A 48,621-nucleotide genomic window follows, 5' to 3' on the forward strand; every position below is an offset into this window, starting at 1 on the left:
CGGGCGCGTTCATGAAGCCGCTGTTCTCGGCGGCCAAGCGCCTGGTGCGCGAAGGCGGCAAGTCGCGCATCGTGTTCACGGAAGGCGAGGACGAACGCGTGCTGCGCGCCGTGCAGGTGGTGGTGGACGAAGGCCTGGCCCGTCCCATCCTGGTCGGCCGGCCCGCGGTCCTGTTGTCGCGCATCGAGAAGTTCGGCCTGCGCCTGCGCCTGGGCGAGGACGTCGAGGTCACCAACCCCGAATACGACGAGCGCTTCCATCAGTACTGGACCACATACTGGGAACTGATGTGCCGCCGCGGCATCACCAAGGAAATGGCGCGTGTGGAAATGCGCCGCCGCCTGACCCTGATCGGCGCGATGATGGTGCGCCTGGGCGATGCCGACGGCATGGTCTGCGGCACGGTGGGCGCCTACCACGACCACCTGCGCTTCGTGGACGAGGTCATCGGCCGCCGTCCCGAGCACAACGTGTACGCGGCGATGAACATCCTGTTGCTCAACGAGCGCACGGTGGTGCTGGTCGACACGCACGTCAACGACGAGCCCTCGGCCGAGCAGATTGCCGAGTTCACGGTGATGGCGGCTCAGGAAATGGCGCGCATGAACCTGGCGCCCAAGGTGGCGCTGCTGTCGCGGTCGAACTTCGGTTCGGGCAGTTCGGCGTCGGGGGCGAAGATGCGCCGCGCGCTGGAGCTGGTGCGAGAGATCGCGCCGGATCTGGAGATCGACGGCGAGATGCACGGCGACTGCGCGCTGGACGAGGCGCTGCGCACGCGCATCCTGCCGTCGTCGTCGCTCAAGGGCGAAGCCAACCTGCTGGTGTGCCCGAACGTGGACTCCGGCAACATCGCCTACAACCTGCTGAAGACGGCCGCGGGCAGCAACGTGGCGGTGGGCCCGTTCCTGCTGGGCGCGAACGCGCCGGTGCACATCCTGACCTCAAGCTCCACCGTGCGCCGCATCATCAACATGGCGGCGATGACGGTGCTGGACGCCAACCGGGTCGACGCCCAGGCCTGAGCCCGCGGCGGCGGGCCTGCCCGTTCGTCAAAAAAAATGCGCGCTGCTTCCCTCCTTGGAGGGGGCAGCGCGCATTGTCTTGCGCGTCGGGCCGCTCAGTTGCTGCTGGCCTTCCAGGTGCCGTCCGGCTGCTTGCAGAACCAGAACTGCCACTTTTCCGTGGTGGCGGCGCGGGAGAAATCGCCGACCAGGAAGCGGCAGGTCTGGTCGTTCTTGACCTTGCTCGTCTGGGTGGGCGTCAGTTGCACCGCGATCGGCGGGGCATTCTTGCGCTGGTGCGTGCTGGTCCACTGGGTGCGCTGGCCGTCGGCGGAGCTGTTCAGCGCCTGCGCCACCGCCTCGTGGAACGAGTCGCGGTCGGCCTTGGGTATCTGGGTGATGATGGCATTGTTCAGCATCACCGGCGGCGCGGCGACCGCCGCGGCCGAGACGCCGCATGCCATGATCAAAGAGGCAAGAACGCGGGTAGTTTTCAAGATGGGCTCCCTGGTTTGTAGAGTCGTTGTGCGATGCCGGATCTTGCGCCGATAGTACCGCAGCGCGACACGCGGCGTCAGGCCGGGCGCGGGTTCACAGCCCGAGGAACGTGAACGGCCCGGCTGTGCCTTGAACTGACCGTCGGCGATGCCGAAGGGCAGCGATACATTGCGGATCACGCTGAGGGCGCTGGCGATCGCTTCGTTCGGCGGGCGCAAAAAAGGCCGCCAGACGGCTGGCGGCCAAGGTACAACAAGGGGAGGGGTAAATCTGCGCGGGCTTAGTTGGCGTGGTAGACGCCGGCGAACGGCATGTCATTGGGCTCGACGTCCGACACCAGGCCCGCGGCCTTGGCGGCGGCCAGTTCGGCGCGCACTTCGGCGCGGGTCTTGCCCGTGTGGGGAGTGCCGTACACGCCTTGGAAAGGCACGTTGTTCGGTTCGACGTCGCTCACTTGGCCGGCGGCCTTGGCGGCGGCCAGTTCGGCCTGCACCTGGGCGCGGGTCGGGCCTTCGTACGGCGCGCCGTAGACGCCCTGGAACGGGACGTTGTTGGGTTCGATGTTGGGCGAAGCGGCATAGGCGCCGGCGCTCAGCGCGGCCAGGGACATCATCAAAGCGGTAGCAAGGGTCTTCATGGTAATTCTCCGATTTCAAGAGCTTGGGAGCGAATCCGGCGGCCTATCCGTCGTGCTTCGTTGCTGTTTCCCGATGGCTCAATAGTGCGCTGAATCGAAGTAGGGATAAACCCGTATATCGGTAAAAGATATTTCCATGAATGGAAAGATTGTCTTCTTATTCGGATATAGTTTCCATTAATGGAACCGATCGAAAAGGCGGCGCCCACGGGATTCCGCCTGGAAACGGTTTCGTTCCAGGCGATCGGCAACAGGGCGGGGACGCGGCGCCGGGCGGCGCCTCAGTAGTGCGGAGGCAGTTCGTCGCGCAGGCTGCGGAAGGGCGTGGCGCCTTCGGGCGCCTGCTGGCGCAGGTCGGCCACTTCGCGCAATAGCCGGTCTATCTGCTGTTGCTGGCGGACGATGATCTGGTTGAGCTGTTCCAGCAGGTCGTCGGCGAAGCTGGCCTTGACCTCCAGCTCCAGCAGGCGGCGTTCGATGTCTTGCGAGTTATCCATGGGGGTCATTAGAACCGATTCCCGGAGGAGACCGGTTTGGCTGAGCAAGCGTGGTGGCGTTCGGGCGCCGGCCGCTGGGCGTTGCGGGGGGCGCTGGCGTCGGCGCCGGCGGCCGCCTGGGCGCAGCCGGCCGCGACCGAGCTGCCCTCGATCGTCGTGACGGGAACGCGCGTGGGCGCGTCCGTGATGGAGACTCCCGCGTCGGTGGACGTGGTGGAGGGCGCGGCGATGCGCCGCGGCCAGCCGGGGATCAATCTGTCCGAAGGGCTGGCCGGCGTGCCGGGGCTGCAAATCCAGAACCGGCAGAACTATGCGCAGGATCTACAGATATCCAGCCGCGGCTTCGGGGCGCGCTCCACGTTCGGCGTGCGCGGCGTGCGCCTGTACGTGGACGGCATACCGGCCACCATGCCGGACGGGCAGGGGCAGACTTCGAACATCGACATCGGTTCCATCGGGCAGGTCGAGGTGCTGCGCGGGCCGTTCTCCGCGCTCTATGGCAATTCTTCGGGCGGCGTGATCCTGGTGTCCACCGAGGACGGCGTCCAGCCGCCGTCGCTGTCCGCCAGCGGCTGGGGCGGCAGCGACCGCACCTGGCGCTACGGCCTGCGCGCCAACGGCGCCACCGGCACGGGCCCCGGCGCCCTGGACTACGTGCTGGACCTGACGCGTTTCACCACCGACGGCTATCGCGACCACAGCGCCGCCCGCAAGAACCTGGGCAACGCCAGGCTGGGCCTGCGGCTGGACGACGCCAGCCGGCTGACCCTGGTGGCCAACAGCGTGGACCTGAAGGCGCAGGATCCCCTGGGCCTGACCTACCGGCAATTCCAGGACGACCCGCGCGCCGCGCCGCTGGCCGAGCAGTACGACACGCGCAAGACGGTGAGGCAGACGCAGGGAGGAGCCGTCTACGAGCGCCAGGTGGACGGCCGCAACGCCCTGCGCCTGATGGTCTATTACGGCCAGCGCGACACCACGCAGTACCAGTCGATTCCGCCGGCCGCGCAGATGGCGCCGTCCCAGGCGGGCGGGGTCATCGACCTGAAGCGCCAGTACGGCGGCGCGGACGTGCGATGGACCTCGGAAGTATCGGCCGGGGGCCGGCCGCTGACCCTGGTGGGCGGCTTTTCCTACGACTCCATGCGCGAAGACCGCAAGGGCTACCAGAACTTCACCGGCTCGGGGGCCGGCCGCCAACTGGGCGTGCGGGGCACGCTCAGGCGCGACGAAACCAATACCGTCTACAACGCCGATCCCTACGTGCAGGCGTCCTGGAAAGTCTCGGAGCGGTGGACGCTGGACGCCGGCCTGCGCTACAGCACGGTGAGCTTCGACTCCGACGACCACTACGCCGTGCCCGGCAACGCCGACGACAGCGGCGCGGCGCGCTACCGCAAGGCCTTGCCGGTGGCGGCGGTCCGCTACGCCCCGGACCCCGGCCTGAGCCTCTATGCCTCGTACGGCCGCGGCTTCGAGACGCCGACGCTCAACGAACTCTCGTACCGGCCGGGCGGCGAGCCCGGCTTGAACTTCGGGCTGGCGCCCGCGCTCAGCACCAATCTGGAGGCGGGCGTGAAGGCGGGCCTGGCGGGCGGCCTCCTGACGGCGGCGTTGTTCCACGCGGGCACCGACGACGAGATCGTGGCGGCGGGCAGTTCGGGCGGAAGGACCAGCTACCGGAACGCCGGGCGCACGCGGCGCGACGGCGTGGAACTGGGCTGGGCCGGCGAGTTCGCGCGGCACGGCCGCGCGCAGTTCGCCTATACCTGGCTGAACGCGCGCTATGCCGACGACGGGCCGGGTGATATCCGCGCCGGCAACCGCATCCCCGGCATCGCCCGCGAGGCGGCGTACGCGTCGCTGGCCTGGGCGCCGCCCGAAGGATGGCAGGCGTCGGTGGAGGGGCGGCTGCTGAGCAAGATCTATGTGGACGACGCCAACGACGGCGACGCGCCCGGCTACTTCGTGGCGGCGCTGAGCGCGGGCTACGTGAAAAAGCTGGGCGCCTGGGAGTTGAACGCCTATGCCCGCGTGGACAATCTGTTCGACCGCCGCTATGCGGGTTCGGTGATCGTCAACGAGGCCAACGGCCGCTACTACGAACCGGCCCCGGGGCGCAGCCTGGGCGCGGGCGTCGGGGCGACCTACCGCTACTGACGCGGGGGTTCGGCCGGCGCCGGCCGATAGCAGACGCCGTAGTCCTCGCAGGCCGGACAGCCCGGCGCCTCCGAGGGCGGCTGGCCGGCATGTTCGCGGGCGGAGTAGGCCAGGAACTGCTTCCACCGCAGGTTGCGCACGTTGCGCGCCACCAGGCCGGGATAGTGGCGCGTCAGCAAGGCGGTCACGTCTTCGCGGCCCGACAGGCCCACGTCGCGCCATAAGTGGTCGGGCCGCAGACAGGCCCGCGCCAGCACGCCGGTGACCCAGGCCGTGGTGTCCAGGTCCGGCGAACTCCAGGCGTCCAGCAGCGCGCGCAGCAGCCGCGTGAATTCCGCGTGCGCGCCGTCCAGGCCGGGCTCGGCGTAGGCGGCGCCCTGTTCGCGCAGCGCGGCCAGAGAGGCGTCATGGGCGGCCGGCGCGCCGGGGAACAGCCGCGCCAGCAGGGCGTCCAGTTCCCGGGGCGTCAGGCCGCTGCGGCCCAGGTCCCCATGCGCCAGGCTCTTGCCCAGCACCGTGGCGAAGAAACCCGCGTCGGGATGGCCCGGCGGCGCGTAGCGCAGCAGCGCGCGGGCAAGTTGCCGGGCGGTGCCGGAGCCATCGGACGGGGCGTCGGGGCGGGCGGTGGGAAGGGCGTGCATGGCGGGCTCGCGGCGGGGCGGTTCGGCATTACGGGATCGTTATGTAATTGAATATATAACGAAATATCCAGCGCCGCCTTGGCCTCGCGCAAACCCGGCCGCAGGACCGCCTTTGGGCGCCTCGCCCAAAAAAACAGGCGCCCGAAGGCGCCTGCGTTTGTGCTTCAACGGCTGGCCGCCATTACATGGCGTGGCCCATGTTGACGTTCATGTTGTACAGCACCCATGCCGAACCGCCGACGATGATGGCGATGATCAGCACGGTGAAGACGAACGTGGCCAGGTTGTCGCGGGCCGACTTCGATGCGCCCATGTGCAGGAAGTACACCAGTTGCACCAGCAACTGGAGCACGCACAGCGCCACCACGCCGACGATCGTGGCGGTGTGGGATAGCGCGCCGTTCATCACCAGGCCGAAGGAGCCGAAGGTGAGAAGCAGCGAGAGCACGAAACCGATGATGTAGGACTTCAGGCTGCCGTGGTCGGCGGCGTGGTCGTCGTGGCCGTGTGCGGCCGCAGCGGAGTGCGACATCAGATGGCTCCCAAGAGATAGACGAAGGTGAAGACGCAGATCCAGACGATGTCCAGGAAGTGCCAGAACAGGCTCAGGCACGCCAGGCGGCGCTTGTTGATCGAGTCCAGGCCATGGCGGCGGATCATGTCCAGCAGGACGACGATCCAGATCAGGCCGAAGGAGACGTGCAGGCCGTGCGTGCCGATCAGCGTGAAGAACGCCGACAGGTACGCGCTGCGGCCGGGGCCGGCGCCTTCGACGATCAGGTGATGGAATTCATAGACTTCCATCGCGATGAAGCCCGCGCCGAACAGGAACGTCACCATCAACCAGCCCATCGCGCGGGACTTGTTGTTGGCGTGCACGTTCAGGTTGGCCATGCCGAAGGTGAAGCTGGAGAACAGCAGCAACAGCGTTTCGACCAGCACGAACTTCAGGTCGAACAGTTCCTTGCCCGTGGGGCCGCCCGCGGTGGCGTTGGACAACACCGCGAACGTGGCGAACAGGACCGAGAAGATCAGCAAGTCGCTCATCAGATAGACCCAGAAACCGAAAACGGTCTTGGATCCATCGTCGTGATGCGCGTGATCGTCGTGACCCGCGTGGGGGTGGGTGGCTACGGCTTGAATCATGGCTCAGGCGGCCTTCTGCATTTTGTCAAAGTGAGCGTTTTCGATGCGTTCGACTTCCGCGGCCGGGACCCAGTAGTCGACGTCGCGGTCATAGGCGCGGACGATGAACGAACCGATCATGCCGACGAAACCGACGATGGACAGCCACCAGATGTGCCAGATCAGGGCAAAGCACATGACCAGGCCGAAGGCGCCGATGAATACGCCGGCGGAGGTGTTGCGCGGCATGTGGATGTCTTCGTACTTGGCGGGACGCTTGTAGGCCTTGCCGTTCTGCTTGTCTTCCCAGAACTGGTCCAGTTCATCGACGTGAGGAACGTGGGCGAAGTTGTAGAAGGGCGCGGGCGAGGAAATCGACCATTCCAGGGTGCGGCCGTCCCAGGGATCGCCGGTGACGTCCTGGTTCTGCTTGCGCTGTCGGACCGACACGAACACTTGCTGCAGCAGGAACCAGATGCCCAGCATGATCAGCGCGGCGCCGGCCAGGGCGACCAGCAGGTACGGCTGCCATTCGGGGTTGTCGTAGTGGTTCAGGCGGCGCGTCATGCCCTTGAAGCCCAGGACGTACAGGGGCATGAAGGCCATGAAGAAACCGACGAACCAGCAGTAGAACGAATAGCGGCCCAGGCGCTCGTTCAGCGTGAAGCCGAAGGCCTTGGGGAACCAGTAGGTCATGCCCGCGATGCAGCCGAAGACCACGCCGCCGATGATGGTGTTGTGGAAGTGGGCGATCAGGAACAGGCTGTTGTGCAGCACGAACGACACGCCGGGGATGGCCAGCATCACGCCGGTCATGCCGCCGATGACGAACACGATCATGAAGCCCAGCGTCCACAGCACGGGCGTCGTGATGCGCAGGCGGCCGCGGTAGATGGTGAACAGCCAGTTGAAAATCTTGGCCCCGGTCGGGATCGAGATGATCATTGTCGCTATGCCGAAGAAGGCATTGACGTTGGCTCCCGCGCCCATGGTGAAGAAGTGGTGCAGCCAGACCAGGAACGACAGCACGCCGATGGCGGCCGTGGCGTAGACCATGGACTTGTAGCCGAACAGGGTCTTGCGGGCGAAAGTGGCGACCACTTCCGAATACACGCCGAACGCCGGCAGCACCAGGATGTAGACCTCGGGGTGGCCCCAGATCCAGATCAGGTTCACGTACATCATGACGTTGCCGCCCATGTCGTTCGTGAAGAAGTGCGTGCCCAGGTAGCGGTCCATGGTCAGCAGCGCGAGCGTGGCGGCCAGCACGGGGAAGGCGGCGACGATCAGCACGTTGGTGACCAGCGAGGTCCAGGTGAAGATCGGCATCTTCATCAGGCTCATGCCCGGCGCGCGCATGCGCAGGATGGTCACGATGAAGTTGATGCCCGAAAGCGTGGTCCCCAGCCCTGATATCTGGAGCGCCCAGATGTAGTAATCCACCCCCACGCTCGGACTGTAGTCCAGCCCGGACAGCGGCGGATAGGCGAGCCAGCCGGTCGCGGCGAATTCACCGACGAACAGCGAGACCATCATCAGCACGACGCCGGCGCCGAACAGCCAGAAGCTCAGCGAGTTCAGGAACGGGTAGGCCACGTCGCGGGCGCCGATCTGCAGCGGCACCACGATGTTCATCAGCCCGGTGATGAAGGGCATCGCCATGAAGAAAATCATGATGACGCCGTGGGCGGTGAAGATCTGGTCGTAGTGGTGGGGCGGCAGGAAGCCGGCGGAGTCGGCGGAGGCGACCGCCAACTGGGTACGCATCATGATGGCGTCGGCGAAGCCGCGCAGCAGCATGATCAGCGCGACGATGATGTACATCACGCCGATGCGCTTGTGGTCGACCGAAGTCAGCCATTCGGTCCAGAGGTACTTCCACTTGCCGAAGTAGGTGATGGCGCCGAAGACCGCTAGGCCTCCCAGGCACACGGCGGCCAGCGTAACCATGACGATGGGTTCATGGTACGGAATGGCCTCGAGGGTGAGTTTCCCGAGCATTGTTAGTTGATTCCTGCGATCAGATTATTCGACGTGGGGGTGCACGTGGCGGAGTCCACGCCGGCCATCTTGGTCATCGTGCTGCCCAGGATGAAATCGAACATGGCGGGCGGCGCCGATGAATACTTGACTACCGGATTGTGTTCGCTGCGCTTGGTCAGTTCCGCGTAGACCTCGGGGGTCAGCGCGGCCGGCGCGGCCTTGGCTTCCTTGATCCAGTTGTCGAACCCTTCCTGCGGCATGGCGATGGCCTTGAAGCGCATGCCGGAGAAACCGGCGCCGCTGTAGTTGGCCGAGATGCCCGCATAGGTGCCGGCTTCGCGCGCGTTCAGGTGCAGTTTGGTTTCCATGCCCGCCATCGAGTAGATCTGGCTACCGAGCTGGGGGATGAAGAACGAGTTCATGACCGAGGCCGAGGTGATCCGGAAGTTGACCGGCACGTCCACGGGGAAGGCGATCTCGTTGACCGTGGCGATGTCGTACTCGGGGTAGATGAACAGCCACTTCCAATCCAGCGAAACCACCTCGATGGTCACCGGCTTGTGTTCGGAGACGAGCGGCTTGTAGGGATCCAGCGCATGCGTCGAGCGCCAGGTGATCACGGCGAGGATCGCCACGATGATACAAGGGACGCTCCAGACCACGACTTCGATCGCCGTGGAATGGGCCCATTTGGGCTGGTAGTCGGCCTGGGTGTTGGATGCGCGGTATTTCCAGGCAAAGGTCACGATCATGACGAGGACCGGGATCACGACGATGAGCATGAGCCCCGTCGTCGTGAACAGCAAAGTCCGTTCTTGGGCGCCTATGTCTCCCTTGGGGGAGAGGATTTCCATGTTGCAGCCGCCAAGCAGCATGACCGCGCCGACGCCAATAATGCGCGTAAGGGTCGCAAGGAGGGGGTGTTTCACGTACAGCCTTGGATGGAAGGTGGAAAATGCTGCGGAGCAGCAGACTGGAATGCTGCTAGGCAGCAACGTCCATCCTATCGGTTTGATTTGGGTCAAGCCTGCGACGAATGGTCGCATTCCCTGGGGAGATTCTGCTTCGGGCGGAGCAGGTTCAGGGTTTTCCTAGGGGAGTAGGACCCCGGGGGCGGGTTCCAAGGTGCGACGATATGTCGCACCCGCACAAGCCAGGGATGCGACCTTATGTCGCATCCGCACAAATCAGTCCACGAGCACTTCGCGTTCCGGCCCCGGTTTTTTGGCCAGCTTGCGCTGCAAGGAGCGCCGGTGCATCCCCAGGAGGCGGGCGGCGGCCGAGACGTTACCGCCGGTTTCGTGCAGCGCCTGGTGGATGTGCTCCCATTCTAGGCGGTGCAGGGGCGTCATGGTGGTTTCGATCGTAACGGATTCCGGCTTCACCAGGCCCAGCGTGCGCAGAATCATCGGCGCGGTGGCCGGCTTGGGCAGGTAATCGTCCGCGCCGCGCTTGATGGCCTCGACGGCGGTGGCCACACTGGCGTAGCCGGTGACCAGCAGGATGCGCATGTCCGCGCGCAGGGCGCGCAGCGGGCGGATCAGGGTCAGGCCGGAGTCTTCGCCCAGCCGCAGGTCCACCAGGGCGAAGGCGGGCCGGATTTCCTCGGCCACGCGCAGGGCCTCGGCGATGCCGGTGGCGGTGCGGGTTTCCAGGCCGCGGCGCGACAGGCTGCGCTGGAGGGTGCGCACGTACAGCTCGTCGTCGTCGATCAGCAGGCCCAGGTCGGTTGGATTCAGCATGTCAGGTCCCGAGGGGGAGATAAAAGCGGATGCGGGTGCCGCCCCCGTCCGCCGGGGTCATCGTCATTTCGCCGCCGAGCTGCTCGACCGTGGCGTGCGACAGCGCCAGGCCCACGCCCAGCCCTCCCGGCTTGCCGCTGTTGAACAGGCTGGTGGCCGGCAGCAGGGTCTGGTCGGGGTCGAAACCCCGCCCGTAGTCCCGGACTTCGCCCCGCAAGGCGCCATAGCCGTATTCCAGGTGCAGGTCCACGCGGGGCGCGTTGGCGGTTTCGCCGGCGTCCGCCGCGTTGTTCAGCAGCGCCTGCAGCAAGTGGGCGATGGCCGGATCGACCCGCAGGCTGCTGGGCAGGGCGCCCGAGCGTTGCAGGTCGATGGTCGGCCGGATCAGGCGCCATTGTCCCACCACGCGGACGAGGTCCACGGCGGTTGGGACCGCCAGATTGCGGATCCGTTCCCGGCACAGGGCCAGCAACTGGCTGAGGGTGGAGACGTCCGCGCGCAGGTCTTCGTCCTTGACTTCGGCGGCGATCTCGTCGGCCAGCAGCGTCATGGTGGCCAGCGGGGTGTTCAGTTCATGCGCCATCGCCGCCGCGTGGGTGGCCAGCGCGACGATGCCTTCGTTGCGGGTGAAGCGTTCGCGCAGCCGGGCCAGTTCGCGCTCGCGGGCGCGCAGGTCCGAGGCCAGCCGGGTCGAGAACACCAGCACCACCACCACGGAGATCAGGAAGTTGGCGCCCATGCCCCACAGCAGCAGGGTGTGGGTGTCCACGTCGCCGCGCAGCGGCTGGCCGAAGATCGCCGCCGCCGCGTATCCGGAAATCCCCGCCACGGCCGCCGCCAGCGCCCAGTTGCGCGGCAGCGCCAGCGCCGCCAGCGCGGTCAGGATCAGGAACATCATGCCGAACGGGTTGTTGATGCCTCCGCTCCAGCCCACCATCCAGGCGAGCACGGCCATGTCCACGAACAGATGGCCGAACGCGGTCGCGTGGGACAGGTCGCGGCGGTGGCGCAGGCGCAGGCTGGCATAGACGTTGAATCCGATCAGCGCGCCCACGCCCAGCCACAGCGGCTCCAGCGGCAGGGCGAGGCCCAGCGCGCCGCTGGCCAGCAAAATGGTGGCGGCCTGGCCCGCGATGGCGAGCCAGCGCAGGCTGCAGAGGGTACGCAGGAATGAAAAGGCGGAACTACCGGGCATATCCAGACACAGAGGTGCCGGCCTGTCAGCCGGCGGGTCAAGCGCCCGGCTGCGCGGTACGCTGGCATCCGGGACGCGGCGCGGCGGGCGCCGGCTGCCGGCGCGCTCCAGGGGACGCCGGCTGCGGATGTGGTGGCATTGTATGGCGAATCGGGGGGAGGCGCCGGCGAGCGGCGGCGCAGGCCGTCCCTAATATTCAGCCGCCGGCGCGGCCGCCTGCGTCAGTGGATGGCGGAAGTGCCGCTGTGGGCCATCGCGGGAGGGGGATAGTCTTCCTGGTCGGAGGCCATCTCGCCCTGGGTCTGCGCCTGCTGGAGTTCCTGTTGCACCTGGGCGCGGCTTTCCGGCCGGGTGGAGGCGATCGCGGGCGGGTAGTCTTCCTGGCCGAACGTATACAGGCCGCTGGCTTTCGCCTGGGCCAGCTCGGCGCTGACCTGGGAGGCGGTCTTGGGGGCGGGGGCGGCGTAGGTGGCGCGCCAGTCGCCGTAGAGGTCGCGCGTGTATTGCGCGGGCTGGGCCTGGGCGGCCCCGGCGGCGGCCAGGCCGGCGCACAGCACTAAGGTTGCGGTAGAGGCTTTCATGAAATGCTCCTGGTAATCAAAGCATGCGGCCGAAGCCGGCCGCGCCGTCGTCCGCGATGCTGCGCGCGGACGATTTCCGGGATGCGCAATGCCAGCCCGGCGCGCGCCGGGCCTTTTCTGATTCGACCCGGCGCCCGGCGCGGCGTTGCGCGCCGGAGCCGCCTGTTGCACGGAAGGTGTTTCAGCCGTGCAGCACAGGTGTCATTCCGCTTTCATGGGGACGGCTTTCGCCGCGCCTCAGTGGCCGTGGCCCGCCGCGGGCGCGGCCGCCGCGTTCAGGGGCCGCGCCACCGCGTCCACCGGAACGCGCCGCTGGCGGCGCTGGGCGTCCTCGACCACCAGCGTCAGCGCGACGTGCTCGCCCGGCTCGATCTGGCGGGCCAGGTCGATCAGCATCACGTGGTAGCCGCCCGGCTTCAGTTCCACCGCCTGGCCGGCCGGCAGGTCCAGGCCCGGCACCTGCCGCATCTTCATCACGTTGTCCTGCATGGCCATTTCGTGGATCTCCACGTGCTTGGCGGCCTGCGATTCCACGGCGACGAGCCGGCCCGGCGCGGCGGAGGTCAGGCGCATGAAGACGCCGGTGGCGTGCTGGCTGGGAACGGTGGCGCGGACCCAGGGATCCTCCACCGACAGGGAGGCGTCCTGGGCGAACGCGGAAGGGATTGCGCCGGCCAGCGCGCACAGGGCGATGGCGGCCAGGGATTTGATCGCGGTTGTTTTCATGGCGGATTCCTTTTCGGTGAAGATGGCGTCAGAGCACGGTGCGCAGGTCGTCCGCGCATTCCTGCGCGGTCTGCTGGTGGCGCAGGGCGATGCGCAGCTTGCCCTGGGCGTCGATGACGTAGGTCAGCGCGGTGTGGTCCATGGTGTAGGACGAACCCGTGGGGACCCTCTGGTAGAAGACCTTGAACGATTGGGCGGCGGCGCGCGTCTGTTGCGCGTCGCCGCGCAGGCCGACGAACCCGGGATCGAAGGCCTGGGTATAGGCGCGCAGGATCTCGGGCGTGTCGCGCTCCGGGTCGACGGTGATGAACAGGATGCGCAGTTTGGCGGCGTCCGCGCCCAGCAGACCCTTGATTTCGACGGCGCGGGTCAGCGCGGTGGGGCAGATGTCGGGGCATTGCGTGAAGCCGAAGAACAGCATCACCGGGTGGCCGCGGTAATCGGCCAGCCGGCGTTCCCGGCCTTCGGTGTCTTGGAGCTGGAAGTCGCCGTCGGGCATGCCGGACAGGTCCATGCCGTGCAGGGTCGGGGCGTCGGGGCCGCAGCCCGCCAGGGCCAGCAGGGCAAGGGAAGACAGCAGCAGGCGGCGCCGCGGATCGGGCGCGTGCGCCGGCGCGCCGGCGGGCGCGCGCGGAAAGGGGGAATGCATGGAAACCTCGTCGGTTGACGTGTCGTCAAGGCGCGCGGCGGGGCCGCGCGGTCAGGCGGAGTCAGGCGAGGGCGGGCGGGGCGCGGGAACCCAGCGGCGGGCCTTGGGCGCCTCGGGAAGGCGGGACGCCCAGGGCCGGCTTGGGCGGCATGTGCCGGCCGGCCGCGAGCACGAGAGGCGCGGGCGCGGAGGCGGGCGCGGGCGTGGCGTGCGCCAGCAGGCCGAAGGGGCACTGCGCGCCCGACCCGGCGGTATCGTGCCCGGCCTTGTCCTTGCCGCTTGCGGACAGGGCCAGCGCGAACGGCGGCATATCGCCGGCGGCCGAGCAGAACGTGACTTCCAGGCGCCCGTCGTGCAGCGCGCGGGCATCGGGCATGTAGCCCGCCGGAACCAGCGCGCGCAGCGCCAGCGCCAGAAGCGCCAGCCACAGCACGGCCCGGGCGCGCGCGGCGCTTCCGTGGTGCTGGAGGCGGATCCGGTCAGGCAGGGCAGGCATGCCAGGCATTCTACCTGTAGGGCGGTTCCGCCGCGGCATCCGGCGCGGGAGCGCGAAAATCTTGGTACCCTTGAACGCACTCCGTCCCGACATCCGAATTCAGTGTCCCAGGTTTCAGTGCTTTCCTCGTCCGCTCCCGTCCCGTCCTTCGCCTCGCGAGCCGCCGCCAGCCGGGCGATGCCGTCCTTCCGCCTGTGCCTGGCCATCCTGGGAACCGTGCTGCTGTTCCTGCTGTCCGCCTGCGGCACCACCAAGGTCCAGCCGGGCTACTACCGCGTCCAGTCGGGCGACACGCTGACCCAGATCGCGCGCAAGCAGGGCGCCAGCGTGAGCGACCTGGTGCGCTGGAACCAACTGTCGAACGCCAATGCCATCGAGGTCGGGCAGGTGCTGCGGGTCGATCCGCCCGCGGGCCAGGCGCGCGCGTCCGCGCCCAGCAAGGCCAAGAGCCGCTCGCAGGCTTCGTCCAAGCCGGCGGCCTCGTCCACGGCGCGGCGGCGCACGGCTCCGCCGGGCGCGATCTCGCTGGTGTGGCCCGCCCAGGGCAAGGTCACGCGCGGCTACGATGGATCGGGCTCCAACGGCATCGTCATCAGCAACGCTTCCGGCACGCCGGTGGTGGCCGCGGCGCCGGGCACGGTGGCCTACTCCGGCAGCGGCCTGCGCGGCTACGGCCATCTGGTCATCGTGAAGCACAACGCCAGCTTCCTGAGCATCTACGCCCACAACAGCAAACTGCTGGTCAAGGAAGGGCAGCGCGTGAGCCAGGGCCAGAAGATCGCCGAAATGGGCAACAGCGACAGCAAGCAGGTGGGCCTGTATTTCGAGCTGCGCTACGACGGCCAGGCCGTCGATCCGGCGGGATCGCTGCCGCCGAAATAAAAGGCGCGCGGCGGGCGCCTGGCGCATTGCCGATCCGCGGCGATGCTGCGCGCACCGCTCAGATGTGCACCAGTTCCTTCAGCGAATCCAGCTTCAGGATGCATAGTTCGCCCCGCCGGTCCGAGATATAGCCCTGGCGCCGCCATTTGGCGAAGATCCGGCTCAGCGTCTCCGCGCGCATGCCCAGCTTGACCGCGATCTGCGAATGGCTCAGCGGCAGCACCACGGGCTGATTGCCCTGCGGCTTGCCCGCGCGCAGGATGTATTCGGCCACGCGCTCCTCGGCCGAGCTGGAGGTCAGCCAATCGATCTGGTCCGTGTGGTGGCGGATGAGATTCGCGCTGTGCGCCATGACGCGGCAGGCAAAGCGCGCGTCGTTCAGGCAAAGCTGGCGGAAGGCTTCGCCGTTGAGCAGGCAGCCACTGCCGTCGGTGCGCGCGCGCACGCTGTGCAGGTGCCGGGGCCGGGTTTCGAACAGCGTGGACACCGACAGCCAGCCGCCGGGGCCGACATGGCCGAATACCTTGTCGTCGCCATCCGCCGTGTATCGCAGGCCTTGAAGCGACCCCGCGCACACCAGGAGGCAGGACGTGGCCGTCTGGCCTTCGGAGAAAACCGTGTCGCCCGCGCCGAACTCCAGCCAGCGGCTGCGGCTCGCGAGGGCGAGCAGGGCGCCGTCGTCCACGCCGTCGAACCACGGATGCCCGCGCAGCGCCGATATCAAGGGCGCGGAAAGTGAGTTGACAATAGTCATTTGATCTGGCCGCCTGTGCAAATAGAATGAATGCGACTGATTCTTATTTGTGATCGTACCACTACGGAGGCCGCCACGCCCGGCTGGCCTCGCAGGCAAAACCAGCTCCCTCATGTCCATTTTCCTGTGTTCCCGCGCCGCTTTGGCCGCGGGGGTCCTCTTGTCGTCCGCCGTTTGCGCGGCGCCCATCACGTTCAACGACATGCTGGGCAATCCCGTCAGCCTGCCGGCGCCGACGCAGCGCGCGGTGACTCTGCCGATGCCCGCCGGATCGCTGCTGATCTCGCTGGACGGGGGCGCGGATCACCTGGCGGGCATGCATCCCAACGCCTACGAACTCATGAAGGACGGGCTGCTGGCGCGGATCTTTCCGGCCACGGGGGCCGTGCGCACGGACATCACCCGTTCCGGTTTCGTGCCCAACGTCGAAACGCTGCTGCAGATCCAGCCTGACCTGGTGTGGCAGTGGGGGCATATGGGCGACGACCTGATCGCGCCGCTGCGCAATGCCGGACTGCCGACCGCCGCGCTGGTGTACGGCACCGAAGACCGCACCCGCGAATGGATACGCCTGATCGGGCTGTCGCTGGGCCAGGAGGCTCGCGCCGCGGCCCAGTTGCAATGGCGCGACCGGGTGCGCGCCGGGATCCGGGCCGTCACCGACGGCATTCCCGCCGACCGGCGGCCGGCGGTGCTGTACCTGTCGCGCTATGCGCCGCAATTGCGCGCGCCCGGCGGCAATACCAGCTTCGAGGACGACATCGCGCTGGCGGGCGGGCGCAACGTATCCGCGTCCATCTCCAGCGGGCAGACCGTGAACATCGAGCAGATCATGGCCTGGGCGCCCGACGTGATCCTGCTGAACAACTTCGAGCCCGGGCTGACGCCCGACACCCTGTATCGCGATCCGCTGTTCGCCGACATTCCCGCCGTGCGCGAGCGCCGCGTCTACAAGGTGCCGCTGGGCGGCTATCTGTGGGATCCCCCCAACCAGGAGTCGCCCTTGTATTGGCAGTGGCTGAGCCTGCTGCTGCATCCGGACAAGTTCGCCTGGCCGTTGCGGGACAACATCGCCGAGGCCTACGGCGAACTCTATGGCCGCCGTCCCGGCGCGGACGAGATCGACGCCGTGCTGCGCATGAAGCTGAACGAGGGGGCCGCGGGCTATGAACGCTTCCGTTGAATCGGCGCGCGCGCCGGGCCAGGCGATGCATGCGCGCAGGGGAGCCTGGTCGTGGCCCTGGCTGCTGATGGCGCTGGCGCTGCCCGCGGCCGTGCTGGCGGCGCTGTGCGTCGGCCGGTATCCGCTGGCGCTGTCGCAGGTGTCCAGCGCGTTGGCCCGGCTGGCGCTCCCCGATGGGCTGGCGGCATGGCTGCCGCCGGTCGGCGCCACGGAGTATCGCGTCGTCGCGCAGGTGCGGTTGCCGCGGGTGCTGCTGGCGGTGCTGGCCGGCTCCAGCCTGGCGATGTGCGGCGCGGCGCTGCAGGGCGCTTTCCGCAATCCGCTGGTCGGCCCGCAGATCCTGGGCATTTCGTCGGGCGCCGCCTTTGGCGGCTGCGCGGCGATCCTGCTGTTCTCGTCGCTGTGGATGACGCTGGGACTGGCGTTCGCCGGGGGGCTGCTGGCGGTGGCCATCGTTTATATGCTGGGCCGCTCGAACGGCCGCACGACCATTCTGATGCTGGTATTGGCGGGCGTGGTGACCAGCGCGTTCTTTTCCGCGCTGATCTCGCTGACCACCTATTTCGCGGATCCGAATGACAGCCTGCCCGCCATCGTGTTCTGGCTGATGGGCAGCTTCGCCACTGCCACCTATGCCAAGCTGGCCGCCGCCGTGCCGGCGATCGTGGCGGGCATGGGGCTGCTGTATGCGCTGCGTTTCCGCATCAACGTGCTGTCGCTGGGCGACGAGCAGGCCAGCGCGATGGGCGTCGCCGTCGAACCGCTGCGCTGGGTACTGCTGGGATGCGCGACGCTGGTGGTGTCGGCCAGCGTGGCCGTATCCGGCACCGTGGGCTGGGTGGGACTGGTGGTGCCGCACATCGCGCGCATGCTGGTCGGGCCCGACCACCGGGTGCTGCTGCCCGCCAGCGCGCTGATCGGCGGCGCCTACATGGTGGGGGTCGATACTGTGGCCCGCAGCGCGACCAGCGCCGAGATTCCGCTGGGCGTGATTACGGCGCTGATCGGCGCGCCGCTGTTCGCGTGGCTGCTGCGCCGGGCCCAGCGCCGGGGAGCGCACCATGCTTGAACTGAAGCAATTGGCCGTGCAGGCCGGCGGGCGCCGCTTGCTGAGCGATCTTTCGCTGCGCCTGCCCGCGGGCCAGATCCTGGCGGTGCTGGGGCCGAACGGCCGCGGCAAGACCACGCTGCTGCGCACGATCCTGGGGCTGCAAGCCCGGGCCGCGGGCGCCGTGCGCCTGCAAGGCCACGCCGCTTATGTCCCGCAGCGCAGCGACACGCTGTTCGCCTACGACGTGCTGACCATGGTCAGCATGGGCCGGGCGCGCCATCTGCGCTGGTACGCGGCGCCGGGCGCGCGCGATTGGAGCATTGCCCGCGACTGCCTGAAGGCGGTCGGGCTGGCGCACCTGACGGATCGCCCGTTCCATGCGCTCAGCGGCGGCGAGCAGCAACTGGCCTGCATTGCGCGCGCCATGGCCAGCGCCAGCCCGATCATCGTCCTGGACGAACCCGCGGCGGCGCTCGACCTGCGCAACCAGGACCTCGTCCTGTCGCTGCTGCGCCGGCTGGCGAGGGAGCAGGGGCTGGCCGTGGCCTTTACCACGCACCAGCCGCAGCACGCGCAGCATATCGCCGACCAGACCTTGCTGATGCATGCCGACGGCTGCGAAGTCGGCCCCACCGAGAGCATGTGCGTGGAAGAGCGCCTGAGCCGGCTGTACGGCCTGCCGGTGCGCGTGGCCACGCTGCCGGGCGAGTCCGGCGACATCCGGGGCGTGATCCCCGTCTTCCGTTGAATCATGAGAAACACGATTGCCTATCTGAACCACTGGACCGGCGACGGCCCCGCCGCGCTGACCGGCGGCGCCGCGCCCCGCGCCGCCTGCGTGCCCCTGTATGGGCTGCACGAGCTGCCGCTTGCCGACTATCGCGCGCTGCTGGTCCCGGCGCACGCGGACCAGCGCTATCTGCTGGAACAGCGCGCCCGGCTGGAAGCGTATCTGGAGTCGGGCGGCACGGTGGTCTTCAACGGCCACGTCGCGTATCCCTTTCTGCGCTGGCTGGCGCCCTTCGTGCCGGGATCGGCCGCGGGCGTCGCGGGCCTGCGGGTGAATCGCGCGGCGCCCCATCCGGTCTTCGACGGCGTGGATCCCGAACACCTGACGTTCCGGCGGGGCGTGGCGGGCTTCTACGCGCGCGGCAGCAACCCGCCGCCGGCCGGCGCGCGGGTGCTCAATACGCTGGGGCCGGACGCTCAGCCCATCGACTGGGTCCTGGCCCTGCCGGGCGGCGGGCGCCTGCTGACGCATTCCGGCAACGACCTGTGGATGTACGCGGGCAGCGCCGACAGCGCCGGCCGCATCGTCCCGCAATTGTTCGACTGGCTGCATGGAGACGCGGCATGACTGCAAGACGCATCCCCGTGATCGCGGCGCTGGACGCCGGCACGTACTACCACCACCGCACGTTCCGCACGCCGGAGCTGGCGCCCTGCATCGACCGCAAGATCTACATCCGCGACCTGGACGGCGAGGCGCTGCGCGGCTGCGACGCGCTGATCGTGTCGTGCCGCAGCAATCCGGATCTGCTGGTGCCGCACCGGGACCTTTTCGCCCGCTTTCTGGCCGCCGGAAAAACCCTGGTCGCCATGGGAGAAACCCATTCCGAGCGCTGGCTGGACAGTGTGCGGTGGACGCCGTCGGAGGTGAATTTCTGGTGGTGGAAGGAGCCCGGCGCCGATTCCGGCCTGCGCCTGGCGGCTCCCGCGCATCCGCTGTTCAGCTACCTGACGCTGGCCGACGCCACCTGGCACCAGCACGGTTCTTTCGAGCCGCCGCCGGGCGCGCAGTCGCTGATCGACAAGGCCGGCGCCGGGTCGGTGCTGTACGAAGACAGGCACAGCACGCCGGGCCGCCTGATCGTGACGTCGCTGGACCCGATGTATCACCACGGCAGCCATTTCATGCCCGCGTCCAGCCGGTTCCTGCGCGGATTCCTCCCCTGGCTGAAGGATTCCACCCCCGTCATCGACCAGGACATGGCCTGCGCCTGACACGGCGCGGGCGCTCGCGTCGATCCCGCTTTTGCCCCCCTCAAATGTGTGCATGTATGCAACGCTTCTATCTGTATGCCCCCCTGGTCGGCGCCGGACTGCTGACCGCCTCCCTCTCCACGCCGTCCGTGGCGGCGGACGTTCCCCAGTTGCCGTCGATCCAGGTCACCGCCGACGGCGCGGCCGATGACGGCCGCCTGCGCCCCATTGGGGCGACGCCGCCGCCCGCCACGATCGACCACAACGTCACGCAATCGGTCAGCGTGGTCGACAGCCAGGACATCGACCGCCTGAACACGATGAGCACGCTGGACCTGTTGAGCCGCGTGCCCAACGCCACGGTCAGCCGCAGCGGCGGCATCGCCGGCACCCTGTTCCTGCGCGGACTCAACACCAACGACATGCGGGTGCCGATGTTCATCGACGGCGACCGCTTCCGCGGCCGGAACACCTTGCAGTTCATGCTGATCAGCCCGACCGAGATCGAACAGGTCGAAGTGATACGCGGCCCGAATTCGTCACGTTTCGGCAGCGACGGCCTGGGCGGCCTGGTCAATTTCGTCACCAAGCGGGCGCACGGCAACCTGAGCCAGCCGTTCGGCCTGAACGGCGGCGAAGCCTCGGTCACGTACAGCACCAATGGCGACGGCGTGCAAAGCAACGTGGCGCTGGAAGGCGCCGGCGACGGTTTCGATCTGCGCGTCTACGCCACGGGGCGCCGCGCCAGCAACTACGACAGCGCGGCGGGCGAAGTGCCCAACAGCGACTTCCGGGGCGCGGGCGGCGGCATCGTGCTGGGCTACATGCCCGACGCCCGCCAGCGCATCGAAGCCAGCGCGCGCGTGGCCTATGTCAAGGACGGCGCGGCCGGCACGGTGCCTGAATACCCCTTGAGCTACAGCCGCCGCGATCCGCTGAAGGTGAAGCAGGGCAGGCTGGCCTATACCGGCGAATTCGACGGGATCATCAGTTCGCTCAAGGCCAGCGTCTACGTGAACGAGTTCGGCACCATCATGGCCACGCACAACGAAACCAATCCGGCGCGCGTGGTCGATTCGCGCAGCAACGTGATCGGCCCCGTCGTGTGGGGCGGCAGCGTCGCGGCGACGATACCGTGGGCCGATACCAACACGACCTTCGGCCTGGACTTCATGCACGAGCGCCGGCCCGGATCGGAATCGCGCAGCGACGTCACGGTGCGCCGCCCCGACGGCAGCACCGTGACGACCAGCACCCCCTATGCCATGACCGGGCCCGATCAGTACCAGACGAACGTCGGCGCGTTCCTGACGACGGAATGGAAGCCCGCGCCGAAATGGACCGTCACGGCGGGCGGGCGGTTCGACTGGTTCAACTCCGACGTCGGCCTGGAACCCTTGCCGTCGCCCAATCTGCTGCCCGCGTTCCGCGCCGCGCAGAACACCACGGAAACCGCCACCACGGGCAGTCTGGGGCTGGCATACCGGGCCACCGAGGTCATCGAACTGCTGGGCAGCGTGGGCACGTCGTTCCGCATGCCGTGGACCTCGGAGATGTTCAGCAGCGGCTACACGGGAACCAGCTACACCATTCCCAATCCGGGCCTGAAGCCGGAGCGCGGCGTGAACCTGGAAGCCGGCACCCGGCTGCACTTCGAGCAGGCCACCGTCGGCCTGACCGCGTTCCGCAGCAACTACAGCGACTTCCTGGAGAACGTGACCACTTCGTATGAGGGCCTGCCCGCCACGCAGCGCCGCAACGTGGGCAAAGCCCGGATCCAGGGCCTGGAGCTGGATTGGCGCTGGCAGTTGAGCCGGGCCGTCAATCTGTATGGCAACGCCAGCTATCTGCACGCCACCAACCGCACGACGGACACGCCGCTGCAGTCGATCGCGCCGCTCAGCGGCCTGGTCGGCCTGCAATACCTGGGCCCCAATGAAGCCTATGCGCTGAGCGGCGAACTGCAATGGGCCAAGGGACAAAGCCGTTATGCGGAGCGCGCCGAGTATCCGGCCGGGGGCTTCGGGGTCGTGAACCTGTACGCGCAATTGCAGTTGGACCGCCTGGGGCTGCCGCAACTGGGCAATACGCAACTGGTGCTGGGCGTGAACAACCTGTTCGACCGCGCCTACCGCACCGCGGCGACGTCCTCCAACGTGGCCTACGCCATGACCGACCTGAACCCGCTGCTGGAACCCGGCCGCAGCTTCAGCCTGACGGTGCGCACGCGGTTCTGAACGCGCCCGTCCGCCGCGACGCGGCTGGCCGCGTCCTCCACCCCTTTACCACCCACGCGAAGGCGGGCCGCCACGGCGGCGGCTCGTTGTCGCGCACAACGCGGAGATACTCCATGATTACCCCCGAACAACAGGCTTCCACGCTGACCGTGATGGCGGAAGAAGGCCCGCTGCCCATCTGTTTCGACGCTGTCCAGGCCTACCACGGCCATGGCGCGCTTGCCATGCTGGCGCTGACGTTCCAGGGCCTGCGCGGCGCGCTGCCGCGCCTGGAAAAAGAGGGCGCGCCCGTGCCGCGCGAGGAATTGTCCGTCGTCAGCGGACATCCCGGCCCCGGCGTGCGCGACGCGTTCGAGTTCGTGACGCGCGCCGTCACGCGCGGCTGCTACACGGTGGATCGGACCCTGGCCGAGGCGCGCTACAGCCGCGCCGCGGACAAGTCCTACAGCTTTCATCTGCGCCGCGGCGCGCAGAGCGTCCAGGGCGTGCTGCGCGCGGGCGTGCTGCCGCCGGAATTCTTCGATTTATTGGGGAATCCCGCGGCGGACGCGCAGCGCGCCCATGCGGAACTGCGGCGCCAGATCGCGCGGCGGGTCATCGCGGCCGAGCCCGAATCGCTGTTCGACTTCATCCTGGCGGAACACTGAGGCCGGTCCGGCGCGATCTTTCCCGGGGTAGCGGCCCGTCCTACAGCGCCGCTTCCTGCGTCAGGGTCGAAATGAACGACGCGGTGCGCGGGTCCGCGGGCCGCGTGAACAGCGTCCGGGAATCTCCGGATTCGACCACGGTGCCGTCCAGCAGGAACACCACTTCGCGCGACACGCTGGCCGCCAGGCGCAGATCGTGCGTGGCCATCAGCATGGTCATGCCTTCCGCCGCCAACTGGCGCAGCACGTCCACGACTTCGGCCGCCAGGCCGGGGTCCAGCGCCGAGGTCGGCTCGTCGCACAGCAGCACGCGGGGCGCGGGCGCCAGCGCGCGGGCGATGGCCACGCGCTGCTGCTGTCCGCCCGACAGGTTGGCGGGCCAGGCATCCGCCTTTTCCAGCATGCCGACCTTGCGCAGCAGTTCCTCGGCGCGGGCGCGGGCGCGGTCGGCGGGCCACTTCTGCACCGTCAGCAGGCCTTCCATGACGTTGCCGATCACGGTCTGGTGCGGGAATAGCTGGAAATTCTGGAACACCATGCCGGTCTGCATGCGCACGCGCTGCACCTGGTCGCGGACGAGCTTGCGGCCGGGCTCGAATTCCACGGTTTCCGGGCCGATGACCAGCCGGCCGCGGTCGGGCACTTCCAGCAGGTTCACGCAGCGCAGCAGGGTGCTCTTGCCGCTGCCGGACGGGCCGATCAGGGCGGTGACGCTGCCTTCGGCGATGCTCACGTCCACTTGCTTGAGCACGGGGTTGCCGCCGAACGCCTTTTCTATTTTTTCCAGGCGGATCATCGGTTTTTCTCGGAAAACACGGCATGCTGGCCGAAGCGCCGTTCCAGGCGGACCTGGGCGGCGGACAGGACGGAACTGAAGGCCAGGTAGATCAGCGCGGCCTCGGTGTAGAGAATGAGGGGTTCGTAGGTGACGGCGGCGATGCGCTGGGCGGCCTGGAAAATCTCGGGCACGGTCAGGACCGCGGCCAGCGAGGTGTCCTTCACCAGCGCGATGAACGAGTTCGACAGGGGCGGCACGGCGACGCGGGCCGCCTGCGGCAGCACGGTGCGGCGCAGCGCCTGCGCGCGCGTCATGCTCAGCGAATAGGCGGCCTCCCATTGGCCCTTGCCGATGGATTCGATGGCGCCGCGGATGACCTCCGAGTTGTAGGCGCCCACGTTGAGCGTGAAGCCGATCAGCGCGGCGGGCAGCGGATCCAGGACGATGCCCGCGCTGGGCAGCCCGTAGAAGATCACGAACAACTGGACCAGCAGCGGCGTGCCGCGGATCAGCCACACGTAGAAGCGCGCCACGGCCACCAGCGGCGCGGGGCCGAACAGCCGTATCAGCGCCACGACGAAGGCCAGCGCCAGGCCCAGCGCGAAGGACATCAGCGTCAGGGGAACCGTGAACATCAGCCCCGCCTTGAGCAGGGGCCAGAACGAGTCCGCCATCAGTTGCGCCCAGGGCGGCACCGCCCACCCGCCGGCTTGCGCCAGCAGCCAGTCGGGCAGGAAGGCTTGCAGCCAGGAAGGTGGCGTCATGGGGGCTCCAGCCGCTTACTGCGCCGACAGGTCCGTGCCGAAGTACTTGACCGAGATGGTCTTGTAGGTGCCGTCCGCCTTGATGTCGGCCAGCGCCTTGTTGATGGCGGCCTGCAGCTCGGGATTGCCCTTGCGGATCAGCACGCCCGAGTTGCTGAACTCGGCCGTCTTGTCGGTGGCGGCGATCTTCACGCGGGCGTTGGGCTTCTGCTTCTTGAAATCGAGGAACGACAGGTTGTCGTTCACGGTGGCTTCGACCCGGCCCGAGGTGAGCAGGTCGATGGCCTCGTTGAAGCCCTGCACGGCGACGACTTCCGCGCCGTGGCTCTGCGCCAGCTTGCCGAAGTTGCTGGTGAGCGTGTTGGCGGATTTCTTGCCCTTCAGGTCGTCGAAGGACTTGATGCTGGTGTTGTCTTCGCGCACGATGAGCACGGCGGCCGAGGAAATGTACGGATCGGAAAAATCGTACTTGGCGCGGCGCGCCTCGGTGATGCCCACCTGGTTGATCACGGCGTCGTAGCGCTTGGCGTCCAGCCCGGCGATCAGTCCGTCCCATTTGCCTTCGACGAACTGGGCCTTCACGCCCAGGCGTTCGGCGATGGCGCGGCCGATGTCCACGTCAAAACCGGTAAGCTGGCCGGATGCGTCGTGGAAGGTGAAGGGGGCATAGGTGCCCTCGGTGCCGATTTTGAATACGCCCGCGGATTTGATTTGGTCCAGGCCGGATTGGGCGTGGGCGGCGGACAGCGCGGCGACCTGGATGAGGCCGGCGGCAAATAGTGTGCGAAAGAGTTTCATGGCGATGCTCCACGGATGGCAGGGATCACTGTGGAGAGCATGTGGGCCTGCGATGCCCTCCGGCGTAGCCGCACTCTAACAACGCGCCTATTTTTCCACAAAGCATAAGGAATAGTAAAAATATAGCGGCAAGTCATATGTAGATATCCCCGCCCCGGCGCGGTCCGGCCGGGGCTCATTCATGCGGGAACTTGATGGAGATCGGTGTGGAACAGCGATGGAACAGACGGACTTTCATGGTGGCTGCCGCGGGCGCGGCGGCGGCGGCCGGAGCGATGCCGGCCCAGGGCGCCAACGGCTTGCAGTCGATGCCGGGCGGAGGCAGCATCACGGACGTGGCGGGCCTGCGCGTGGGCCACTACACCGATACGCGCCGCCCGACGGGCTGCACGGTCATCATCGCCGAGGCCGGGGCGACGGGCGGGGTCGACGTGCGCGGCGCGGCGCCCGGCACCCGCGAAACCGACCTGCTCAATCCCGCGAACCTGGTCGACAAAGTGCACGCCGTCCTGCTGGCCGGCGGCAGCGCGTTCGGACTGGACGCGGCGTCCGGCGTCATGCGCTACCTGGAAGACAGGAAGATCGGCTTCGACGTGGGCGTGGCGCACGTGCCCATCGTGCCCGCGGCCGTCCTGTTCGACCTGGGCGTGGGCGACGCGTCGATCCGGCCCGATGCCGACGCGGGCTACCAGGCCTGCAAGTCGGCCACCGCCGAGGCGCCGCAGGAGGGCAACGTCGGCGCGGGGACGGGCGCGACGGTGGGCAAACTGTACGGATCGAACCGCGCCATGAAAGGCGGCATCGGCACCGCGTCGCTGACCGTGGCGGGCGTGACCGTGGGCGCCATCGTGGCGGTCAACGCGGTGGGCGACGTGCTGGACCCGTCCACCGGCCGCATCCTGGCCGGCGCGCGCACGGCCGACGGCAAGATGCTGCTGGACACCCGCGCCGCCATCCTGGCCGGCGACCTGCCCAGGTCGATGCGCGAAGGCGCCGCCACCACCATCGGCGCTGTCGCCACCGATGCCCTGCTGACCAAGGCGCAGGCGCAGAAGATCGCGGGCATGGCGCACGACGGCCTGGCCCGCACGATCAATCCGATCCACACCATGCTCGACGGCGACACCATCTTCGCGCTGGGCACGGGCGCGTCCGGCAAGGCCGCCAACGTCATGCTGCTGGGCGTGATGGCGGCCGAGGCCATGGCGATCGCGGTGCAGCGCGCCATCCTGTCGGCGCGCGCGCTGGAAGGCTATCCGGCCGCGGTGGACTTCATCGCCTGATGCCCTTCGCCGCGCCGCTGACCCGGCGCTGTCACAGTACGCGTCCATGATGGGAGCCGCCGGCGCATGGCCGGCGGGCGGAGGGACGCATGTACGAAGGCGAACGGTTCAACGGCGCGACGCATCTGGCCGGGCTGGCGCTGGCGGTGACCGCGTCGGGGGCGCTGATCTCCCGCGCGGCCGAACTGGACGTGGACGCGCGGCAGATCGCCGGCTGCGCCGTGTTCGCCGCGTCGATGATCGCCGTCTATGCCTCGTCGGTCCTGTTCCACTGCTCGCGCGGCCGCCGCAAGGCGCTGTGGGCGAAGGCCGACCATTGCGCGATCTACCTGCTGATCGCGGGCACCTATACGCCGCTGGCGTTCGGGCCGGTGCGGCACGGCTGGGGCGCGGCCATGGGCGTGGCGATCTGGCTGCTGGCCGCGGTCGGCATCGGCCGCGAACTGTGGTGGGCGCGCGGCGCGGCGCCGGCCTTGCCGCTATATCTGGGCATGGGGTGGCTGGGCGTGATGTTCGCCGCGCCGATCGCGGGCGCCCTGTCGTCGGCCGGGCTGGCCTGGCTGCTGGCGGGCGCGGCCGTCTATACGGCGGGCACGCTGTTCTACGTGAACGATAAACGCTGGCGGCACGCGCACGGCATCTGGCACCTGTTCGTGATGGGCGGCACGGCCTGCCATTTCGTGACGGTGTTCGGCTTCCTGCGCTAGCGCCCTAGCGCCAGCCGGCCAGCGGCAGCATGCCGCCGCGGCTTTTCACTTTGCGCATGACGATGTGCGAGCACAGGTCGCGCACGCCCGGGATCTTGCTGAGCTTGTCCTCGACGAATTGGGAGAACGCCGCGAGGTTGCGGGTGCGCACCGTCAGGATGTAGTTGGACGCGCCCGTCACGATGCTGGCCTCCGTGATTTCGTCGTGCAGCGCGATGCCGGCCAGGAATTCCTCGTGCCATCCCGGACGCGACTGGTCCAGCGAAACATGGACGACCGCCTCCAGTTCGAAGCCGAGTTTCTCGGCATCCAGCACGGCGCGATAGCCGCGGATCAACCCCGCTTCCTCCAGGGCGCGCACGCGCCTGAGGCAGGCCGACGGCGACAGCGCGACCTGCTCCGCCAGGTCCTGGTTGCTGAGATGGCCGTTCTCCTGCAGGCGGCAGAGAATCCGCTGGTCTATGGCGTCGATCTGCATGGCGCAATCCAATTCCAAAAAATCCGATCAGGTGCAATTCAATGCGGAAACCTAGGGTAATCCGCGCCCGGATTTGCAATATATCAGCCTGCCCGCGCTGATAGTATTTATCAGGAAAATTGCCCGATGGAGCTGCGATGAAGACCCGCGACGACTGCGTGAACGCCGACCGCCAGGATCCCCTGGCGCCCCTGAAAGACCGGTTCGACCTGCCGCCCGGCGTCCTGTACATGGACGGCAATTCCCTGGGCGTGCTGCCCAAGGCCGCCGCCGCCCGCGCCGCCGCCGTCATCGGCCAGGAATGGGGCGCGGGCCTGATCCGTAGCTGGAACACCGCGGGATGGTTCGAGCTGCCCGCCCGCCTGGGCGACAAGCTGGGCAGCCTGCTGGGCGCGGGCGAGGGCGAACTGGTGGTCACCGATACGACCTCGCTGAACATCTTCAAGGCGCTGGCCGCCGCGCTGCGCATCCAGCAGCAGAAGCAGCCCGCGCGCCGCGTCATCCTGTCCGAGCGCGACAACTTCCCCACCGATCTCTACATGATCCAGGGCATGATCGACCTGCTGCAGCAGGGCTACGAAATGCGCCTGATCGACGACGCCCTGCCGCTGGAAGACGCGCTGGACGATTCCGTGGCGGTGATGCTGCTGTCGCACGTGAACTACCGCAGCGGCCAGATGCACGACATGGCCGCCGTGACCGCGCTGGCGCACCGGCGCGGCGCGCTGGCCATCTGGGACCTGGCGCATGCCGCGGGCGCGGTGCCGGTGGACCTGAACGGCGCCGACGCGGACTTCGCCGTCGGCTGCACCTATAAATACCTGAATGGCGGCCCCGGCTCGCCGGCCTTCATCTGGGTGGCGCCGCGCCACACCCGGGAATTCCGGCAGCCGCTGTCCGGCTGGTGGGGCCATACGCGGCCCTTCGACATGGCCGTGGCCTACGAGCCCGCGGGCGGCATCCGCCGCTATCTGTGCGGCACCCAGCCCATCGTGTCGCTGTCGCTGGTGGAGTGCGGCCTGGACGTGGCCCACGCCGCCGACATGGCCGAGGTGCGCAAGAAGTCGCTGGCGCTGGGCGACCTGTTCATTGCGCTGGTCGAGCAGCGCTGCGCGGACCATCCCCTGACGCTGGTGACGCCGCGCGAACACGCGCAGCGGGGCAGCCACGTCAGCTTCCGCCATCCGAACGGCTTCGAGGTGATGCAGGCGCTGATCGCGCGCGGCGTGATCGGCGACTACCGCGAACCCGAAGTGCTGCGCTTCGGCCTGACGCCGCTGTACTTCGGCTACGCCGACGTCTGGGACGCCGTCGACATCCTGAAGGACGTGCTGGACAGCCGCGCCTGGGACAAGCCGGAGTTCAGGCAGCGCGCCGCCGTGACCTGACCGGCGGCGCCAGGGCGATTCAGGCGCTGGCCAGGCTGGAGGCGCGCTGCGCGGCGGCGGGCTCCTGTGGCGCGGGCGCGAAGACCCGCAGCCGGTGGCCGTCGGGGTCCAGCGCCACGAAGGTGCGGCCGAAGTCCATGTCGGTGGGCGCCTGCAGGATGGGCAGGCCGCGCAGGCTCCAGTCCACGTGGCGGCGGTTCAACGCGTTGGCGTCGGCGACGGTGAACGCCAGTTCGGACGCGCCGCCGCGGCCGGCCGCGGCGGGCTCTACGGTGTGGCGCGACCACAGGCCCAGCATCAGGCCGGAATCCAGCGCGAACAGCGCGAAGGTGGGCGAGCTTTCGACCGGCGGACGCTGCAGCAGCGCGCTGTAGAACGCGGCGCTGGCGGCCGGCTTGTCCACGTAGAAAATGACGAAATTGGTGTCGGACATGATGCGCTCCAGGGAAGTAGACGCGCTCATCTTAGACAGGGGTACTGTCAGTTTTTGGCAGTAGCCTTCAGCCGGAATGCCCGGCTTCGCGATGGATCGCGCGCCACTCCTTGAGCAGCGCATGCCGGCGCCTGGGATAGCGCGGGCCGGGCGCCAGCGTGGCGATGCGGTCGGTGCGGAAATGGCGGAAGTCCTGGCGCAGTTCGCACCAGGCCATGACGATGCGCACGCTGTCGAAAAACCCCAGCGCGAAGGGCCAGATCGCGCGGGCGGAATCGGCGCCCTTGTCGTCGCGGTAGGTGATGTCGAGCTTCTGTTCGTTGCGGATCGCCTGGCGGATGAGCGACAGGTCGACGCGGTCGACCACGGCCATCGAACTGGGGCCGACCAGCAGGGGAATGGCGTCCAGCTCGTCGCGCAGTTCCGCGGGCAGCACGGCGCCGATCTTGGCCAGCGCGTTGCGCGCGGCCTGCCCCAGCCGGGGGTCGGAGCGGTCCGCCACCCAGCGCGTGCCCAGCACCAGCGCCTCGATTTCCTCGGTGCTGAACATTAGGGGCGGCAGCATGAAGCCGGGCCGCAGCACGTAGCCCACGCCCGGCTCGCCCTCGATCTCGGCCCCCTGCGATTGCAGGGTGGCGATGTCGCGGTACAGCGTGCGGATGCTGACGCCCAGGTCGGCGGCCAGCCGGCGCCCGCTGACGGGACGGCGGTGGCAGCGCAGGGTCTGGAGCAGACCCAGGAGTCTTTCGGCGCGGGACATGGGGCGGGGCGGGCGGATGGCGGATCGCGTAATGCTGCCATGAAACGGCAGCATCCGGGGCCGTTTCCGCCCGGCAGGCCCCGGATCAGGAGCCGGCCTTCCTGCCGCTCGCCACGTCGAGGACCGCGCCGTCTTCCAGGCTGATGCGGTAGATCTCGCGCACCACGTTGCCGGCGAAGCCGATTTCGACGATGGACACGTCCTTGAACGTCGTGGCGATGCCCTCGGGCAGCACGGCGTTGAACTTGTCCGCTTCCTGCTTCATAGCGTCCTGCAGGCGCGCGTCGTACGGCGTCATGCTGTAGACCAGCGTGGTGTGCGGGTTGTGCGCGCGCACTTCCTTGCCGTCCTGCACGGTGTTCACGCCGCTCACGCCCAGCGTGCGGACCAGATCGCGGCCGGCGTCGCCCATCTTGGCGTAGACGGGGCCGGTGACGCGCGGCAGCGGGCCGTCGCGCAGGGGCGCCAGGGCGGCGGTGGCCACGGTGTTGTAGCGCATCATGTCCTCGAAGCCCTGGCCGCTCTTGACCACGCCCAGGTCCAGCCACCACGGATGGCCCGCGCCTTTGGCGGCCTCGGTGGGGTAGAAGCTCTTCAGCGTGACCTGCAGCGGGGCCGGCGGCTTGGGCAGCGCCTTCAGCATGCGGGCGGGCGTGCCGGGATCGGCGCTGTGGAGGTGCACCACCGTTACGTGCGGCATGTTGGGCGTTTCGGCCTCGGCCTTCAGGCCGAGCCGGACCAGGTCGGCCTTGAGCGCGCCGTTGACCTTGGCGTCCAGGACGGCGTTGACCTCCTGGGGCAGCCGGTACACCACGCCGTAGGTGGCCTTGTGCTCGCGGAACCCCGGCTGGTCCAGCGCGCTGTTGTCGATGGGCGCCGCGGCGCGCGCGGCGAACGAAGAGGCGAACAGGCCGAGGGCGGCCAGTTGGAAGACGCGCTTGATCATGGTGATTCCTTTTGTCGTGGAGGCCCGCGAGGGTCATCCGCAGTGTGGCCGCCGCGGATGTATCGCGTATTGCACCAAGCAAAAGAATCCCGATGCCAGCCGCCGCAAGTCCGATGGGAGGCGGAGGCCGGCCGATATCCGCCTACCCCAGAAAGACGATGGCGACGATGGCGATGCCCAGCAGCAGGTTCACGCCCACCCAGCGGCGGATGCCGCCCATGGCCAGTCCGCCCGCGGGCCAGTCGGACCGGGCGACCGCCGCGCCCAGCCGCGGGTAGAGGGCAAACCGGATGTAGGCGTAGATGGCCATCATCACGAGGCCGCCCGCGGCCATCGCGGTCCAACTGCGCGGCATGAAGAAGGCGCCGCCCGTCTGCGCCGCCTGGGCGGCTTCCTGCCCGATCATCGCGATGCCCGACAGCAGGATGAGCACGACGGCCGCCAGCACGGCGTTCAGGAACGGGCCCAGCACCGAGGCCATGAGCCGCAGGCGGACCGGCGGTTCCAGCCGGGCCGCGGCGGGGCGCAGGAAACAGTGGGCGAACAGCATGCCTCCGACCCAGAGGATCACGGCCATGACGTGGACGAACTTGAGCGCGCTGTAGAGCATGGGGGGAATCCGCCTCGTGGGAAGGGCCGCCGGGGGCGGCGAAACCTGTCCCCATCATATCCCCGTCAATGCCCGGCGCGCGGACTTGACCTGGATCATGGTTTTGCATTTAGAATGAGATTGATTTCTATTTGTAGTAAAGAGTCCAGGGAGCCTGACGTGCCGAACCCCGTGCTCGCTTCGAGCGACGCCGTCCACCTTTTGTATCGCGCGCATCATGGCTGGCTGCATGGCTGGCTGCGCGCCAAGCTCGGGAACACTTTCGACGCGGCCGACCTGGCGCAGGACACGTTCGTCCGGGTGCTGCGGCACCGCCATGAGCTGGACGCGCTGCGCGAGCCGCGCGCCTATCTCACCACGATCGCCAAGCGCCTGCTGATGAACCACCACCGGCGCCGGTCGGTGGAGCAGGCCTACCTGGAAGCCCTGGCCCTGATGCCCGAGCAACTGGCGCCCTCGGCCGAACAGCGCCTGATCGTCCTGGAAGCGCTGCAGGAAATCGACGAGATGCTGGCGGGCCTGTCGCTGCCCGCGCGCCAGGCCTTCCTGATGGCGCAACTGGAGGGCCTGAGCCACGGCGAGATCGCGGCCAGGCTCAACGTGTCGCTGCGGTCCGTGCACCGTTACATCGCCAAGGGATTCGAACAATGCATCATGGCGGCGATTTGACCGCGCTGCCGGAGGCGGGCGCGGAACTGCCCGCCGTCGAGCGCAGCGTGGCGCGCGAAGCCGCGCGCTGGCTGATGCGGCTGAGTTCGGGCCGGGCCACGGAAGCCGAGCGGCGGGCCTGCGACCAGTGGCGCGCCAGCAAGGCCGAGCACGAGCACGCCTGGCAGCGCGCGCAGCGCGTGAACGAGCGCTTCGGCCTGATCCCGTCGGCCCTGGGCATGGCCACCCTGAACCGGCCGGCGCTCAAGAACCGCCGCGCCGCGCTCAAGACGCTGGCGGCGCTGGTGGCGGCCGGCCCGGCCGCCTGGGCCGCGTGGCGCGCGGACCCCCTGGACTGGAGCGCCGACTACCGCAGCGCGGCCGGGGAGCGGCGCGACGTGCAACTGGCCGACGGCTCCATGCTGCACCTGAACACGGGCAGCGCCGTGGACGTGATGTTCAGCGCCACGGCCCGCCTGCTGCGGCTGCGTTCCGGCGAGATCGCCGTGCATGCGGTGGCCGACACCGCGGCGCGCCCCAGGCCGTTCGTGGTGCGCACCCGCCTGGGCGACATCGAGGCGCAGGCCTCGCGCTTCTGCGTGCGGCAGGAAGGGGTTTTTTGCCGGGTCAGTGTGCAGGAGGGGCGGGTCCGGGTCAGCAGCGCGGCGCAGCCGGGCGCTTCCGTCAGCCTGTCGGCCGGAGAGCAGGGCAGCCTGACGGACGCGGGCGTGTCGCCGCCGTCGCCCGCGGATCCCCACGCCAGCGACTGGCTGCGGGGCGTGCTGTATGCCAGCCGGATGCGCCTGGATGCCTTTGCCGCGGAACTGGACCGGTACCGGCCGGGCATCCTGCGCTGCGCCCCCGAGGTGGCGCACCTGCGGATCTCGGGCGCTTTCCAGTTACGCGATACCGACGCGGTGCTGGCCGCCCTGCCGGCGACCCTGCCGGTGCAGGTGCGCTACCGCACGCCATACTGGGTGACCATCGGGCCGCGCGCGGCCGATGCCTGAGGCCGGCGACGGCCGCAACGAAAATCTTTTAGGAAAAGCTGTCCGATTTGGAATTCACGCGGGTCAGGGTCTGTATAGGCAAACGAATGCCGACACCTTTTGGATCGAAAGGACGACCATGGCTCATCTTCCCGCCGGCCGCGCAAGCGGCTCCCGACCCGCCCGAGGCGCGCAATGCCGACTGACCCATCTTGCCGCCGCAGTGCATGCGGCGCTTGCCCTCACCGCGCTGTCCGGCGCCCTGCTGCCGGCGGCCGGCGCATGGGCCCAGGCGTCGGAGCAGGCGCAGGCCCGCGGCTACCGCATTCCCGCGGGGCCGCTGGCCGAGGCGCTGCCGCGCTTTGCCGACAGCGCGGGCGTGACGGTGCTGTTCGACGCCGCGCTCGTGGGGCAGCGCCGCACGGCCGGACTCGACGGAGTCTATTCGGTGAGTGAAGGCTTTTCGCGATTGCTGGCGGGCAGCGGCCTGGGCGTGCGGGAACGCAGCGCCCGGGTCTACGTCCTGGAGGCGCAGGCGCCGGCCGGCGTGACGCAACTGCCGCCGGTCAAGGTGGAAGGCGAGGGCGCCGTGGCGGTGCCCGCCTGGCAGACCAGCACCGACCGCAAGCGCATGGACGATCTGCAGATCAGGAACTGGAGCGACCTGGGCAAGCGCGCCGAACCCGGTGTGAGCTTCAACCGGCAGAACAACAGCATCAACATCCGCGGCCTGGACCAGGACCGCGTGCTGACGCGCGTGGACGGCATCCGCCTGCCGTGGCTGGACGACGGCGCGCGCGGCGTGAAGGGCGGCCTGGAAGCGGTGGATTTCAACAGCCTGTCGCGGCTGGACATCGTGCGCGGCGCGGACGCGAGCGGCGGCGGTTCCGGCGCCATATCCGGCATCGCCGACCTGTACACGCTGGATCCGTCGGACCTGCTCGGCGACGGCAAGACCTTCGGCGCGCTGGCCAAGACGGACTACGATTCCGCCGACAGTAGCTGGGGCGCCAACGCGGCGCTGGCGGGCCAGGTCCACAACAACACGTTCTGGCTGGTGCAGGCGGGCGTGCGCAACGGCCACGCGCTGGACAACCGCGGCGACGTGGGCGGCTACGGCGCCAAGCGCAGCGAACCCAGCCCCGAGGACTACGACCAGCGCAGCTTCCTGCTGAAGCTGCAGCAGCGCGTCGAAGGCGGGCACCGCTTCGGCCTGACGGGCGAATACTTCAAGCGTAACGCCGACATCGACAGCATGTTCGAGCAGGGCGCCGGCACCAGTTATCTCTACGGCGAGAACAGCACCCGCAAGGAAACCGAGCGCGAGCGCGTGTCGTTCGATTATTCCTACAAGGCGTCCGGCGACGGCGGCATCATCGATACGGCCTCGGCCGTCGTCTACTGGCAGCGCCTGAGGCTGGACAACTCGCTGGACGGCGTGCGCAGCGTCGATTCGCGGGCCTCCGCCATCCCCGGCGATCCCTTCCGCTACGGCTTTCCCAGCGGCGCCTACGGCCGCAGCAATTCCATCCAGCAGACGCTGTTCGGCGTGAACGGCGAACTGACCAAGCGGCTGGCCGGCGCATCGGTGTCGCAATTGTGGACGGTCGGCGGCGAGTGGTACGGCAACAAGACCGAACAGAACTCCAGCGGCTACGACAATTGCCCGGCCATCCCCCCGGGCCTGCCGGCGCCGATGGGCCCGCGCTCCTGCGACATGCTGCACACCAACCAGGCCGACGTGCCGCAGTCCAAGGGCAGCCAGTGGGCCCTGTGGGTGCAGGACGAGTTCAGCTTCGCCGACGGCCGCTACACGGTCATGCCGGCCCTGCGCTACGACCACTACGAACAGAAGCCGCGGTCCACCGCCAGCTACGACAGCAATCCGAATGCCGGCGCGCTGCCGCCGTCCAACAGCGGCAGCCGCTTTTCGCCCAAGCTGCTGGCCACCTGGAAGGCCCGGGACGACCTGAGCTTCTACGCCCAGTACGCCTACGGCTTCAAGGCGCCCAGCCCGACGCAGCTCTACACCAACTACGGCGGCCCGGGCACCTATCTGCGCGTGGGCAATCCCTACCTGAAACCCGAGACCAGCAAGGGCTGGGAGCTGGGCGCCAAGATGGGATCCGACGACCTGGGCGGCGCGGTATCGTTCTTCGACAACCGTTATCAGAACTTCATCGACGGCGACGTGCCCCTGAATGCGAGTTCGCCGCAGTGGCAGCCGGGCTGGGATGGCCAGTATCCTTTGGGGGTGAGCGGGAACGTGAACCGCGCCAAGGTGCGCATCTACGGCGCCGAGGCCAGCGCGCACTGGAAATTCTCGCCGGGATGGCGCACCTGGGGCTCGCTGGCGTGGGCCGTGGGCAAGGACGAGGGCACGGGGCAGTACCTGAACTCCGTGGCGCCGCTGAAAGCGGTGCTGGGGGTGGGCTACGGCCGCGACGTGTGGGGCGTGGACGCGATGCTGACGACCGCGCTGCAACGCAACAAGGTCGAGTATCCCGACGCCGCGGCCGACGCGCCCAACCCCGATTTCAAGGCGCCCGGCTATGGCGTGGTGGACTTGATGGGCTATTGGCGCCCCGCGGCCGTGAAGGGGCTGCAGGTGCAGGCGGGCGTTTTCAACCTGTTCGACAAGAAGTACTGGGAGGCCATCAATGTGCCGACCGCCGGCGCCACCGCGATTCCGCGTCCGGTCGATTGGTACACGGAACCGGGGCGCAGCGTCCGCGTCTCATTGACATACCAGTATTGATTCCGAGCCGCCGCCAGCCGGCGGCGGCTTTCGCAACCCGATTCAACGGCCGGAGGGCCCACTATGAGCAGCAACACCGATTTCACGTCCCGCGCGCAGGCGCTGCGCGCCCGCAACGAGGCCCTGGCCGCCTCCCAGCCCGGGCTGCGCGCCCGCAACCTCGCCCAGGCGCTGGGCGTGTCCGAAGCCGAGTGGGTGGCGGCGGGCTGCGGCGGCGTGCAAGCCACCGCCCTGCGCGGCACGCCCCAGGAAATCTTCCGGGAACTCGGCACGCTGGGCGAAGTCATGGCGCTGACGCGCAACGACTGGTGTGTGCACGAGCGCCACGGCGTGTATGAAGACATCCAGGCCGAAGGTCCGGTGGGCTTGGTGCTGGGACCGGACATCGACCTGCGCGTGTTCTTCACCGCCTGGAAGTCGGCCTGGGCGGTCGAACAGGACGGCCGCCACAGCCTGCAGTTCTTCGACGGCGCGGGCGTGGCGGTGCACAAGGTCTACCGCACCGAGGCGACCGACGCCGCGGCCTACGACGCGCTGGTCGCGAAGTTCGCGGGCGAGGCGCAATGGCCCGAGGCCGCGCCCTATGCGCCCGCCGCCGACGCGGACCGCGTCGAGGACAGCGCGCAATGGCGCGAGGCCTGGCTGGCCATGCAGGACACGCACGAGTTCTTTCCGCTGCTGCGCAAGTTCAAGGTGTCGCGCCTGGCGGCGCTGGCCGCGGCGGGCGAGGACCTGGCGCAGCCCGTGCCCGCGGATTCCGTCGAACGCATGCTGGAATCCGCGGCGCAGTCGGGCCTGTCCATCATGTGCTTCGTGGGCAACCGCGGCATGATCCAGATCCACACCGGCCCGGTGCGGCAACTGCGCCGCACCGGCCCCTGGTACAACGTGCTGGATCCGAAGTTCAACCTGCACCTGGACACGACCGCCATCGCGTCGGCGTGGGTGGTGAACAAGCCGACCTCCGACGGCTGGGTCACCTCGCTGGAGCTGTATTCCGCCACGGGCGACCTGATCGCGCAGTTCTTCGGCGAACGCAAGCCGGGCAAGCCGGAACTGGCCCCGTGGCGCGAACTGATGGCCAGCCTGTGCAGCGTGCCGCTGGCCGCCTGAGGACGATGCGATGAAGACATGGTTGGCAGTGGCAATCGGGTGGATGCTGGCCGCGGCCGCGGCCGCGCACGCGGCGCCGCCCGGGCGGGTGGTGACGCTGGGCGGCAGCGTGACCGAGATCGTCTACCAGTTGGGGCAGGGCGGGCGGCTGGTGGGGGACGACCTCTCCAGCCTGTATCCCGAGGCGGCGACCAAGCTGCCGCGCGTCGGCTATTACCGCTCGGTGCCGGTGGAAGGGGTGCTGGCGCTGCAGCCCGACCTGGTGCTGGCGTCCGAACAGGCCGGTCCGCCCGACGCGCTCAAGCGCCTGGGCGAGGTCGGCGTGCGCGTGGTGACCGTGCCGGATTCGCCCTCGGTCGATTCGCTCAAGGCGCGCATCCGCAACATCGCCGAGGCGCTGGACGTGGCCCCCGAGGGCGAGCGCCTGGTGGAGCGCATCGGGCGCGAACTCAAGGAGGTCGAAGCGATCCCCGTCACGCAGGCGCGCGCCGTCCTGCTGATCAACCGCACCGGCACCCTGCAAGGGGCCGGGCGCGGCACCGCCGCCAACGAAGTCATGGCGATGGCGGGCCTGGTCAACGTGCTGAAGGACCAGCAGGGCTACAAGCCGGTTTCCGCCGAAGCGGTCGGCGCGCTGGCGCCGGACCTGATCGTGGTGACGAAGACTTCGCTCGAAGCCACCGGCGGGCCGGAGAAGCTGCTGGCCATGCCGGGCATCGCCTCAACGCCCGCCGCCGCGCGCCGGCGCGTGATCGTCATGGACGACCTGCTGCTCCTGGGCATGGGCCCGCGGCTGCCGCTGGCGCTGACCGAGCTCAAGCGGGAGGCCGCCGGTGCGATGGCGCGCTAGCGCCGGGCGCGCCAGGCCGCCGCTGGCCCTGCTGCTGCTGGCCGTGGCCGTCGTCGCGGTGGCGCTGGCCGCCAGCAGCAGCGGCGCGGTCCGGATCCCGCTGCGCGAACTGCCGTCCCTGCTGTGGGGCGACCCCGCGCCCGGCAGCGAACTGTGGCGCAACGTGCTGATCGACATCCGCCTGCCGCGGGTGCTGTTCGCGCTGGTCGCCGGCGCGGCGCTGGCCATTTCCGGCGCCTCCATGCAGGCGCTGTTCCGCAACCCCCTGGCGGAACCCGGCCTGATCGGCATTTCGGCCGGCGGCGCGCTGGGGGCGGTCGGGGCCATCGTCCTGACCTCGGGCGGATTCTGGATCCTGGCACCCTCGGCCTTCGCGGGCAGCCTGCTCGCCACCTTCTGTGCCTACGCCCTGGGCCGCCGGGTGCCCGGCGTGGCGGGGCTGCTGCTGGCCGGCATCGCGATCAACGCGGTGGCCGGGGCCGTGATCGGCCTGTTCACGTTCGTCGCCAACGACGCGCAACTGCGCGACCTGACCTTCTGGAGCATGGGCAGCCTGGCGGGCGCGAACTGGAAGCTGCTGGCGTTCCTGGGCCCATGGGTGCTGCTGGTGTCGCTGTGGCTCATGAGCCAGTGGCGCGTCATGAACGCCCTGCTGCTGGGCGAGCGCGAGGCCCAGCACCTGGGCTACGCGCTCAAGCGCGTGCGGGCCCGGCTGGTCCTGGCCTGCGCCCTCATCGTCGGCCCGCTGGTGGCGGCCACGGGCGGCATCGCGTTCGTGGGCCTGGTGGTGCCGCATCTGGTGCGCATGACGCTGGGCGCCAACCACCGCTGGCTGCTGCCCGCCTGCGTGCTGGGCGGCGCGCTCGCCCTGGCGCTGGCCGACTGGCTGTCGCGCGTCGCGGTGGTTCCGGCCGAACTGCCGATCGGGCTGGTCACCAGCCTGGTGGGCGGGCCGTTCTTCCTGTGGCTGCTGGCGCGCGGCCGGAGGCACGGATGATGCTGGCGGCCGAGAACCTGACATTGGCGCGCGGCGGCAACCGCATCCTGGACCAGGTGTCGCTGGCGCTGCGGCCCGGCGAGGTCGTGGGCCTGCTGGGCGCCAACGGCGCGGGCAAATCCACGCTGCTGGGCGCGCTGTCGTCCGAACTGGCGCCCGACGCCGGCCGCGTGCGGCTGGGCGGCGCCGACCTGGCGCGGCTGCCGCACCGGCAGCAGGCCCGCCAGCGCGCCGTGCTGCCGCAGAAGCCCGGGCTGAGCTTCGACCTGGATGTGCGCGAAGTGGTGGCGATGGGCGCCTATCCGTTTCCGGAACTGTCCCCAGCCGGCGTGGACGCCCTGGTGGACCGGGCGCTGGGGTGGGCCGACGTGGCGCATTTGCACGCCCGGCGCTATCCCGAGCTGTCGGGCGGCGAGCAGCAGCGGGTGCAGTTCGCCCGCGTGCTGGTGCAGTGCAACGCGGCGCGCGTCCAGGGCGAGCCCCGCTACCTGCTGCTGGACGAGCCCACCGCCAGCCTGGACCCCAAGCACCAGGGCGACCTGCTGCGGGTGGCGGCGGACCTGGCGCACGCGGGAGATACCGGCGTACTGGTGATCCTGCACGATATGAACCTGGCCGCGCGCTGGTGCGACCGCCTGCTGCTGCTATGCGCGGGCCGCGCCATCGCCGCGGGCACGCCCGCCGAGGTGCTGACGCCGGGCAACCTGTACCTGGCCTATGGAATCGACGCGCAGGTCATCGCGCATCCGCTGCAGGCGGGGCGCCTGCTGGTGGTCATGGGGTGACGCGGGGCGCGGCGCCGGTAAAATGGCGGGAACGCATTCTTCACCCACCATTGCACAGGACCCCGTGTCATGCCTACTTTTGACGTCGTCTCCGAAGTCGACAAACACGAACTCTCCAACGCCGTCGACCAGGCCAATCGCGAACTCGCCACCCGCTTCGATTTCAAGGGCAGCGATGCCAAATTCGAACTGGAAGGCTTCGTCGTGACCCAGGTCGCCTCCAGCGCGTTCCAGCTCAAGCAGATGTTGGACATCCTGCGCGGGCGCCTTTCGGCGCGCGGCATCGACGTGCGCTGCCTGGACGTCGCCGATCCGCTCGAGAACCTGGGCGGCGCGCGCCAGAAGATCACGATCAAGCAGGGCATCGAGCAGCCCGTGGCCAAGAAGCTCATCGCCGCCATCAAGAACGCCAAGCTCAAGGTGGAATCGCAGATCAACGGCGACAAGCTGCGCATCAGCGGCAAGAAGCGCGACGACCTGCAAACCGCCATCGCGCTGCTGAAAAAGACCGACGTCGACCTGCCCTTGCAGTTCGAGAACTTCCGCGATTGACGTCCGAGGTTCAGGTGTCTTGCGGCTCAGGTGTCTGACACCCGTACGAGATGCCCGTGAGACCGTCGCTGCGTTGGCCGGGTGTCAGACACCCATGCAGCGCCCTGGCACCGCGAAGGTCATTTCGTAGGGGTGTCAGACACTTGAGCCGAGAACTTCCGCGATTGACGTCTGTGGCTCAGGTGTCTGACACCCGTACGAGATGCTCGTGAGATCGTCGCTGCGCTCGCCGGGTGTCAGACACCCATGCGGCGCCCTGGCACCGCGGAGGTCATTTCGTAGGGGTGTCAGACACTTGAACCGAGAACTTCCGTGATTGACGTCTGTGGCTCAGGTGTCTGACACCCGTACGAGATGCTCGTGAGACCGTCGCTGCGTTGGCCGGGTGTCAGACACCCATGCGGCACCCTGGCACCGCGCAGGCCATTTCGTATGGGTGTCTGACACCTGCACCGCGCGTATGGGTGTCTGACACCTGGAACGAGTGTCAGACACCTTCCCCCGACAAGGCTTCTTCGAAACGGCCCATGGCGCATTCTTCTGAACTCCAGCTTATCGTCGAACTGGCGCGCGCCGGCGGCATGTCCGCGGCGGCGCGGGAACTGGGCGTCACGCCCGCCGCCGTCAGCAAGCGGCTGGCCCAGATCGAGGCGCGGCTGGGCGTGCGGCTGGTCAACCGCAGCACGCGGCGCCTGAGCCTGACGGCCGAAGGCGAGGTCTATCTGGAAAACGCCCGGCGCATCCTGGGCGAAATCGAAGACCTGGATGAATTGATCGCCAGCCGCCAGGCCAGTCCGCGCGGCCTCTTGAAGGTCAACGCGCCGCTGGGCTTCGGCCGCAGCTACATCGCGCCCGCGATCGCGGAATTCGCGCGGAAATATCCCGAGGTGTCGCTGCAATTGCAGTTGACCGACAGCCCGGCGGACTTCGTGCAGGACGCCTTCGATGTGGCGGTGCGTTTCGGCGACCTGCCCGACACGCGCCTCATCGCCCGCAGGATCGCGCCCAACCGCCGCCTGGTCTGCGCATCGCCCGGCTATCTCAAGATCCACGGCGTGCCGGCCACGCCGCACGACCTGGCGCGCCACCAGTGCATCGTGCTGCGCCAGAACGAGGCCGCCTACGGACTGTGGCGCTTCACCAAGGGCCGCCGCAGCGAAACCGTGAAGGTGCGCGGCGGCCTGAGCAGCAACGACGGCGAAGTCACGCTGACCTGGGGCCTGGCGGGCCTGGGCATCCTGCAGCGCGCCGAATGGGACCTGGCCCGCTACCTGCGCAGCGGCCGGCTGGTGCGCGTGCTGGAAGACTACGCCTTGCCGCAGGCCGACATCTACGCCGTGTTCCCCGAAAGGCACCACCTGTCCACCAAGGTGCGGGTATTCGTGGACTTCCTGGTGGCGTACTTCCAGAAGGGCGAAGACAGCCAGTGGTGAGCCGCCGCCCGGCTCAAGCCGTCCACAGGTGCTGCGCCGCGTAGGCGCGCCACGGGCGCCAGGCCTCGGCCCGGGCCAGCAGTTGCGCGGGCGTGTAGGCGCGCGATTCCAGGCGTTCCAGCGCGCGGATCAGGCCGATGTCGGCGGACGGGAAGGCGTCGGGTTCGCGCAGTTGGCGCAGCGCGATGTACTGCGCCGTCCATTCCCCCACGCCGCGGATGGCGCGCAGGCGCTGGACGGATTCCGCCAGCCCGTTGCCGGCGTCGAACAAGTGCTTGTCCGCCACCGCCGCGGCCGCCACCGCGGACAGCGTCGCCGCGCGGCTGCGGGGCATGCCCAGGGACGCCAGCTCGGCGGCCGCGACCGCCTCGGGCCGGGGGAACACGCGGGTCAGTTCGCCGTCGGGCCGGGCCATCGGCTCGCCATGCGCGGCGACCAACCTGCCGGCCAGGCGGACGGCCGCGGCGACCGTGATCTGCTGGCCCAGCACGGCGCGCATGGACAGCTCGAATCCGTCCCAGGCACCCGGCACGCGCAGCCCGGGACGGGCCTGGATCAGCGCCGTCATGACCGGGTCCCGCGAGAACTGCGCGGCGATGGCGACGGGATCGCTGGCCAGGTCGAAGACGCGGCGCAGGCGGGCGATGATGGCGGGCAGCGCCTGCAGCCTGGGGAAGCGCACGACGGCCCGCAGCGCATTGCCCGGGCCGGGCCGCAGCGTCACCGTGCCCTGGTGCCCATCGAGGCAGAGGGTGCGCGCGTAGGCGTCGTCCGTGACCCGCTCGACGCCGGGAATGGCGCGCAGGCGCAGGAAGCCCAGCATGGCCTCCCAGTCGTAGGGCGGCCGATAGCGCAACAGCAGTTCGATCTCGCCTTCGCGGCCGGCCGGGACTTCGGGCTTTTCGGAGCGGCGGAGTTCGCCCGGCGCCCGCCCGAACAGGCGATGGAATATCTCGTTGAAGCGGCGGATGCTGCCGAAGCCCGACGCGAAGGCGACCTCGGCCATCGGCAGGCGGGTTTCGTGGATTAGCTGTTTGGCCAGCAGCACGCGCCGCGTCTGGGCGACGGCCACGGGCGAGGCGCCCAGGTGCTGGCGGAACTGGCGCCGAAGCTGGCGTTCGCCCACGCCCAGGCGCCGGGCCAGCGCGTCCATACCTTCCTCGTCCAGCGCGCCCAGCTCGATCAATTGCAGCGCCCGCGACACGCTGTCGGGCAGTTCGCGCCCCGGCCCCAGCTCGGGCGCCGTCTCGGGCCGGCAGCGCAGGCAGGGGTGGTAGCCCGCCTCCTGCGCCGCCGCCGCGGTCGCATAGAACGTGACGTTCTTCGAGAGCGGCGTGCGCGCCGGGCAGACCGGGCGGCAATAGATGCCCGTGGTCTTGACGGCGGTGAAGAAGCGGCCGTCGTAGCGGGCGTCGCGCACTTGGATCGCGCTGTAGCAGGCGTCGTGGTTCAGGTCCATGCGCCGATACTACCGCCGCCGCCGGACCATGATCTAGCGGTTTTCGGACAGGGTTGTGTTTGTCACTCATGTCCGGAAACCGCCAGTCCGATCGCCGCGGCGGTTCCATAATGACGCCATCGGACTCATCAGGAGACGCATCATGCCGGCCCTAACCTTCGCCCTGGAACGCGTCGCCACGCCGCTGGGCCAGATGCTCGTGCTGACCGACGAGCAGCAGCGGCTGCGCGCGGTCGATTGGGAAGACTACGAAACGCGCATGCATACCTTGCTGCGCCGCCAGTACGGCAAGGACGCCGTGCGGCTGGATGGCGCCGGCCAGCCCTCGCGGGCGCGCCGCGCGCTGGAGGCCTACTTCGACGGCGAGCTTGCCGCCATCGACGGCTTTCCGGTGGCGTTCGGAGGCACGGTGTTCCAGCGCCAGGTCTGGCAGGCGCTGCGCGGCATCGCGGGCGGGCAGACGGTCAGCTATGGGGCGCTGGCCCACCGCATTGAACGGCCGACCGCGGTGCGCGCGGTGGGCCTGGCCAACGGCGCCAACCCCGTGGGCATCGTGATTCCGTGCCACCGGGTGATCGGCGCCAACGCGTCCCTGACGGGCTACGGCGGCGGGCTGCACCGCAAGCGCTGGCTGCTGGAACACGAAGCCCGCCATTGCGCGCGCCCGGCCCGACCTTCAACTCCAGGTTAAAGATGTTTTGAGTTTCGGCGCCGTCCCGCGCGCCGGCGGTCGGTACAGTGCCTGCAAGACTCATCGGCAAGGAACCGCCCGCACATGAAGACCTATCGCATCGCAACCATCCCCGGCGACGGCATCGGCAAGGAAGTGATTCCGGCCGGGCGCCGGATCATGCAGGAACTGGCCCGGCAAGGCGGCCTGCGGTTCGAGTTCCAGGATTTCGACTGGGGCGGCGACTACTACCGCAAGCACGGCGCGATGATGCCCGCCGACGGGCTGGACGCCCTGCGCGACAAGGACGCGATCCTGTTCGGTTCCGCCGGCGACCCGCACATCGCCGACCACGTCACCCTGTGGGGCCTGAGGCTGAAGATCTGCCAGGGCTTCGACCAGTACGCCAACGTGCGCCCCACGCGCATCCTGCCCGGCATCGACGCGCCGCTCAAGCGCTGCACGCCGGAGCAGCTCAACTGGGTCATCGTGCGCGAGAACTCCGAAGGCGAGTACTCGGGCGTGGGCGGCCGGGTGCACCAGGGCCACCCCATCGAAGCCGCGACGGACGTGTCCATCATGACCCGCGCCGGCGTCGAGCGCATCCTGCGCTTCGCGTTCAAACTGGCGCAATCGCGTCCTCGCAAGCTGCTGACGGTGATCACGAAGTCCAACGCCCAGCGCCACGCCATGGTGATGTGGGACGAGATCGCGCTGCAGGTCAGCCGCGAATTCCCCGACGTGGCCTGGGACAAGGAACTGGTCGACGCCGCCACGGCGCGCATGGTGAACCGCCCGGCCTCGCTGGACACCATCGTCGCCACCAACCTGCATGCCGACATTCTCAGCGACCTGGCCGCGGCGCTGGCCGGCAGCCTGGGCATCGCGCCCACCGGCAACATCGATCCCGAGCGCCGCTACCCGTCCATGTTCGAACCTATCCACGGTTCCGCTTTCGACATCATGGGCAAGGGGCTGGCGAATCCGGTGGGCACCTTCTGGTCGGTGGTCATGCTGCTGGAGCACCTGGGCGAAACGCAGGCCGCCGCCCGGCTCATGCAGGCGATAGAAAGCGTCACCGCCGATCCCTCGCTGCACACCGGCGACCTCGGCGGCAGCGCGACCACCGAGCAGGTCACGGAGGCGGTCCGCGCGAAGCTGGCCGCGCTGGCGCCGGCCCGGGCCGCCTAGCGGCAAGGCGGGACGGGGGCGCAGAACCCCGCCCGCGCCGCCTTGCGGCAAAAAGAAGAAGCGAAATCCCTATTCGTAGCCAGGAGACAACCATGCATCAGAAAGCCGTTACCGCGCGCGCCTTGGCGTTCGCCTGCCTGTTGGGCCTGTCCTTCGCGGGCGGGGCGTCGGCGCAGTCCTATCCCGCCCGGCCGATCAGCCTGATCGTGCCGTTTCCGGCGGGGGGAACCACGGATGTGCTGGCCCGCGCGCTGGGGCAGGAACTGGCCAAGAGCCTGGGCCAGCCGGTGGTGGTGGAGAACAAGCCCGGAGCGGGTTCCACGCTGGGCGCGGACTACGTGGCCAAGGCGGCGCCCGACGGCTATACGCTGCTGATGGGGGCGGTGCACCATACGATCGCCACCAGCGTCTACAAGAGCCTGCACTACGACTTCCAGAAAGACTTCGCGCCGGTCACGACCGTCGCCCTGGTGCCCAACGTGCTGGTGGTCAATCCCAAGCTGGACGCCAAGAACGTGCAGGGCCTGTTGACCATGGCGCGGGCCGCGCCGGGCAAGCTGACCTACGGATCGAACGGCATGGGCACCGGCCAGCATCTGATCGGGGCGCAGTTCGAAAAGGAAGGCCAGGTGAAGCTGCTGCACGTGCCCTACAAGGGCAGCGGGCCGCTGACCACCGACCTGCTGGGCGGCCAGATCGATATGTCGTTCGATACGGTCACGCCGGTGCTTGCGCACATCCAGAGCGGCAAGCTGCGCGCGCTGGCCGTGACCACGAACAAGCGCTCGGAGGCGCTGCCCGACGTGCCCACGATGGAAGAGGCGGGCCTGAAGCCGTTCGACATGGGCACGTGGTTCGGCGTGCTGGCGCCGGCCGCCGCGCCCGCGGACGTGGTCGAGCGGTTGAACGCGGAGATGGTGAAGATCATCCGTTCGCCGGATTTCTCGCGCCGGATGGCGGAGATCGGCGCGGTGCCCATCGGCGACAGCCCGGCCGAAATGAAGGCGCGGATCGGCGCGGACACCGAGAACTACGCCAAGCTGGTCAAGGAAGCCAAGGTCGCCATCAACTGAGGACTGCGCGCGGGTGCCCTATGCGCGGATGCCCTACGCGCGGATCCAGCCGCGCGCGATGGGCAGGGCCAGCACCTTGCGGTACAGGCCCTGCGCGGCCGCGGTCAGCGGCGCGCCCGCGCGGTTCCATACCGGCACGGCGGCGCCCGCGGCCAGCGGCGCCAGCGCCAATCCGCCCAGGATGTCCAGCGGGAAGTGCACGCCCAGGTAGACGCGCGACGCGCCCACCAGCGCCGCCAGTGCCAGCGCGGCCCAGCCCAGGCCGGCCCAGCGCCGGTCGAAGATCAGCGTGCAGGCCAGCGTGGCGATGATGATGGTGTGGTTGCTGGGGAAAGACGAGGTCGCCGCGTGTGCGAAGAAGGCATGCCCCAGCCCGATGGCGAAGGGGCGGGGATGCGGCCACAGCGCGCCGCACAGATAGCTGGCGAACAGCCCCAGCGCGATGCTGGCCAGCGCCTTCAGCGCCAGGTTGCGCTGGGCTTCACCGCCCCAAAGCCAGGCGGTGGCCAGCGCGCCCGGCACCAGCAGGATCAGCTTGTTGGCCGCCAGCATGGCGGCGTGGATCCGCCATACCGGCGTGGCGGGGTCGGCGTTGAGCAGAAGGAAAAGGGACTGGTTCAGGCTTTCCAGGAAATTCATGACAAGTCATCACGGCGTAACAATCCAATAGCCGCGATGGTAATGAGGTTTCCCGTCAGTCCGCTTACAAAATGCACCGAATCCCGTGGTTTTACTTCTGGATGCGTTTGCCCTGCGCGTCGATCACGGCCTCGCCGTCTTCCTTGGAGAAGGCGCCCTGCTGCGGGGCCGGCAGGATGTCCAGCACCAGTTCCGACGGGCGGCACAGGCGGGCGCCCAGCGGCGTCGAGACGAAGGGGCGGTTCAACAGGATGGGGTGCTGTTCGATGGCGTCCAGCAGCGTTTCGTCCGAGAGGGACGTGTCGTCCAGGCCCAGTTCCTGGTAGGGCGTCCCTTTTTCGCGCAAGGCGTCGCGCACGCCGATGCCGGCCTGCTTGAACAGCGCCTTCAGCGTCGCGCGCGACGGCGGCGTTTCCAGGTACAGCACGACGGCGGGCTCGATGCCCGCGTTGCGGATCATGGCCAGGGTATTGCGGGAGGTGCCGCACTTGGGGTTGTGATAGATGGTTACGTCGGACATGGGGGCTCCTCTTTCCGGTGAATCGTCATGCGAGGCAATGAGCATAGTGCATCCGCGCCCGCGCTTCAGGCGCGCAGCTTTTTCCCCAGGCGCCGCCAGCCGACGACGACGCCGGTCAGGCTGAGCGCCGCGCCGCCCAGGCTCAGGAGGATCAGCACGGCATCCCAGAGCGGGCGGCGGTCCAGCAGGCCGTTCCAGTCCCAACTGTGCATGAACGCGAACAGCCAGCGGCTGGCGCGGGCGCCGCGGTCCTGCCGCCCCAGCACCTGGCCCGTGCGCGGATCCAGGTAGACCCAGGTGGCTTGCGGATCGCCGAAGACCAGCCGCCAGGCCGGCAGCGGCTTTTCGATATGGCCCAGCATCGCATGCGCGTCGCGCGCGTAGTAGTAGAAGTCGTGGGCGTCCAGCACTTCGATGCCGCGCAGCGGCGCGCCGGGCAGCAGCCGGGCGGCGGCGGCGCGCAGCGCCGTTGTGTCGAAAGCATAGGGCGCCGCGCCGCGGGCGGACAGCACTTGCGGAGCGCCCGGCCCGCTGCGCGCCAGCGCCAGGTCGCGGCCGTCGACGCGGGTCCAGACGAGTTCGCGGGGCGGGGCGGGCAGGGCCGCGATCAGCGCGCCGGGCGAGGCCAGCGGAGGCCCGGCCTCGGGTTCGCCGGCGTACGCGGCCAGGGCGAGCGGCGCCGCGTCGCCGGTGAAGAGCTTCCATGGGTTCATCGACATCAGCCCGCTGAAAATCCAGGTGATGGTGATGACGGCGAACAGCAGGCCGCTGAGGTGATGCCAGCGCATCATGGGCTCGCGGTAGGGCGAGCGGCTGCCGCTGGCGTACGGCCGCGAAAATCGCCAGCGCAGCACGCCGACGACCGTGCCCGTCAGCGCGACCAGCACGCCGGCCACCGACAGCCAGACCACGATGTCGTGCCACCAGGGGTCCAGCGCGTTGCCGCGCAGCGGATACAGCCAATGGATCCAGGCGCCGGCATAGTTCCACAGGCGTTCGGCGCGCGTGGCGTCCAGCACCACCATGCCGGTCGCGGACGAAATGTACAGGCGCGTGCGCTCGGGGTCTTCCATGTCCACCCGATGCAGCGGGCGGTCCGCGTCCAGCGCGCGGGAGTGCGTGTAGACGTCCTCGTCCACCGTGCCGCCGTAATGCGCCGCGTACCGGCCGCCGAACCAGGCCGCGGCCGTCGCCCGCGCCACCTCGGCATCGGCCCGGGGCAGGAGGGCGCCGGTGGCGGCGTCCACCACCTTGGGGGCCTCGCGCCTGCCGCCGGGAACCACGTAGACGGGCGCGCCGCCGCGCGCGGCGGCCAGGCTCAGGCCGGGGGC

The 48,621-nt window shown here is 69.0% G+C and carries 52 protein-coding genes; 25 read left to right on the plus strand and 27 right to left on the minus strand.

What is annotated here, in order from left to right; translation table 11 throughout:
* A partial coding sequence (locus tag AVE30378_RS27500) for a phosphate acyltransferase (protein WP_279636212.1) occupies positions 1 to 1,022 on the plus strand: 1,022 nt, incomplete at its 5' end.
* Positions 1,023 to 1,117: 95 nt separating this feature from the next.
* Here AVE30378_RS27500 and AVE30378_RS27505 read toward each other — a convergent pair.
* From AVE30378_RS27505 to AVE30378_RS27515, 3 genes are all read right to left on the minus strand, one after another.
* Positions 1,118 to 1,498: a hypothetical protein gene (locus AVE30378_RS27505; RefSeq protein WP_129245602.1), complete on the minus strand. Its 381-nt coding sequence runs from the start codon at positions 1,496 to 1,498 to the stop codon at positions 1,118 to 1,120.
* A gap of 281 nt (positions 1,499 to 1,779) precedes the next feature.
* On the minus strand, positions 1,780 to 2,136 hold the full coding sequence (locus AVE30378_RS27510; RefSeq protein WP_129245604.1) for a DUF4148 domain-containing protein: 357 nt from the start codon (positions 2,134 to 2,136) through the stop codon (positions 1,780 to 1,782).
* Between the two features lie 281 nt (positions 2,137 to 2,417).
* Positions 2,418 to 2,633, minus strand: coding sequence for a SlyX family protein (locus AVE30378_RS27515; protein ID WP_129245606.1), 216 nt, complete (start codon positions 2,631 to 2,633; stop codon positions 2,418 to 2,420).
* Between the two features lie 36 nt (positions 2,634 to 2,669).
* Between AVE30378_RS27515 and AVE30378_RS27520 the strand changes: the two genes are divergently transcribed.
* Positions 2,670 to 4,793, plus strand: a complete 2,124-nt coding sequence (locus AVE30378_RS27520; RefSeq protein WP_425265799.1) for a TonB-dependent receptor — start codon at positions 2,670 to 2,672, stop codon at positions 4,791 to 4,793.
* On the opposite strand, the gene AVE30378_RS27525 is transcribed toward AVE30378_RS27520, so the two are convergent.
* The 11 genes from AVE30378_RS27525 to AVE30378_RS27575 all read right to left on the minus strand — a co-directional run bounded on the left by AVE30378_RS27525 (position 4,787) and on the right by AVE30378_RS27575 (position 13,931).
* Complete coding sequence (locus AVE30378_RS27525; RefSeq protein WP_129245608.1) at positions 4,787 to 5,434, minus strand: nitrogen fixation protein NifQ; 648 nt, start codon at positions 5,432 to 5,434, stop codon at positions 4,787 to 4,789. The two genes, AVE30378_RS27520 and AVE30378_RS27525, sit on opposite strands and share 7 nt — an antisense overlap.
* A 181-nt stretch (positions 5,435 to 5,615) precedes the next feature.
* Positions 5,616 to 5,966 (minus strand): cytochrome o ubiquinol oxidase subunit IV, encoded by a 351-nt coding sequence (gene cyoD / locus AVE30378_RS27530; RefSeq protein WP_129245611.1) that lies wholly within the window; start codon positions 5,964 to 5,966, stop codon positions 5,616 to 5,618.
* A complete protein-coding gene (cyoC, locus tag AVE30378_RS27535; protein WP_129245613.1) occupies positions 5,966 to 6,580 on the minus strand; it encodes a cytochrome o ubiquinol oxidase subunit III in 615 nt (204 codons plus the stop codon). Before cyoC ends, cyoD begins: the two co-directional genes overlap by 1 nt.
* 3 nt (positions 6,581 to 6,583) lie before the next feature.
* Positions 6,584 to 8,560 carry a cytochrome o ubiquinol oxidase subunit I gene (cyoB, locus tag AVE30378_RS27540; protein WP_129245615.1) on the minus strand — a complete coding sequence of 659 codons (1,977 nt, stop codon included), beginning with the start codon at positions 8,558 to 8,560 and terminating at the stop codon, positions 6,584 to 6,586.
* Positions 8,561 to 8,562: 2 nt separating this feature from the next.
* Positions 8,563 to 9,471, minus strand: coding sequence for a ubiquinol oxidase subunit II (gene cyoA / locus AVE30378_RS27545; protein WP_129245617.1), 909 nt, complete (start codon positions 9,469 to 9,471; stop codon positions 8,563 to 8,565).
* A 258-nt stretch (positions 9,472 to 9,729) separates the two neighbouring features.
* On the minus strand, positions 9,730 to 10,284 hold the full coding sequence (locus AVE30378_RS27550) for a response regulator transcription factor (protein WP_422393628.1): 555 nt from the start codon (positions 10,282 to 10,284) through the stop codon (positions 9,730 to 9,732).
* Between the two features lies 1 nt (position 10,285).
* Positions 10,286 to 11,479, minus strand: coding sequence for an ATP-binding protein (locus AVE30378_RS27555; protein WP_129245619.1), 1,194 nt, complete (start codon positions 11,477 to 11,479; stop codon positions 10,286 to 10,288).
* Between the two features lie 221 nt (positions 11,480 to 11,700).
* The gene (locus AVE30378_RS27560; protein WP_129245621.1) at positions 11,701 to 12,060 is read right to left on the minus strand and encodes a DUF4148 domain-containing protein; all 360 of its coding nucleotides are present in this window, start codon (positions 12,058 to 12,060) and stop codon (positions 11,701 to 11,703) included.
* 237 nt (positions 12,061 to 12,297) lie between these two features.
* Positions 12,298 to 12,786, minus strand: coding sequence for a copper chaperone PCu(A)C (locus tag AVE30378_RS27565; RefSeq protein ID WP_129245623.1), 489 nt, complete (start codon positions 12,784 to 12,786; stop codon positions 12,298 to 12,300).
* A 28-nt stretch (positions 12,787 to 12,814) separates the two neighbouring features.
* Positions 12,815 to 13,435, minus strand: a complete 621-nt coding sequence (locus AVE30378_RS27570) for an SCO family protein (RefSeq protein ID WP_129245625.1) — start codon at positions 13,433 to 13,435, stop codon at positions 12,815 to 12,817.
* Positions 13,436 to 13,496: 61 nt separating this feature from the next.
* On the minus strand, positions 13,497 to 13,931 hold the full coding sequence (locus AVE30378_RS27575; RefSeq protein ID WP_129245627.1) for a DUF2946 family protein: 435 nt from the start codon (positions 13,929 to 13,931) through the stop codon (positions 13,497 to 13,499).
* Between the two features lie 177 nt (positions 13,932 to 14,108).
* On the opposite strand from AVE30378_RS27575, the gene AVE30378_RS27580 reads away from it, so the two are divergent.
* Positions 14,109 to 14,813 (plus strand): M23 family metallopeptidase, encoded by a 705-nt coding sequence (locus AVE30378_RS27580; RefSeq protein ID WP_129245690.1) that lies wholly within the window; start codon positions 14,109 to 14,111, stop codon positions 14,811 to 14,813.
* Positions 14,814 to 14,871: 58 nt separating this feature from the next.
* Here the strand turns inward: AVE30378_RS27580 and AVE30378_RS27585 are convergent, their stop codons facing one another.
* Positions 14,872 to 15,567, minus strand: a complete 696-nt coding sequence (locus tag AVE30378_RS27585) for a Crp/Fnr family transcriptional regulator (RefSeq protein WP_165360320.1) — start codon at positions 15,565 to 15,567, stop codon at positions 14,872 to 14,874.
* 160 nt (positions 15,568 to 15,727) lie between these two features.
* Here AVE30378_RS27585 and AVE30378_RS27590 point away from each other — a divergent pair, with 160 nt between their 5' ends.
* From AVE30378_RS27590 to AVE30378_RS27620, 7 genes are all read left to right on the plus strand, one after another.
* Positions 15,728 to 16,750, plus strand: coding sequence for an ABC transporter substrate-binding protein (locus tag AVE30378_RS27590; protein ID WP_244235167.1), 1,023 nt, complete (start codon positions 15,728 to 15,730; stop codon positions 16,748 to 16,750).
* Positions 16,734 to 17,819 carry a FecCD family ABC transporter permease gene (locus AVE30378_RS27595; RefSeq protein ID WP_244235168.1) on the plus strand — a complete coding sequence of 362 codons (1,086 nt, stop codon included), beginning with the start codon at positions 16,734 to 16,736 and terminating at the stop codon, positions 17,817 to 17,819. The genes AVE30378_RS27590 and AVE30378_RS27595 overlap by 17 nt, the downstream gene beginning before the upstream one ends.
* Positions 17,812 to 18,549, plus strand: coding sequence for an ABC transporter ATP-binding protein (locus tag AVE30378_RS27600; protein ID WP_129245631.1), 738 nt, complete (start codon positions 17,812 to 17,814; stop codon positions 18,547 to 18,549). The genes AVE30378_RS27595 and AVE30378_RS27600 overlap by 8 nt, the downstream gene beginning before the upstream one ends.
* A gap of 3 nt (positions 18,550 to 18,552) precedes the next feature.
* Positions 18,553 to 19,158 (plus strand): hypothetical protein, encoded by a 606-nt coding sequence (locus tag AVE30378_RS27605; protein WP_129245632.1) that lies wholly within the window; start codon positions 18,553 to 18,555, stop codon positions 19,156 to 19,158.
* Positions 19,155 to 19,805 (plus strand): hypothetical protein, encoded by a 651-nt coding sequence (locus tag AVE30378_RS27610; RefSeq protein ID WP_129245635.1) that lies wholly within the window; start codon positions 19,155 to 19,157, stop codon positions 19,803 to 19,805. The genes AVE30378_RS27605 and AVE30378_RS27610 overlap by 4 nt, the downstream gene beginning before the upstream one ends.
* 56 nt (positions 19,806 to 19,861) lie before the next feature.
* A complete protein-coding gene (locus AVE30378_RS27615; RefSeq protein WP_129245637.1) occupies positions 19,862 to 22,021 on the plus strand; it encodes a TonB-dependent receptor in 2,160 nt (719 codons plus the stop codon).
* A gap of 113 nt (positions 22,022 to 22,134) precedes the next feature.
* Positions 22,135 to 22,668, plus strand: coding sequence for a hypothetical protein (locus tag AVE30378_RS27620; RefSeq protein WP_129245639.1), 534 nt, complete (start codon positions 22,135 to 22,137; stop codon positions 22,666 to 22,668).
* A gap of 40 nt (positions 22,669 to 22,708) precedes the next feature.
* Here the strand turns inward: AVE30378_RS27620 and AVE30378_RS27625 are convergent, their stop codons facing one another.
* From AVE30378_RS27625 to AVE30378_RS27635, 3 genes are all read right to left on the minus strand, one after another.
* Positions 22,709 to 23,464 (minus strand): amino acid ABC transporter ATP-binding protein, encoded by a 756-nt coding sequence (locus AVE30378_RS27625; RefSeq protein ID WP_129245641.1) that lies wholly within the window; start codon positions 23,462 to 23,464, stop codon positions 22,709 to 22,711.
* On the minus strand, positions 23,461 to 24,141 hold the full coding sequence (locus AVE30378_RS27630) for an amino acid ABC transporter permease (protein ID WP_129245696.1): 681 nt from the start codon (positions 24,139 to 24,141) through the stop codon (positions 23,461 to 23,463). Before AVE30378_RS27630 ends, AVE30378_RS27625 begins: the two co-directional genes overlap by 4 nt.
* An 84-nt stretch (positions 24,142 to 24,225) precedes the next feature.
* On the minus strand, positions 24,226 to 25,008 hold the full coding sequence (locus tag AVE30378_RS27635) for an amino acid ABC transporter substrate-binding protein (RefSeq protein WP_129245643.1): 783 nt from the start codon (positions 25,006 to 25,008) through the stop codon (positions 24,226 to 24,228).
* A 194-nt stretch (positions 25,009 to 25,202) separates the two neighbouring features.
* Between AVE30378_RS27635 and AVE30378_RS27640 the strand changes: the two genes are divergently transcribed.
* Together AVE30378_RS27640 and trhA are read left to right on the plus strand one after the other, a co-directional pair.
* The gene (locus AVE30378_RS27640; RefSeq protein ID WP_208742449.1) at positions 25,203 to 26,291 is read left to right on the plus strand and encodes a P1 family peptidase; all 1,089 of its coding nucleotides are present in this window, start codon (positions 25,203 to 25,205) and stop codon (positions 26,289 to 26,291) included.
* A gap of 89 nt (positions 26,292 to 26,380) precedes the next feature.
* Positions 26,381 to 26,998 (plus strand): PAQR family membrane homeostasis protein TrhA, encoded by a 618-nt coding sequence (trhA, locus tag AVE30378_RS27645; protein WP_129245647.1) that lies wholly within the window; start codon positions 26,381 to 26,383, stop codon positions 26,996 to 26,998.
* Positions 26,999 to 27,002: 4 nt separating this feature from the next.
* Here trhA and AVE30378_RS27650 read toward each other — a convergent pair whose 3' ends face one another.
* Positions 27,003 to 27,476 (minus strand): Lrp/AsnC family transcriptional regulator, encoded by a 474-nt coding sequence (locus tag AVE30378_RS27650; protein ID WP_129245649.1) that lies wholly within the window; start codon positions 27,474 to 27,476, stop codon positions 27,003 to 27,005.
* 137 nt (positions 27,477 to 27,613) lie between these two features.
* On the opposite strand from AVE30378_RS27650, the gene kynU reads away from it, so the two are divergent.
* A complete protein-coding gene (kynU, locus tag AVE30378_RS27655) occupies positions 27,614 to 28,864 on the plus strand; it encodes a kynureninase (RefSeq protein ID WP_129245650.1) in 1,251 nt (416 codons plus the stop codon).
* 19 nt (positions 28,865 to 28,883) lie between these two features.
* Here kynU and AVE30378_RS27660 read toward each other — a convergent pair whose 3' ends face one another.
* The 4 genes from AVE30378_RS27660 to AVE30378_RS27675 all read right to left on the minus strand — a co-directional run bounded on the left by AVE30378_RS27660 (position 28,884) and on the right by AVE30378_RS27675 (position 31,613).
* Complete coding sequence (locus AVE30378_RS27660) at positions 28,884 to 29,297, minus strand: VOC family protein (RefSeq protein WP_129245652.1); 414 nt, start codon at positions 29,295 to 29,297, stop codon at positions 28,884 to 28,886.
* 67 nt (positions 29,298 to 29,364) lie between these two features.
* The gene (locus AVE30378_RS27665) at positions 29,365 to 30,057 is read right to left on the minus strand and encodes a helix-turn-helix transcriptional regulator (RefSeq protein ID WP_129245654.1); all 693 of its coding nucleotides are present in this window, start codon (positions 30,055 to 30,057) and stop codon (positions 29,365 to 29,367) included.
* Between the two features lie 85 nt (positions 30,058 to 30,142).
* Positions 30,143 to 31,003 (minus strand): hypothetical protein, encoded by an 861-nt coding sequence (locus tag AVE30378_RS27670; RefSeq protein WP_129245657.1) that lies wholly within the window; start codon positions 31,001 to 31,003, stop codon positions 30,143 to 30,145.
* A 142-nt stretch (positions 31,004 to 31,145) separates the two neighbouring features.
* Entirely contained in the window at positions 31,146 to 31,613 is a 468-nt protein-coding gene (locus AVE30378_RS27675; RefSeq protein WP_129245659.1) for a CopD family protein, read from the minus strand.
* 159 nt (positions 31,614 to 31,772) lie between these two features.
* Here AVE30378_RS27675 and AVE30378_RS27680 point away from each other — a divergent pair, with 159 nt between their 5' ends.
* The 9 genes from AVE30378_RS27680 (at position 31,773) to AVE30378_RS27720 (ending at position 41,738) form a co-directional block, all read left to right on the plus strand.
* A complete protein-coding gene (locus tag AVE30378_RS27680; protein WP_129245661.1) occupies positions 31,773 to 32,282 on the plus strand; it encodes a sigma-70 family RNA polymerase sigma factor in 510 nt (169 codons plus the stop codon).
* A complete protein-coding gene (locus AVE30378_RS27685) occupies positions 32,261 to 33,271 on the plus strand; it encodes a FecR domain-containing protein (RefSeq protein ID WP_129245663.1) in 1,011 nt (336 codons plus the stop codon). The genes AVE30378_RS27680 and AVE30378_RS27685 overlap by 22 nt, the downstream gene beginning before the upstream one ends.
* A gap of 118 nt (positions 33,272 to 33,389) precedes the next feature.
* Positions 33,390 to 36,008, plus strand: a complete 2,619-nt coding sequence (locus tag AVE30378_RS27690) for a TonB-dependent receptor (RefSeq protein WP_129245664.1) — start codon at positions 33,390 to 33,392, stop codon at positions 36,006 to 36,008.
* Positions 36,009 to 36,071: 63 nt separating this feature from the next.
* Positions 36,072 to 37,121 (plus strand): hemin-degrading factor, encoded by a 1,050-nt coding sequence (locus tag AVE30378_RS27695; RefSeq protein ID WP_129245666.1) that lies wholly within the window; start codon positions 36,072 to 36,074, stop codon positions 37,119 to 37,121.
* 10 nt (positions 37,122 to 37,131) lie between these two features.
* Complete coding sequence (locus AVE30378_RS27700; protein ID WP_129245669.1) at positions 37,132 to 37,971, plus strand: heme/hemin ABC transporter substrate-binding protein; 840 nt, start codon at positions 37,132 to 37,134, stop codon at positions 37,969 to 37,971.
* 22 nt (positions 37,972 to 37,993) lie between these two features.
* Entirely contained in the window at positions 37,994 to 38,968 is a 975-nt protein-coding gene (locus AVE30378_RS27705) for a FecCD family ABC transporter permease (protein WP_244235170.1), read from the plus strand.
* A complete protein-coding gene (locus AVE30378_RS27710) occupies positions 38,965 to 39,753 on the plus strand; it encodes a heme ABC transporter ATP-binding protein (RefSeq protein WP_165360322.1) in 789 nt (262 codons plus the stop codon). Before AVE30378_RS27705 ends, AVE30378_RS27710 begins: the two co-directional genes overlap by 4 nt.
* Positions 39,754 to 39,822: 69 nt before the next feature.
* A complete protein-coding gene (locus AVE30378_RS27715) occupies positions 39,823 to 40,305 on the plus strand; it encodes a YajQ family cyclic di-GMP-binding protein (RefSeq protein WP_042794875.1) in 483 nt (160 codons plus the stop codon).
* A 527-nt stretch (positions 40,306 to 40,832) separates the two neighbouring features.
* Positions 40,833 to 41,738 carry a LysR family transcriptional regulator gene (locus tag AVE30378_RS27720; RefSeq protein ID WP_129245671.1) on the plus strand — a complete coding sequence of 302 codons (906 nt, stop codon included), beginning with the start codon at positions 40,833 to 40,835 and terminating at the stop codon, positions 41,736 to 41,738.
* A 13-nt stretch (positions 41,739 to 41,751) separates the two neighbouring features.
* On the opposite strand, the gene AVE30378_RS27725 is transcribed toward AVE30378_RS27720, so the two are convergent.
* The gene (locus AVE30378_RS27725) at positions 41,752 to 43,197 is read right to left on the minus strand and encodes an AlkA N-terminal domain-containing protein (protein WP_129245673.1); all 1,446 of its coding nucleotides are present in this window, start codon (positions 43,195 to 43,197) and stop codon (positions 41,752 to 41,754) included.
* 142 nt (positions 43,198 to 43,339) lie between these two features.
* Between AVE30378_RS27725 and ogt the strand changes: the two genes are divergently transcribed.
* The 3 genes from ogt to AVE30378_RS27740 all read left to right on the plus strand — a co-directional run bounded on the left by ogt (position 43,340) and on the right by AVE30378_RS27740 (position 46,131).
* Positions 43,340 to 43,888 carry a methylated-DNA--[protein]-cysteine S-methyltransferase gene (gene ogt / locus AVE30378_RS27730; RefSeq protein WP_129245675.1) on the plus strand — a complete coding sequence of 183 codons (549 nt, stop codon included), beginning with the start codon at positions 43,340 to 43,342 and terminating at the stop codon, positions 43,886 to 43,888.
* An 84-nt stretch (positions 43,889 to 43,972) separates the two neighbouring features.
* A complete protein-coding gene (locus AVE30378_RS27735) occupies positions 43,973 to 45,058 on the plus strand; it encodes a tartrate dehydrogenase (protein WP_129245677.1) in 1,086 nt (361 codons plus the stop codon).
* A 92-nt stretch (positions 45,059 to 45,150) separates the two neighbouring features.
* A complete protein-coding gene (locus tag AVE30378_RS27740) occupies positions 45,151 to 46,131 on the plus strand; it encodes a Bug family tripartite tricarboxylate transporter substrate binding protein (RefSeq protein WP_129245679.1) in 981 nt (326 codons plus the stop codon).
* Positions 46,132 to 46,164: 33 nt separating this feature from the next.
* On the opposite strand, the gene AVE30378_RS27745 is transcribed toward AVE30378_RS27740, so the two are convergent.
* The 3 genes from AVE30378_RS27745 to AVE30378_RS27755 all read right to left on the minus strand — a co-directional run.
* Positions 46,165 to 46,770, minus strand: a complete 606-nt coding sequence (locus tag AVE30378_RS27745) for a phosphatase PAP2 family protein (RefSeq protein ID WP_129245681.1) — start codon at positions 46,768 to 46,770, stop codon at positions 46,165 to 46,167.
* A 91-nt stretch (positions 46,771 to 46,861) separates the two neighbouring features.
* The gene (arsC, locus tag AVE30378_RS27750; protein ID WP_129245683.1) at positions 46,862 to 47,290 is read right to left on the minus strand and encodes an arsenate reductase (glutaredoxin); all 429 of its coding nucleotides are present in this window, start codon (positions 47,288 to 47,290) and stop codon (positions 46,862 to 46,864) included.
* A gap of 65 nt (positions 47,291 to 47,355) precedes the next feature.
* Positions 47,356 to 48,621, minus strand: a 1,266-nt coding sequence (locus AVE30378_RS27755) for a PepSY domain-containing protein (protein ID WP_129245685.1), incomplete at its 5' end; no start/stop codon positions are given.

The sequence above is a fragment of the Achromobacter veterisilvae genome (assembly GCF_900496975.1).
Classification (GTDB): Bacteria; Pseudomonadota; Gammaproteobacteria; order Burkholderiales; family Burkholderiaceae_B; genus Achromobacter; species Achromobacter veterisilvae.

Bases quoted from the DNA above. Each gene is read 5' to 3' on its own strand.
- AVE30378_RS27515 (WP_129245606.1), bottom strand. From the start codon at position 2,633: ATGGATAACTCGCAAGACATCGAACGCCGCCTGCTGGAGCTGGAGGTC.
- cyoB (WP_129245615.1), bottom strand. From the start codon at position 8,560: ATGCTCGGGAAACTCACCCTCGAGGCCATTCCGTACCATGAACCCATC.
- AVE30378_RS27600 (WP_129245631.1), top strand. From the start codon at position 17,812: ATGCTTGAACTGAAGCAATTGGCCGTGCAGGCCGGCGGGCGCCGCTTG.
- AVE30378_RS27735 (WP_129245677.1), top strand. From the start codon at position 43,973: ATGAAGACCTATCGCATCGCAACCATCCCCGGCGACGGCATCGGCAAG.
- AVE30378_RS27610 (WP_129245635.1), top strand. From the start codon at position 19,155: ATGACTGCAAGACGCATCCCCGTGATCGCGGCGCTGGACGCCGGCACG.
- AVE30378_RS27585 (WP_165360320.1), bottom strand. From the start codon at position 15,567: ATGACTATTGTCAACTCACTTTCCGCGCCCTTGATATCGGCGCTGCGC.
- AVE30378_RS27550 (WP_422393628.1), bottom strand. From the start codon at position 10,284: ATGCTGAATCCAACCGACCTGGGCCTGCTGATCGACGACGACGAGCTG.
- ogt (WP_129245675.1), top strand. From the start codon at position 43,340: ATGCCGGCCCTAACCTTCGCCCTGGAACGCGTCGCCACGCCGCTGGGC.
- cyoC (WP_129245613.1), bottom strand. From the start codon at position 6,580: ATGATTCAAGCCGTAGCCACCCACCCCCACGCGGGTCACGACGATCAC.
- AVE30378_RS27595 (WP_244235168.1), top strand. From the start codon at position 16,734: ATGAACGCTTCCGTTGAATCGGCGCGCGCGCCGGGCCAGGCGATGCAT.
- AVE30378_RS27660 (WP_129245652.1), bottom strand. From the start codon at position 29,297: ATGTCCGACACCAATTTCGTCATTTTCTACGTGGACAAGCCGGCCGCC.
- AVE30378_RS27690 (WP_129245664.1), top strand. From the start codon at position 33,390: ATGGCTCATCTTCCCGCCGGCCGCGCAAGCGGCTCCCGACCCGCCCGA.
- AVE30378_RS27670 (WP_129245657.1), bottom strand. From the start codon at position 31,003: ATGATCAAGCGCGTCTTCCAACTGGCCGCCCTCGGCCTGTTCGCCTCT.
- AVE30378_RS27605 (WP_129245632.1), top strand. From the start codon at position 18,553: ATGAGAAACACGATTGCCTATCTGAACCACTGGACCGGCGACGGCCCC.
- AVE30378_RS27560 (WP_129245621.1), bottom strand. From the start codon at position 12,060: ATGAAAGCCTCTACCGCAACCTTAGTGCTGTGCGCCGGCCTGGCCGCC.
- trhA (WP_129245647.1), top strand. From the start codon at position 26,381: ATGTACGAAGGCGAACGGTTCAACGGCGCGACGCATCTGGCCGGGCTG.
- AVE30378_RS27685 (WP_129245663.1), top strand. From the start codon at position 32,261: ATGCATCATGGCGGCGATTTGACCGCGCTGCCGGAGGCGGGCGCGGAA.
- AVE30378_RS27740 (WP_129245679.1), top strand. From the start codon at position 45,151: ATGCATCAGAAAGCCGTTACCGCGCGCGCCTTGGCGTTCGCCTGCCTG.
- arsC (WP_129245683.1), bottom strand. From the start codon at position 47,290: ATGTCCGACGTAACCATCTATCACAACCCCAAGTGCGGCACCTCCCGC.
- cyoD (WP_129245611.1), bottom strand. From the start codon at position 5,966: ATGTCGCACTCCGCTGCGGCCGCACACGGCCACGACGACCACGCCGCC.
- AVE30378_RS27695 (WP_129245666.1), top strand. From the start codon at position 36,072: ATGAGCAGCAACACCGATTTCACGTCCCGCGCGCAGGCGCTGCGCGCC.
- AVE30378_RS27720 (WP_129245671.1), top strand. From the start codon at position 40,833: ATGGCGCATTCTTCTGAACTCCAGCTTATCGTCGAACTGGCGCGCGCC.
- AVE30378_RS27635 (WP_129245643.1), bottom strand. From the start codon at position 25,008: ATGAAACTCTTTCGCACACTATTTGCCGCCGGCCTCATCCAGGTCGCC.
- AVE30378_RS27700 (WP_129245669.1), top strand. From the start codon at position 37,132: ATGAAGACATGGTTGGCAGTGGCAATCGGGTGGATGCTGGCCGCGGCC.
- AVE30378_RS27710 (WP_165360322.1), top strand. From the start codon at position 38,965: ATGATGCTGGCGGCCGAGAACCTGACATTGGCGCGCGGCGGCAACCGC.
- AVE30378_RS27555 (WP_129245619.1), bottom strand. From the start codon at position 11,479: ATGCCCGGTAGTTCCGCCTTTTCATTCCTGCGTACCCTCTGCAGCCTG.
- AVE30378_RS27620 (WP_129245639.1), top strand. From the start codon at position 22,135: ATGATTACCCCCGAACAACAGGCTTCCACGCTGACCGTGATGGCGGAA.
- kynU (WP_129245650.1), top strand. From the start codon at position 27,614: ATGAAGACCCGCGACGACTGCGTGAACGCCGACCGCCAGGATCCCCTG.
- AVE30378_RS27615 (WP_129245637.1), top strand. From the start codon at position 19,862: ATGCAACGCTTCTATCTGTATGCCCCCCTGGTCGGCGCCGGACTGCTG.
- AVE30378_RS27580 (WP_129245690.1), top strand. From the start codon at position 14,109: ATGCCGTCCTTCCGCCTGTGCCTGGCCATCCTGGGAACCGTGCTGCTG.
- AVE30378_RS27510 (WP_129245604.1), bottom strand. From the start codon at position 2,136: ATGAAGACCCTTGCTACCGCTTTGATGATGTCCCTGGCCGCGCTGAGC.
- AVE30378_RS27565 (WP_129245623.1), bottom strand. From the start codon at position 12,786: ATGAAAACAACCGCGATCAAATCCCTGGCCGCCATCGCCCTGTGCGCG.
- AVE30378_RS27665 (WP_129245654.1), bottom strand. From the start codon at position 30,057: ATGTCCCGCGCCGAAAGACTCCTGGGTCTGCTCCAGACCCTGCGCTGC.
- AVE30378_RS27575 (WP_129245627.1), bottom strand. From the start codon at position 13,931: ATGCCTGCCCTGCCTGACCGGATCCGCCTCCAGCACCACGGAAGCGCC.
- AVE30378_RS27650 (WP_129245649.1), bottom strand. From the start codon at position 27,476: ATGCAGATCGACGCCATAGACCAGCGGATTCTCTGCCGCCTGCAGGAG.
- AVE30378_RS27640 (WP_208742449.1), top strand. From the start codon at position 25,203: ATGGAGATCGGTGTGGAACAGCGATGGAACAGACGGACTTTCATGGTG.
- AVE30378_RS27525 (WP_129245608.1), bottom strand. From the start codon at position 5,434: ATGCACGCCCTTCCCACCGCCCGCCCCGACGCCCCGTCCGATGGCTCC.
- AVE30378_RS27625 (WP_129245641.1), bottom strand. From the start codon at position 23,464: ATGATCCGCCTGGAAAAAATAGAAAAGGCGTTCGGCGGCAACCCCGTG.
- AVE30378_RS27745 (WP_129245681.1), bottom strand. From the start codon at position 46,770: ATGAATTTCCTGGAAAGCCTGAACCAGTCCCTTTTCCTTCTGCTCAAC.
- AVE30378_RS27725 (WP_129245673.1), bottom strand. From the start codon at position 43,197: ATGGACCTGAACCACGACGCCTGCTACAGCGCGATCCAAGTGCGCGAC.
- AVE30378_RS27715 (WP_042794875.1), top strand. From the start codon at position 39,823: ATGCCTACTTTTGACGTCGTCTCCGAAGTCGACAAACACGAACTCTCC.
- AVE30378_RS27570 (WP_129245625.1), bottom strand. From the start codon at position 13,435: ATGCATTCCCCCTTTCCGCGCGCGCCCGCCGGCGCGCCGGCGCACGCG.
- AVE30378_RS27675 (WP_129245659.1), bottom strand. From the start codon at position 31,613: ATGCTCTACAGCGCGCTCAAGTTCGTCCACGTCATGGCCGTGATCCTC.